Raw genomic sequence first — 56,051 nt, 5'->3', positions numbered from 1 at the left:
GCGTCTCCACCCGGCTGCCGCTGCTGATCGCCGTGGTCGTGGGCCTGTCGCTGCTGCTGCTCGTCGGGCTCGTCCGGTCGGTCACGGTGGCGGTGCAGGCCGCCCTCATGAACCTGCTGTCGATCGCGGCCGCGTACGGGGTGCTGACGGCCGTCGTCCAGTGGGGCTGGGCGGGGCGCGCGCTCGGGTTCCCGACGGACATGCCCGTCACCACGTGGGTGCCGCTGATGATGTTCCCGATCCTGTTCGGGCTGTCCATGGACTACGAGGTGTTCCTGGTGTCCCGCGTCCGCGAGATCTACGAGGAGGGGGTGGCCACCCGCGAGGCCGTCGCGCTCGGCCTGTCCCGCACCGCCCGCGTGATCACCGCGGCGGCGGCCATCATGGTGATGGTCTTCTTGTCGGTGCTCCTCGGCGCGGACGTCGCCGTCAAGCAGATGGGGCTCGGCCTCGGCGTCGCGATCCTGATCGACGCGACCGTCGTGCGGCTGGTGCTCGTCCCGGCCCTGATGGAGCTGTTCGGCGAGGCGAACTGGTGGCTTCCCGGGCCGCTGCGGCGGATCCTGCCGTCGCGTCCCGCGCGGGCGGTCGCGGCGGAGCGGCCGAGCGTGCGGGCTAGTGCAGGTTGATGCCGTCGAACATCACCTTGAGGTAGTGCTCGGCGAGCCCCTGGGCGTTCAGGCGGCCGCCGGGCCGGAACCAGCGGACGGCCACCCAGACCGTGTCGCGGATCATCCGGTAGGTCAGCTTCGGGTCGAGGTCGGGACGGAACAGCCCTTCCGCCTGGCCCGCCTGGAGCGTGGTGACCCACATCTTCTCGATCTCGGCCTCGGACTTGGTCAGGTAGGCGAACCGGTCCATGCCCCGCAGGTAGTTCCAGTCGTTCTGCATGACCGTGATCGCGGCCCGGTGCGGCTCCAGGGTGCCGAACGCGACGCGGACGAGCCCGGCGATCGTGTCCCGCGGGTTCAGGCTCTCGTCGATCACCGCCTGGTAGGCGGCCATGACCTCGGTGAAGAACCCGGACAGGATCTCGTCGACGATCGACTCCTTGGAGTCGAAGTGGTGGTAGAGGCTGCCGGACAGGATGCCGGCCTCGTCGGCGATGTTGCGGACGGTGGTGGCCTGGAACCCCTTCTCGGCGAACAGTTCGGCAGCGAGCCTGACCAGGTGGGCGCGCCGTTCGGACGCCAGCGCGGGGGCTCCGCGGCCGCGGCGGCGGGGGGCGTCCTCGCCGGTGCCGCGGGTTCTCGATCGTCCGGACTTGGCGCTCGTGGTCGTCACCCTCTCATTATGCCGTGTCGCCCAACCGCTTGCTCGATTCGGCGGCCGGACCAGCGTACGGGTTGCAACAAGCGCTTGCTACCTGCCGGTTCCGGGATCGGCGGCGGCGGCGGATTAGGCTCGGGGGCATGCCCGATGTGATCGTGTTCGACCTGTACGGAGTGATCGCCCGCACCCAGACGCCCGAGGCGGTGCGGCGCATCGAGGAGACCGCCGGGGACCCCGGCCCCGCGTTCTGGGACGCCTACTGGGCCTGCCGCCCCGCCTACGACGCCGGCCAGGAGAGCGCGTCCTACTGGGCGGACGTCGCGGGCCTGCTCGGCACCGCGTTCCCCGACGTCCCCGCGCTGGTCGAGGCCGACCTCGACAGCTGGACCGAGGTCGACGAGGAGATGGTCGCCCTGGTCGGCGAGCTGGCCGACCGGGGCCGCACGCTCGGGCTGCTGTCCAACATCATCGGCGACCTGGTGCCCCGCTTCGAGGCCCGGCACGGCGCCTGGCTCGCCCGCTTCGACGCGCGCGTCTACTCCTGCCGCATCGGCGTCGCCAAGCCCGACCCCCGCGCCTACGAGATCTGCGCCGAGACCCTCGGCGTCAAGCCCGCCGACGTCCTCTTCTTCGACGACAACGAACGCAACGTCCTCGCCGCCCGCGAGACCGGCATGCGCGCCGAACTCTTCACGTCCCTGACCCAGGTCCGCACCCTCACCGCCTGACCGTCCGCGGGCGAGCGGTGGCGACCCCGGAGAGCCGCCACCGCTCGCGCGGCCTCAGTCGAACTGGTCGGGGGTCTCCAGTTCGGCGCCGCCCGCGAGGGTGGCGATGTCCTGCTGCGCCAGCGCTCCCTGGAACGCCCAGACGTCGTCGACGGCGCCCGGCCAGTACTCGGGGTCGCCGAGCGCCGAACGCCCGACCTGGAGGGGGCCCCCAGCGTCGAACGCCCCGACCCCGCCCTTGATCGACCCGTTCTCCTGGGGCTCACCGTTCACGTACAAGGTCATCGTCCTGGTGGGAGCGTCATAGACGACGGCGAGGTGATCCCACCACCGGGAGGAGACCGTGTGCGTGGCGACGGTGACCTTCGCGTCCGCGGCGTCGGAGTCGGCCATGGCCGACTGCCACGTGTGCGCACCGGGCTCGTCTCCCGGCACGAAGCGGAGTGCGAAGCGGTTGATGTTCCGCCCCGGGAGGGAGAGGAGGGTCGAAGCCCTCGTCGGCATCTGCTCCGTGTTCACCCAGGTGGAGACGGTGAAGCTCCGGTCGGTGCGGATGACGGGCCCTGAGGTCTCCGCGTACGCCGCCGTGCCGTCCAGCCTCAGTCCGGCCGGAGACGCCCACCCGTAGAACCCGGCGTTCGGGTCGATCGCCGCCCCGCCCCGGAGCGCCATGTCGTTGCCGAGCGCGGAGTCGTCGTCGCCGTCGACGTTGAACTTCCAGCGCCCGTGCACCTTCTTGGGGAGTTTCGGGAGCGCCGCCGCCTCGGCCGGGACGATGATCCGGTCGTACACCCGGACCTCGTCGAGATCACCGAGGAAGGGGTGCGCCCGGGGCCGGACGCCGGCGCCGAGCCGCAGCGGGCCCTGCGCGCTCCACGCCGGGTCACCGGACGCGACGTCGGACGCGAGGGCCCCGTTCACGTAGAGCCGCAGCCTCTTCTGCGTCGCGTCGTAGGAGCCGGTCAGATGGGCCCAGGTGCCGGGATAGACGGGCTGTTCCGCGACGGCCTGCCTGATCGCCGCGCCGCGGGCGTCCGCGTCGGACTTCACGAACGCCCAGTGCCCGCCCCGCGACTGGAGTGAGAACGCGTTCTTCTCCTCACCGGTCGCCGCCACGACGACGGAGTCGCCATCCGTCGCGGGTCTGGCCCAGGCGGACACCGTGAAGCTCTTGGCGGTGTCCACGAGCGCCGCGGCGTCGGCGTGGCCGCCGTCCAGGTGCGCCGCCGTCCCGAGCTGCCCCTCGGCGCCGGCGGAGACCGTTCCGGCCGCCTGCGCGACGGCCGGGTCGTCGCCCTCCCGCGCCTCCGCCGTGAACTGGCGGGCCCCGGCGGGCTCGTCGAGTTTCCAGTGGGCCTTCGGGGCGCTGCCCGCCTTCACCAGGAACAGGTAGTCCGTCGTCGGGCTGTTCTCGCCCGCCGGGCCGAAGGACTGGACCGTCAGGTAGACGGGCCCGCTGCGGTGGGGGGCGATCGCCACGGTCACGGGGGCGCCGTCACGGGTGGCGAGATCCAGGCCCGGCTGTCCGGTGATGGACACCGAGTACCGTGCCGCCTGGTCGCTGGGGTCGTCGATCGTGAACTCGCCGTAGATCCCGACACCGTCGTGCCAGGCGTCGTCGTCGGGGTAGTCGGCCGATGTGACGGTGGGGGCCGGAATCGACGCCTGGGCCAGCGCCGTCCCCGCACTCCCCGCGATGGACGCCGGGACCGTCACCGCCAGGGCGGCGAGCAGCACCGGAATGGTTCGACGTGGACGCATCCACACCTCCTGGTCGCGGCATGCGGCGCAGCGGGGAGGGAACGCCGTCCATGCCCGTTTCAGTTGTGTTGTGATCTTGACACCCTTCCGGGTGCCTGTGGGCGCAGGAAGATCACGATCTCGACAAGCGACCCATCGGGCCTTTGCGAACGGGGCTCGGGGGCCGCGGTTCAGGAGGGGGGCGGGAGTTCTCCGCCTGCCTCGGCGGCCTGGGCGAGGCGTTCGCGGAGGGTTCGGAGGAGTTCGTCGCCCTGCTCGGTCAGGCGCTCGATGGCGGGGAGGGCCAGGTCGTCGCGGACGGTGTCGGCGAGCAGTTCGTCGTACTGGTGCGCCTTCTCCGCGATCGCCTCCAGGTGGCGCTGGGCGCGCAGGACCTCGTCGGCCGACTTGGCGCGCTCCGCATAGCGCTCCAGGGCCTCGATGCGGCGCGTCACCGCCTCGACCGAGGTGTCGAGCTTGTCGCGCAGCGGCCGCAGTGCCGCCTCCACCTCCGGGAGCGTCTCGGTCTCGGCCATCTCGGCGTGGTCCGCGCGCAGCCTCGACTGCTTCGCCAGGACCTGCGCGATCTCCCATTCCTGGCGCGGCAGCGTGACGGCGTTGTCCACCGCGTCGAGCAGGCCCTCGCGGTTGACCTGGGAGTCGCGGACGGCGTCGACGGCCGCCTGGACGCGCGCCAGCAGCACGCGGCCCTCGTCGTCGAAGTCCTCGGGGACGAGGTAGCGGTCGCGGCGGCGCTCCAGCTCCCGGGCCCGCCGCAGGTCCAGCGAGACCGACGGGGTGCCGAGCGCGACCAGCACCGCCAGCATGCCGAGGCCGATCAGCCACAGCGAGCCGAGCAGCGGGGAGCCGACCAGGCCGAGGGCGAGCACCGACAGCGGCGCCAGCCACACCAGCGGCTTGCGGCGCGCGACGATCGTGTCCAGCTCGGCGCGCAGCGCCGGGTCGGCGACGGGGCGCGGCTCGGCCGGGGCGCCGTCCTCCGGGGCGCGCGGCGGCGCGATCCGCCGCCAGGACGTGGAGACGTGGGTCTCGAACGCGAAGTCGCTCTGCGCGATCTCGATCTCGGTGGGGCCGGCGGGCAGCGGCCACGAGCCGACGGGATCGCCTCCGCCGGGGCCGGTGAAGCGCACCCACCAGCCGCCCTTGCCGTCCTCGCAGCGGTAGCGGCCGGGGGCGACGTCGATGCCGACGAAGAACGTCCCGACTCCCGGTATGGAATCACTCCATGCGCCACTGGTCACCGGCGACCTCCCGTACCTGAACGACGTCCGGGGGACGGTAAGAGTTGCAGTACCCACTACCGCTCCCGGGAAGCGGGACGGGGTTTGGAATACTCCACGCGTGCGACCCGACTATGATCCCCTGGACGATCCGCCGTGGGCGATGCAACTGGTGGTACGTGCCGAGAAGGCCGATCCGCCCAGTCACGGCGCGGTCTGCGAGGCCGCGGCGACCGCGGTCGTCCGGCTGCTGACCGACCCGCGCGCCGCCGAGCCCGAGGGGGAGTGGCGGGAGGCCGTCCGGGAGTGGGAGTCGCGCCGGATCAGGAAGGTGACGCGGCGGGCCCGCGGGGTCCGGTGGCCGGAGGCGGAGGCGCTGCCCGGCGTCACGGTCCGGCACGCGGGCGCGCAGGTGCGGGCGTTCCCGCCGGGACCGGTGTCGGACGTCCCGCCCCAGCTGGCGAAGCTCCAGGTCGCGGGCCTCGAACTGGCCGAGGCGCAGGAGCCGGCGCCCCCGCCCGAGCCCCCGTACGCGGCGATCGCGCTCAACCCTGACGTGACGATGACGACGGGGAAGGCCGCCGCCCAGTGCGGGCACGCCGCCCAGCTGCTGCTCCGCCAGGGCCGCCGCAGGCACATGGCGGCGTGGGTCGAGGCGGGCGCCCCCGTCCACCTGGCGCGGGACGTGCCGTGGAGCGAGTGCGTGAAGAAGGCGGCGGTCGCGGTCCGGGACGGCGGCTTCACCGAGGTCCCGCCCGGCACGATGACCGCGATCGCGTGGCTGGTCCGGAAATAGGGCGCGGCGCAGGGCAGGGTAGGGCGCGGCGCGCCGGACGGGCCGGCACGCCGCGCGGAACGGTCAGGGAAGCGTGACCGCGACCGGTGTGATCCCGGCCTTGCGGATCAGGGACGGCAGGCGCCCGGCGAACGGGTGGTGGTCCAGCGGCAGGCCCCGCGGGTTGTCGATCACGTAGTGGACGACGCCGCCGGCGCCGCTGCGCGTCCATGCCGCTCCGACGGACCGCAGCAGCGACGCGGTCTTGGCAGCGTCCGCGGCCTTGACCGACACGCGGATCGGCGACTCGTACGACGGAAGCTGCGCCGCCTCCTGGGCCGCCCTCGCGGTCGCGGTGGCCTGCGGCGCCGCGGCCTTCGCGGGGTCGGGGCCGAGGATCGCGTTGTAGAGCAGCTTGGCCGTCCCGTCGCTGAACGCGCGGAAGTTGGGCTCGGCCGCGAACAGCACGGACCGGCCCGTCCCGACGGGCTGGTCAACGACCGCCGCCGTGCCGCCCAGTTCGGACCCGCCCCGCTCGAACCCGGACACGAACCAGTCGGGCGAGTCCGCCTGCGGGTACGCCACGACGACGCCGCTGGACGCCCTCATGACCGGGTCGTAGGAGGTGAAGTTCCACGCCGTCGCGCCGACGCCCTTCGCCAGCGGGCTCGCCCTGTCAACCTTCACGCGGAACAGCGTGCCGGGGACGTCGGACGTCGGCTCCGCGAGCGTCGCGGTCGTCAGGCCGAGACGCGCCGCGAGCTGCGTGCCGCCCTGCCAGCCGATGTAGCGGCCGCCGTCCCGCGTCCACTGCTGGAGCGCGGCGCGCCCCGCGTCGCCGAGGGCCGTGTAGGCGGACGAGGCCGGGCCGTTCGGCGTGACCAGGACCTCGACGTCCTTGAGCTTGCCCGCCGCGACGTCCGCCGGAGTGAGCAGCGTGAACGGCAGTTTCCAGTCGCGGTCGAGGCGGTGCCTCAGCCAGCCGGCCGACTGCCGCGCCGACGACGACGTGGCCGACAGCTGGAGGACGCCCAGCTTGGGCGCCTTTCCCTCGTGCCCCGGACGCGGCGCCGGGAGCGTCCGCAGCGGGACGGTCCGCGGGTGCAGGACGGCGCCGGACGACCCGCCGGAAACGTTGCCCAGCAGTGGCAGGCTCCACGCCGTCACGTCGTAGAAGTACGGGAACGGCGTGTAGGAGTCCTCGTTCAGCATGGCCTGGATCCAGTGCTTCTGGCCCTGCGCCATCGAGATCCAGTACGTGCCCGCCGGCAGCGTCGTCGCGGCCTCAGGGCGCCCGTACGCCTTGTAGTCCGGCACGGCCAGCGGCCTGGCCAGCCTCTCGACGCGCACGCCCATGCGCTGCAGCCGCCGCACGATGAGGGCGGTCTCCGCGCGCTTGGCCGGGTCGTCGTCGCGCAGGAAGTAGCTCCGCACCTTCCGGTCGGGCACCTGCCGGTCGACCGTGTTCGGCGGGTTGTAGACCTGGTTGGGCTCGAGCTTCCCGGCCTTGCCCTGCTCGTAGGCGTCGACCGTCATCTGCCGCCACTCGGTGAGGATCCGGTGCCGGCCGCGCGCCGCCGCCGACAGCGACACCCACTGGGTGAGGTACTGCTCCTTCACCCGGTCCGGGTACGGGCTCTCGTCGCCCTTCTCGTACGTCATCCCGGCGGCGTGGAACGCGCTGGTCGGCACCGAGTCGCCGTACCCCTGGTAGAAGAGGTCGTAGACGTCGCGGTTGAAGAAGTCGATGCCCTGCCGCGTGAACTCGGCGGCCATCGCCGGGCCGTACAGGTCGTTGATCCAGCCGACCGCCTGCTCGGGGGTCTCGTGGTAGATCGGGTCGGCGTTCGGCGGGAAGAAGTAGGAGTCGCCGCCCATCTCGTGCGCGTCGATGTACAGCGCGGGCGGGTACTGGTTCAGCATCGCGAGCTTGCCGTCGGTCTCCGGCTGCGTGCGCGCGAACCAGTCCCGGTTCATGTCGAAGCCGTAGGCGTTCTGCCGCGTCTCCAGCGTGCGCCCGTCCGGGTTCTGCGTCGGCAGGACGACCACGAGCGCGTTGGCGAGGATCCCGGTCGCGGCGCAGTCGGCGCGGTCGCCGAGATCGCGCAGCACCCGCAGCGCCGCGTCCGTGCCGCTCGGCTCGTCGCCGTGGACGTTGCCGCTGACCCACAGGATCGGGACGCCGCGATCGGTGATCCGCTTGGCGAGCGCGGCGGGGGTGCGGGGGTCGCGCAGGAGCCCGGCCTCCGTCCGCACTTTGGCCAGCCCCGCCTTGGAGACCAGTTCGGGCCGTCCGGCGATCGCGTACTTCAGCGGACGGCCCTGCGCGGTGGTGGCCAGCGTCCCGGACACGACGCGCTCGCTCTTGGCGGCGACCGTCTCCAGGTAGGTGTCGGACTCGGCGGCGCTGACCGGCCGCTCACCGAGGTCGAAGCCGAGGACCTGTTCGGGGGAGGGGACCTTGCCCCGGTAGACCGGTGCGGTCCGGGTCGGGTCGCAGTCGGCCGCGGGTGCGGCGGGCAGCGCGGCCGCGGGCGCGGCGAGCGACGCCGGGGCCGCCAGGGACACCGCCATCACCACAGGCAGTGCCAGTTTTCGGGCTCTCATGAGCCACAACGTGACACCGGCCGGGGCCGCCACCAAGGGCAACTTCTGCCAAGAAAGATCAGCCGCGCTTCTCCGGGCGCGGGCGCGGGCCGGTGAGGGCCGCGGCCCGGTTGATGGCCTGGAGCGCGAACTCCTGCGTCCGGGTCAGCCCGCCCGGACCGCGCGGGGAGCCCTCCGGCGCGGGCTCCTGCGGCGCGCCCGCGAGCTGGGCCTTCGCGCTAAGCCCGTAGGACAGGAAGAGCAGGACGACGAACCCCGCCAGGTAGGCCAGGTGCTCGACGAGACCGCCCCACCGGCCGGTGAAGACGTCCAGGACGGCGAACATCGCGAACCCGGCCATCCACCCCGCGACGGGCGGGACCAGGAGCAGGTCGCGGCGGAGCACCACCCCCGCCGCCGCGGTGAGCACGAGCAGCGCCTCGACCGCCTTGACGAAGACGAGGATCCCCGTGGCGGGCCCGGACCCGAAGTAGCCCTCCACCTCGTCCAGCCGGTCGCCCCACAGCGCCACCGCGGTCGCGAGGCTCGCCACGCCGTAGGCGACGACGAACACGCCGACCGCGTAGTGGAACCGGTGCCACGTCCGCCCGCCCCGCGCCGCGCCGCCGGCCGGTGCGGCGGACGGCCCGGATCCTGGCTGGGCACCCGCGCCCACCGTCATTGTCGCCCCCATCTGCCGGTTCATCTGCCAAGCGCAAGATATCCCGGATAGGGTCCGGGCGACCTCCGAAACGCGGTGCGCCCTCGCGGCCCCGCCCCGTCCGCCTCCCCGCCGACAGGCCGGGGTGCTTGCGCGCGGGCGGGTGAAGAGGGAGGCTGAATCGCACGTCGGGCCGCACGGAGTCCGTGAGGAAACAAGGATGACGCCTGACGACACGGGAACAGCCGCGCCCTCGAAGACGCGGATCGAATATCTGGAAGAACTCGGCGAGGAGCTGGTCAAGCGCGGTCTCCGGGTGCGTCTCACCCTGCCCCGCGGCCAGTCGCCCAGCCTGCACGTGATGAATCCGGAAGCGGCCGCCCTGACCGAGAACATCCTGGCGGAGCAGGGCGCGGACGGCTGGTGGTACTGGTGGTCGTGGGCCGAGCGCATCGCGCCCGCCGCCGACGCCTCCGCCGCGGCCGACCGCGTCGCCCGCGTCCTGTCCGCCTGAGCCCGGCTCCGCGCGGCCCGGGCAGGGCCCGAGCCCGACCCTGCCCGAGACCACCCGATCGCGGGACAGCCCGAGCCCGGAACAACCCGAGCCTGGAGCCGCCTGATCCCGGAGCCGCCTGATCCCGGAGCCGCTTCGGATCGCGGTGGCGCCGCCCCTGCGCGTGCGGTGCCGCCGGAGTGAGCCATGCCGTGACCGCGGGCCGCGGTGAATGTTGACCCGCGGAACATTTCGCCGACCTGGGCCCATGCGAGCGCGCCCGCGCGGCGTCGGGCGCCTTCCCGCCCCCACCTCCGGCCCCCTTGTGTTCCACCCGTGTTGATCTCGTGTTACGTGATTGTTACCGCCGACAACAAATCAACACGGTCTCAGGTCTGGCGCGACGGACAAGCGCGACATAAGTTGCGGGACACAACATTCCCGTCGGTAGCATGTGATCTCGCTCACCGGCACCGGCTACACCCCCCGGCCGCGGCACGGCGGCCACCCCCAGAAAGGACCCGGGCAATGCGCAAGGGGATCCTCAGCCTGCTGGCCGTCACGACGGCGGCGGCGCTCAGCCTCACCGCGTGCGGGGACGGCGACTCCGACAGCAAGAGCGGTTCCGGTTCGAAGGGCAAGGTCGGCGTGATCCTGCCCGACACCACCTCCTCCGTCCGGTACGAGAGCTTCGACCGGCCGTACCTGGAGCAGGCCTTCAAGGCCGCCGGCGTCGCCTACGACATCCAGAACGCCGAAGGCTCGACCCAGCGCTTCCAGACGATCGCCGACCAGATGCTCACCAGCGGCGTCACGGTCCTCGTCGTGGACGGCATCGACTCCAACTCGGCGGCCGCCGTCCAGCGCAAGGCGCAGGCGCAGGGCGTCAAGACCATCGACTACGACCGGCTCACCCTCGGCGGCGTCGCCGACTACTACGTCTCCTTCGACAACGTGAAGGTCGGCGAGGAGCTCGGCAAGGGCCTGCAGAAGTGCCTCGGCGACAAGAGCGCCAACATCGCCTACCTCAACGGCGCCCCGACCGACAACAACGCGACGCTGTTCGCCAAGGGCGCGCACAACGTGCTCGACCAGGCGAGCACCTACAAGAAGGTCGCCGAGCAGCCCGTCCCGGACTGGAAGGCCGAGAAGGCCGCCACGATCTTCGAGCAGATGTGGACCGAGCAGCACGGCAAGATCGACGGTGTGCTCGCCGCCAACGACGGCATCGGCAACGCGGTCATCTCGATCCTCAAGAAGAACAAGCAGGCCGGCAAGGTCGCCGTCACCGGTCAGGACGCCACCCTGCAGGGTCTGCAGAACATCCTGGACGAGACCCAGTGCATGACGGTCTACAAGCCGGTCAAGCAGGAGGCCGACGCGGCCGCCAAGCTCGCCGTGTCCCTCATCAAGGGTGAGAAGGGCGAGACCAACGGGACCACCAACGACCCGGAGGGCAAGCGCGACGTCCCCTCGGTGCTGCTGACCCCGATCGGCGTCTACAAGGACAACGTCAAGCAGGTCACCGACGACGGCTTCGTCAAGAAGGAGGACCTGTGCAAGGGCTCCTTCGCGGCCAAGTGCAAGACCGCGGGCATCCAGTAGGAGCCCCGCGCTGACCTCGTGGCGGGCCCCGCACCGCTGAGGGCGCCCCGGGTCCCCGGAAACCCGGGACGCCAGGGGCCCGCCACGGGCATGACGCCCGAACCCGTGGAAGGAAACACGTGGCTGAAAACGGAGATCCCGTCCTCCGCCTGACCGGGCTCAACAAGAGCTTCGGCGCCGTCCATGTGCTGCACGACGTGGACTTCACCGTGCGGCTGGGCGAGGTGATGGCCCTCGTCGGCGACAACGGCGCCGGCAAGTCGACCCTGATCAAGTGCATCGCCGGGATCCACCCCGTCGACTCGGGACGGATCGAGTTCGAGGGCCGGCCCGTCACGATCGACGGGCCGCGGACCGCGTCCGAACTCGGGATCGAGGTCGTCTACCAGGACCTGGCGCTCGCCGACAACCTCGACATCGTGCAGAACATGTTCCTCGGCCGCGAGCGGCGCAAGGGCATCGTGCTGGACGAGCCGTCCATGGAGGAGGCGGCCCGGGAGACCCTCGCCCGCCTGTCGGTCCGCACCGTCAAGTCCGTCCGGCAGCAGGTGGCGAGCCTGTCCGGCGGGCAGCGGCAGACCGTCGCCATCGCCAAGGCGGCGCTGTGGGAGTCCAAGGTCGTGATCCTGGACGAGCCCACCGCCGCGCTCGGCGTCGCGCAGACCCGGCAGGTCCTCGACCTCGTCCGGCGCCTGGCCGACACCGGGCACGCCGTCGTGCTCATCTCGCACAACATGAACGACGTGTTCGAGGTGGCCGACCGCATCACCGCCCTCTACCTCGGCCGGGTCGCCGCGGACGTCGCCCGCTCCGAGGTGACCCACGGCCAGGTCGTGGAGCTCATCACCGCCGGCCGCACCGGTGATCTCGGCCTCGCGCCGCAGACCGCCGCCGAGAGCATCTGAAAGGGGACCAGGTGTCCACCGACCTCCCCAACGGCAAGGAGACCGCCATGAAGCTGGCGGACTCGGACTTCTCGACCGACCGGCGCCAGCACGACTCCAGGTCCGCGCTGCTGGACTACTGGTACAAGATCAAGGCCGGCGAGCTGGGCGCGCTGCCCGCCGTCCTCGGCCTGATCTCGCTGGTCGTGCTGTTCACGATCCTGAAGCCCGACACGTTCCTCAGCAAGGCCAACATCGCCAACCTGTCCACGCAGGCGCTGCCCATCACGATCCTCGCGATGGGGCTCGTCTTCGTCCTGCTGCTGGGCGAGATCGACCTGTCGGCCGGCGTGGCCAGCGGCGTCTGCGCGGCGGTGATGGCCAAGCTGATCGTCGACGCGGGGCAGCCCTGGTACGTCGCGGTGATCAGCTCCGTGGCGATCGGCATCGTCATCGGCACCACGATCGGCTGGCTGGTCGCGTTCCTGCGCATCCCCTCGTTCGTGGTGACGCTGGCGTTCTTCCTCGGCCTGCAGGGCATCACGCTGCGGCTCATCGGCGAGGGCGGCACGGTGCCCGTCCGCGACGACTTCGTGGTGGCGCTCTCCAACAAGAACATGCCGATCTGGCTCGGCTGGACGCTCGCGGTCGCCTGCGTCGTCGGCTACACCGCCACGCTGCTGCTGCGCTGGCGCCGCCAGCACGTCCGCAACCTGCACTCCAAGCCGCTCGGGTTCGTGCTCGCCCAGTGCGGCGTCGTCGCGGCCGCGCTGCTGATCAGCACCTACGTGCTGAGCCTGGACCGCGCCCCCAGCCCGCTGATCGACCTCGGCGGGATCCCGTGGGGCGTGCTGCTCGTCGGCGTCCTGCTCGTCGCCTGCACGTTCGTGCTGGGCCGCACCGCCTACGGCCGGCACATCTACGCGGTGGGCGGCAACGCCGAGGCCGCCCGCCGGGCCGGCATCAACGTCACCCGCATCCGGATCTCCGTCTTCATGATCGCGTCCGGGCTGGCCGCGATCAGCGGCATCGTCGCCGCGTCCCGCCTCAACTCGGTCGCCACCGACGCGGGCGGCGGGAACACGCTGCTGTACGCGGTGGGCGCCGCGGTCATCGGCGGGACGAGCCTGTTCGGCGGGCGCGGCAAGGCCCGCGACGCCGTGCTCGGCGGCCTGGTCATCGCGCTCATCGACAACGGGCTGGGGCTGCTCGGCACCAAGGCCTACCTGAGCTACCTCATCACCGGGGTCGTGCTGCTGCTCGCCGCGAGCATCGACGCCTTGGCGAGGCGCCGCCGCTCCAGCACGGGACGGTGACCTCGTGGGCGCGGTGACGCCGTGAAGAACACGGTGAAGCCATGAACGCGGTGACGCCATGAACGCGGCCGGGGAGGCCGGGGAGCCGGTGGCCCGCGACATCGGCTCCCCGGCCTGGCCGGAGGACCGCCCCGAGCGGCCCTCCGGCGGTATCGGGCCGGGGAATCCTGCTGATACCCTCACTGATCACGACCGCCTGGCGCGCGGCGGCGGTGCGGCACGGTGGGAGCCCCTCGGCATGTCAGTGACGCCGGTCCTGGACCTGCGCGGTATCGACAAGAGCTTCGGCTCCGTGAAGGTGCTGCAGGACGTCGCCTTCTCCGCCTATCCCGGCGAGGTCACCGCGCTCGTCGGCGACAACGGCGCCGGCAAGACCACCCTGGTCAAGTGCATCGGCGGCATCCACCCGTTCGACCGGGGCGAGTACCGCTTCGAGGGCCGGCCGGTGCGGGTCGGCAGCCCCCGCGACGCCACCCGCCTCGGCATCGAGATCGTCCACCAGGACCTCGCGCTCTGCGAGAACCTCGACATCGTCCAGAACCTGTTCCTCGGCCGCGAGGAGCGCCGCGGCCTCGCCCTGGACGAGACCCTCATGGAGGAGATGGCGCGCTCGACGCTGTCGGGGCTCGCCGTCCGCACGATGGGCTCGGTCCGGCAGCGGATCTCGACGCTGTCGGGCGGGCAGCGGCAGACGGTGGCGATCGCCCGCGCCGTCCTGTGGGACAGCAAGCTCGTGGTGCTGGACGAGCCCGCCGCCGCGCTCGGCGTCGCGCAGACCCAGCAGGTCCTGGAGATCGTCCGGCGGCTCGCCGACAAGGGCCTCGCCGTCGTGCTGATCTCGCACAACATGAACGACGTGTTCGCGGTCTCCGACCGGATCGCCGCCCTCTACCTCGGCCGGATGGTCGCCCAGGTCCGCACCGCCGACGTCACCCACCGGGAGGTCGTCGAGCTGATCACCTCCGGGACCAGCGGAGAGCTGGGGCTGCGCCGATGATGAAGGCGGGCCCGTCACAAGAGGACATCCGGCGCCACAACCTCGGGACGCTGCTGCGCTTCGTGCACCTGCGGGGCCCCGCGTCCCGGGCCGTGCTCGCCGAGTCCCTCGGCCTCAACCGCAGCACGATCATGGCGCTGACCTCCGACCTCACCGCCGCCGGGCTGGTGCGCGAGGAACTGCCGCGCGGGCCGGGACGCCGCGCCGGGCGCCCGTCCCTGGTGGTGCGGCCCGAGTCCACCCGCGTGTACGTGCTGGCGTTCGAGGTCGGCGTCGACCGGCTCGTCGTCGCGCGCGTCGGCCTCGGCGGCGTCGTGCTGGACCGCCGGGAGGGCGTCCGTGCCCGCGACGCCGATCCGGGCGACCTGCTGGGCGTGCTGGTGGCCGGCGCCCGGTCCCTCGTCCGCAAGGCCGAGCGCGACGCCGTCTGCGTCGGGGCGGCCCTCGGCTTCCCCGGCACCGTCCGCCGCTCCGACGACACGATCATGTTCGGGCCGAACCTGGACGTGGGCGACCTGCGGCTCGGCGACGCGCTGTCCCGCCGCCTCGGCCTCGGCATCCCCGTCTCGGTCTGCAACGACGCCAACCTCGGCGCCCTCGCCGAGCACGAGCGCGGCGCGGGGGTGAACTGCGACAACCTCATCTACCTGCACGGCGACGTCGGCGTCGGCGGCGGCATCATCGCGCACGGCCGGCTGCTCGGCGGCGACGAGGGCTTCGGCGGCGAGATCGGGCACATGGTCATCAACCCCGGCGGCCGGCCCTGCGCCTGCGGCTCGAAGGGCTGCCTGGAGGCCGAGGTGGGGGAGCGGACGCTGCTGGCCCACGCAGGCCGCGAGGAGATCCCCGGCCAGGCCGGGCGCGACGCGGTCCGCGACATCGTCGCCGCCGCCGACGCCGGCGACATCACGGCCCGGGAGGCGCTGCACCGCGTCGGCACCTGGCTCGGCCTCGGCGTCGCCAACCTCGTCAACGTCTTCAACCCCGGCCTGGTCATCTTCGGCGGCACGCTCCGCGACATCTACCTGGGCGCCGCTGCCCAGATCCGCAGCGTCCTCGCGACCAGCGCCCTCGCCGCCCCCAGGGAGAAGGTGAAGCTCCGCACCGCCGCCCTGGGCGACGACACCACCCTCGTGGGTGCTGCCGAGTTCGCCTTCGCCGAGGTCCTGGCCGACCCCGTCCAGGTCCTGGCCCGTCTCAGAGCCCCCGAGACGGTGTGAAGCGCGTGAAGGCCCCGTAGCCGCTCCGGTAGAAGACCAGGGGATCGCCGTCGCGGTGCTCGGCGAGGTCGTGGACGCGGGCGACGACGAGCAGGTGGTCGCCGGCGGTGTGCTCCTGCTCCACCGAGCACTCGATCCACGCCAGGGCGCCGTCGATCAGGGGGGCGCCGCCGGGGCCGTGCGTCCAGCCGACGCCGGTGAACTTGTCGGGGCCGCTGCCGAAGGCGAGCCGCTCGGAGACCTCCAGCTGCGGCGCGGCGAGGATGTTGACGCAGAAGCGGTCGGAGGCGCGCAGGATCGGCCACGTCCTGCTCGTGTGCGCCACGCAGAACGCCACGAGGGGCGGGTCGAGGGAGACGGACGTGAACGAGTTCACGGCGAGGCCCGCGGGGAGGCCCGAGGCGGGATCGATGGCGGTGACGGCGACCACGCCGGTCGCGAACCTGCTCAGCACCGAGCGGAACGCGGCCGGGCCGGGGCCGGTCGCCGAGGGTCCGGACGAGCGGTCGGGCGATCCGTGCATGGTGGTCCGTTCCGTGGCGGGGGTACGTCGACGACCACTAAAGCCCTTGTCGCGGGGTCCTGATTCCCCGGGAGGGCGATCTCGGTCGAAGGTCCCGCCGGGTCGTCGGTCTCCGGACGGAGGCGGAGCCTACGGGCGCGGCGCCTCGGCGGGGGTCTGGGCCGGGACGGCGGCATAGGGCGTGAGGAACGCCACCGTGGACATGCCGTCGACGATCAGGCGGCCGGTACCGGCCAGCCACGCCTTGCCGCGGGCCGGGACGCGCGGCCCCTCGTGCAGCGCGACCCAGGCGATCCAGCCCACCGCGACGACGGCCCAGTAGGACACGAGCCGGTACAGGCCGACGGCCGCGGCGGCGGGCGACAGCGTCGCGCCGAACGCGACCAGGGATGCGGCCATGCTGCCCTCGATGGCGCCGAGGCCGCCGGGCAGCAGCGGGAGCAGGCTGCCCGCCGCCTGGGCGGCGAAGTAGGTGAGGGCGACGCCGTTCGGGGCCACCTGGATGCCGACCGCGTGCGCCGCCGACAGCAGCGCCAGGATGTCGAACACCCAGTTCAGCAGGGCCAGCGCGATGAGCGCGGCCCAGTCGCGCAGGGTCGGGCGCAGGATCTCGCGGACGCCGGCCAGCCGCTCCGCGTACGGGGCGATCTTGGGGTTGGCGAGCGCGGCCCGGTAGCCGCGGCGCAGCGGGGCCGTCAGCAGGGCGCGGAGGGGGCGCCACCGCAGCGCGGGCACCAGCAGGACGGCCAGGAGCAGCGGGACGGCGAGGGCCGACAGCGCGATCCCGCGGGCGTGCGGGTCGGCCACCAGCGCCAGGAGGCCGATCAGGGAATAGGCCGACGTGGTGATCACGCCGCCGGCCAGGATCACGGCGGTGGCGAGCTGCGCCGAGGCGCCGGCGCGGCGGAACTGCCGGAACGTGTAGACGACGCTCACCGCCGGCCCCGCCGGAAGCGTCGTGGACAGGGCGTTGCCCGCGTAGGTGATCGCGAACGCGCGGCGCAGCGGCATCCGCAGCCCGCCTATGCGCAGCAGCCGGCGCTGCAGCCGGGCGAACGCGCCCATCGAGCCCGCCACGGCCAGCACGACCACGGCCAGCCAGCCCGGGTCGGCGTGCGACACGGCCGTCAGGATGGCGCCGAGGTCGGGGAGCTCGTCGCGGTAGAGGGGGAGTGCGGCGAGGGCGCCGAGGACCAGGGCCCACTGGAGGATCAGGCCGGCCTTGCGCCGCCACCACGGGCGCCGCGGGGCCTGCTCGTCGGGCTCCTCCCGGAGCGGGAACGGGTCGGCTTCGGCCGGGGGACGGACCGGTGCCGTGACTGCCTCGTACATGTCCCGGTCACCTCGCAAGCTCGCCCGCATTGCGCAACCTATGGCCCGGCTAAGACATTCCCCTGGGGTGGGAAACGAACCGCAAAGTGACGTGCGCCACGCCCGGCGCGGGCGGAGGGTCGGCGGGCGGAATCAGGAACCTTTCACAACGTTCTGACAGATGATCATGTGGTGTCTAACATCTCCGTTCTGTCCTACTTCCTGCCCGCCCCCACGGAAAGGACTCCATGTCCCCCCGCCTAAGGACGCCGAGCCGCGGAAAGGCCGCCCGCGGAAGAACGACCGCGATCGGCCTCGGCGCGGGCGCCGCCTCGCTCGCCGTCGCCGTGGCGCTGGCCCCGCCGTCCGGGGCGACGCGCGACCTGGCGGTCTCGGCCGTCGCTGCGGCCGCCGCCCCTGGCGACACCGCGCCGCTGCCCGGAGTGTCGTTCACCCTGAAGGCCGCCCCCGTCTCGGCGGAGGCCCTGAGGCAGCTCGACGCCATGGCCGCGGACCCGGCGCGCGGCATGACGCGGCAGAAGGACCTCGCGGCGGCGGCGGCCGGCGCGGCGAACGGCCTCACCTGGAAGAGCGGCTGCGGATCCAACGACGCGGTCAAGGCCGTCGACGCGAAGGTGACGCTCGGCGCGTGGTGCTTCGACAACGGCGACAAGAGCAGCCAGTACTGGATCCCTCAGGGCGTCGCCATCAGCCGCACGGCGCAGCTCGACGGCGTGGCGCTCAGCTGGTACCACCGGCACAAGTCGGGGTCCGACTGGGTGACGGACGGGTCGCGCGTCACGGTGGGGCCCCGCCCCCGAGTGGACGCCAAGGGCGCCTACCAGCCGGTCACGCTGGCCATCCCCACGGTGACCGCCGGCGGGAAGCTCGCCGTCCAGGAGGTCTCGCCCGCCAACTCCCCGGCCGGGCCAGTCTCGGTCAAGGGCGTCGACGACGCCAAGCAGCACCAGGGCGGCGTCGCGCTGGCCGGGAACTTCCTCTACACGGCCGACACGTCCGGTCTGCGCGTGTACGACGTCCGCCGCACCTACCGGGTGGCGACGGGCCAGAACATCCTGGGCGTCGGCGCCGACGGCCGGTTCTACGCCCACAACGAGAAGTACGCCCTGTTCCAGACCGGCACGTACAGGCCCGAGAACGCCGGGGCCTGCCCGGCCTGGGACGTGGTGCCGTCCGCCAGGGACAAGGACCTGTGCTTCAGCACCGTCACCTACGACCCGACGACCTCGCCCGCGAGCCTGCTCACCGCGGAGTACAAGATCGAGGGCGGGGTGACGTCCGCCAAGCCCATGCGCGCGGTGCGCTGGCCTCTCAACGCCGACGGGTCGCTGAAGACCGACGGGTCGGGACGGGTGACCTCGACGACCGTGTTCGGGACGAACCTCACCCACGTCCAGGGAGCCGCCGTGTACCACAGCGGGACTGGCGACACCCTCTACTACGACGTGTCCAACGGCGCCTCGCCCGGCAGCGTCTACAGCGATCGCGACGGCGACGGGAACGCGCCGTTCCACGTGGTCGGGCCGATCGGCGGGGAGTCCCTGGCGTTCGACCCGTACTCGGGAGGCGACCGCATCTGGGGCATCACCGAACGCCCCGGCCAGCGGATGCTGTTCTGGATCTACCGCAAGGAACTGCAGAAGCCGGGCATGCCCTAGCCCGGCGGCCCCGGCGGCGCCCGCACCGGCCCGGTGCGGGCGCCGCCGCGTTCACGGCCTGCGGGTGCTCACGGCCTGCGGGTGGGGTTGACCGCGTCCTCTTCGGCGGCCCTCATCGGCGCGGGGCGCTCCTCGTCGTGCTCTCCGCGGGCCTCCCGCTCGTACTCGGTGATGCCCAGGCCGTCCCGGCTCTCCTCGGGCTCCTCGATCCGCAGGTCCTCGGGAGGGTCGTTCACGTACTCCTCGGTCAGGGCGATCTGCTCGTCCTGGGTGTTGTCGCCCATGTCGTCCATATCCTCGCGGAAGTCGCGGGACTCACCCGGCTCGCGTGCCCTCATGACTCCTCCCCTGTCCGTCTCGGTTTCGCTGATCGGACCGGTATCCCCGAACACCGGCGCCCTACTCGCGGTCGCGGACGGCGACGAGCCCGCCGACGACGCCCACGTACGCGGTCCCGTCCGGGCCGATGGTGACGGGCGCCCAGCTGTTGTCGAACCACTTGCCCGTTCCGGTGAGCACCTTGTAGGCCGTCCGGCCCGTGTGGACGTCCACCGCGGTGAGGTACCAGGCGTCGATGAGGTCCTTGCGCGGCTCCTTCGTGTAGAGGTACAGCAGCCCGGCGGGCACGGAGACCTTGGCAACGGTGGACGGCGAGCGCTCCGTGCTCGTCCAGACGGTCTCGCAGCCCGTCCCGTCCGGTCTCACGTCCACGCGGCTCGCCCCGCCCGTCGACGACCCGCCCGGCGGCAGCTCGAAGAAGTTGCGGTAGCCGTAGTTGTTCTCCACGAACAGGCTGCGGCCGTAGCCGATGAGGGAGTTGTCCGTCGCGCTCGCCCCGCTGCCGAACACGGGCACCTGGCACACGAGCCCGCCGTCCTCGGCGCGCCGGACGATCACGTGCATGCGGTCGTCGGCGTTGTCGGTGATGGCCACGTAGCCGTCGCCGAAGAACGTGGGGGTCGTCCCGGAACCCTGGTCGATCTGGCCGGGCTTGCGCCCGCTGCCCCTGTCGTACGGCTCGCGCCACACGATCCGCGGCGTTCCGTCCGCGGCGGCCCGCATCTGGTAGAGCGCGTGGTCGGACACGACCGAGACGCCGTTCTCGGCGGCCGCGAACGAGTTCTGTATCGTCTCGCCCTCCAGCCGCGCCATCCGGACCTTCCCGGACTCCGGATCCACCGTGCCGACGCGGCCGCCCTTCGTGACCCACCAGATGAGGCCGCCCCAGTCGGGCCCGACCGCGGTGACCGGGTCGCATTCCCCCTTCGGCCACGGGTTCGTCCAGGTCGCGCAGTCGTGGGGGAGGTGCGCGCCGAGGTCCCAGTCGTCGGTGACCGTGAAGCGCCATTGGCCGTCCGGGCCCTTCTCGTGCGCGAAACGGCGCAGGTGGAAGGCCGAGTCCGCCAGCACGGCGCGGTCCTGCGGGTCCAGGTAGTAGTAGGCCCCGCCCGAGGTGTCGGTGAACACCTTGTCGAGGCTCAGCGAGAACACCGCCTGGACGGTGGACGGCCTCGGCGGCAGCTCGTAGGTCGCGAGGTCCTTCAGCGTCCCCGGATCGATGAGCCGCAGCACGAGGTTCTGCCCGCGCGTGCACTGCGCGACGATCAGCCCCGTCCGGCGGGCGAACGTCACCGTCGAGCACAGGCCCGGCAGGCCGCCGCCCTTGGCCTCGTCCAGCACCTGCGGGTCACGGCCCAGGGGGCCCAGGAACGGATAGGTGTCGGAGGCGTAGCTGTCGGCGTGCATGGACGAGGTTCCGACCGGTCCCTGGTGCGGGTTGGCCGGGACGGGCCGGCCCGCGAGCGGCGCGGGCGCGGCCGGCGCGCCGACGTACGCCGGGACGAGCCCCGTCCCGGGGCCGTCGGGGATCGGGTCGGCCGCAGCCGGGACCGCCGCGCCCACCAGGGCGGCGGCGAGGAGGACGGCGAGCAGGGGTCTGCGCATGGAGGGCTCCCTTGACCGGACAGGGTGGCCCCGGTCGCGCCCTCCGGGACGACCACCGCGTAAAAGGGTGATCGTCCGGCGCCCCCCGATGGTTACGATCCGGGGCATGGGCGTACAAGCTGTGATCTTCGACTGGGGCGGCACGCTGACCCCCTGGCACGACCTCGAACTCGCCGACATGTGGCGCGCGATCTGCGCCGCCCACCTCCCCCCGGACACCCTGGAGGAGGCCGTCGCCGCCCTCGTCGCCGCCGAGGACGAGCTGTGGCGCCGCGGCACCGAGGAGCACCGCAGCGCCACGCTCGCCGAGGCGTTCGCGATGGCCGGGCTGGAGCCGACCGAGGCCCTGCTCGACACCCACTTCGAGACGTGGACCCCGCACACCCACACCGATCCCGCCGTCCCCGGCCTGTTCGGCGCCCTCCGCGAGCGCGGCATCAAGATCGGCGTGCTGTCCAACACCATCTGGACGCGCGACTGGCACGAGCGCGTCTTCGCCCGCGACGACGTCCTCGACCTGCTCGACGGCGCCGTCTACTCCAGCGAGATCCCCTGGACCAAGCCGCACGCCGAGGCGTTCCGCGCCGCCATGGACGCGGTCGGCGCCACCGACCCCGGCTCCTGCGTCTTCGTCGGCGACCGCCCCTTCGACGACATCCACGGCGCCAAGTCCGCCGGTCTGCGGGCCGTCCAGATCTGGCACCAGACCACCCACGCCTTCGAGCGGCCCGGCCTCACCCCGCCCGACGCCCTCATCCACGAACTGGACGAGTTGCTCCCGCACGTGGAGCGGTGGCACTCAGCCTGACGGCTTCGCGGCCACGATCAGGTCGCGGGAGATGGCCTGGTCGACGCGGTGGCGGAAGCCGCGGTAGGCGCCGGAGTCCCGGACGTCCAGGCCGCTGGAGGCGAGGATCTCCGCGAGCTGCTCGCGGCGGCCGACGAAGGTGTTCCACGAGATGCCGATGGCGCCGCCCGGACGCAGCAGCCGCACCCACTCGGGGACGGCCGCCGCCAGCAGCTCCACGGGGCTGCGCGACAGCTGCGGCTTTCCCCTGCGGCCGGGCTGCGTCCCCTTGGCGCGGCTCCCGTGCTGGACGCCGTAGGGGGCGTCCGTCACGATCAGGTCGAACGACGCCGGCCGGAAGAACCGCCCGGCGCCCAGGGAGTCGGCGTTCACGACGGTGATCTCCATCGTCTCGCCGCTCTTGTAGCGCTCCTTGGACGCGCCGAGCGTCACGTGCAGGCGCCGCCCGAGGACGGCCTTCTCGCGGCGCACGTTGGCGACCTCGGCCTGGTGCTTGACCCGGTTGTTCTTCAGCCAGGTCTTGATGAAGGCCGCGTAGGCGTCGAAGTCCTTGCCGTCGACGTCCATCCCCGCCGCGTCCAGCCCGTACATCATTGCCTGGTTGAGCGTCGTGCCCCGCCCGCACATGGGGTCGAAGACGCGGGGGCGCCCGGTGACCAGGTCCATGGGGGAGTCGGTCGCCATCGCCGTGACGTTCAGCAGCAGCTTGGTGAAGTACTCGTTCGTCTTGCCCGAGTACTTCTGGATGGTGAGCAGGTCGCTGCCGAACAGGTCGAGGGGCTGGAGCCCGACCGGGCGGAGCAGCTCGCCCTCGATCTGGAACAGCGCGTAGAGCGACGACAGGTTCGACAGGAGGCGGACGTCCTGGTCCGTCAGGGCGTCGGCGGAGAACGTGACGTACGGGACGCCGCCGATCGCGGTCTCCTCGATGTCGCGGACGCGCCCGCCCAGGGCCCGTTCGCTGAACACCGCCAGCTCCGCTTTCACCAGGTCGGCGGCGGACTGTGCATAGACCCGGTTGTGCGAAGGGGAGACGAGAAGGCCGTACGCGGTCATTTGGTGGACCCTACTGGACCCGGAGAGGAGAGACCGCCGGGACGGGGGTCCGGCGGTCTCCGCGCGGCGTGTGACGGCCGCTCCTCTCTCGTCAGGCGGCTCGCGCGGGCCGATCCTCGGCCTTGCCGCCCGCCTCCGCGGGCGGCTCCGGAGCGGGACCGCGCGAGGCGGCGGGCAGGGCCCGCGCCTCCCGGGCGGCCGGAAGCTCCGCCGCGTCCGGGCCCTCCACCGGTGGAAGGTCCGGGAGGTGCCGCGCGGCGGCGTTCAGCAGTTCCGCGACGCGGCTCTTGAGGCTGGCCAGATCGGACCGCGCCACGTCCGCCTGCGCCTGGGCCCTGCGCGCCTGGCGCCGCGCGGCGTCGCGCTCGGCGGCCAGCCGCGTCAGTTGCTCGTGGTAAGCGGCCCGCAGGTCGTCGAGGGCGCTCGTCCCGCCCGTCTGCGGAGTCGTGGTCACGTGGGCTCCCTCCCCCGAAGTCATCCCGTGGCAACAGGAGTAACGACACCGAACGGGCCCTTCGTTCCCACCGTGCCGAAGATCACTCACCGGGTTCGGGACGCGGGGACAGAGCCGCCGGCGGCAGCCCCGGGAACGCCTCGGAGGGCGCCGCGGCCCCCGCCCTGGACCGCCAGCGCGCCGCCCACGCCATGGCCCGCTGCGCGCTGTCGGCGGCGAAGGCGCGCAGGTCGGGGGAGGAGACGCCCGCGAGACCGATGTAGGCGGGGACGAGGTCGCCCTCCAGCGCCGCCGCGAGCTGGGCCGCGCTGCGGACCGAGGTGACCCTCACGGGCAGCCGGTAGGAGGCCGCCGCGGGGACCGGCGCCGCCGACAGGATGGAGACCAGTTCGTCGCGCCGGGCGCGATGGGCGTTCCACAGGTCCTTCGCGGTCTGGTGGAGGGGGCCCCGCAGCCTGGCCCCGAGCACCCCGTACCCGTACACGGCCGCGTGCTCGGCGGACAGCGCGGCCTGCAGGGCCTCGGCGTCCGACCTGGCCCGGACGGGCGGCGCCGCGCCGCTGACGGTCATGGCGTGGCCGGCCTCGCAGGCGCCGATGCTCGCCAGCAGCTGGGCGAGCGCCGGACCGGCCTTGGCGGCGTCGGTCATGCGCGCCCGCGCGGCCCGGTCCTCCAGGTCGCGCAGGGCGGCGAGCCCCGCGGTGCCCGCGGGGACGGGCGCGGCGCTGGGGGAGGGGATCGCGCCGCCCTCGTCGGCCCGATCGCCCGAGCCGGGGACGTAGTGCCGCCTCAGAACGGCCAGATGCTCGCGGTGACGGGCGAGGACCGGGTCCAGCCGGCCGGCCAGCGAGGCGTTCGCCGACCGCGCCGCCTCGTACGAGGCGATCAGGTTCTGCTCGGACGCGATCGCGCCCACGAGCGTCGGCACGTCCTTGCGCGGGGCGGCCGCCTCCGCCGCGCAGGAGGCCAGCCACGGCAGCACCGGCACCGCGGCGCCTCCCAGCAGCACGGCGCGGCCCAGCAGCGCGCGGCGTGACAGCGCCTGCGTCGAGCGTGACATCGCTTGCCCCGGCGGCGGTGCGGCCTCTGGCAAAGGAAGTCTCCTCACCCGGTGGCGGAGATGGCGGCGGCCCGCGGCGGCGGCGGTCCCCGGACGCGCCCATCGGGCCAGCTCAAGCATTCCATATCCGCCGCGCCGGAGAGCCGCCGTAAAGACCGCCGCGGTCCCCGGCTGTCGATAGTCTTGAGGTGTCGGCGGACGAGCGGCGATCCCGCCGCCGCGGGCGGCGGTACGGATCGCAGGCGGCACAACAGGAGGAGGACCCATGAGCGTCGAGTCCCGTGGCGGCCGCGCTCAGGGGAGGCGCGGCCGATCGGATGAGGCGGCCCCGGCGCGCGAGGGCGCGCGCCCGGTGCGCGACACCGCCCGGCCCGGCCGCGACGCGGCCGCCGCGGCCCTCACCCGGCTGCTCGCCCCCGCGGTGACCGAGGCGGGCTACGACCTGGAGGAGGTCGACGTGCGGCCCGCGGGCCGCCGCCGGCTCGTCCGGGTCGTCGTCGACGCCGACGGCGGGATCAGCCTCGACGACATCGCCCGGCTGAGCGAGACGACCTCCGAGCTGCTCGACGGGTCCGACGTCATGGGGTCCTCGCCCTACGTGCTGGAGGTGACCTCGCCGGGCGTCGACCGCCCCCTCACCGAGCCGCGGCACTGGCGCCGCGCCGTCGGCCGGCTGGTCGTCGCCCCGCTGACCGAGGGAGGCCAGATCGAGGGCCGCGTGGTGGCGGCCGACGACGAGGCCGTCGAGATCGACGTCGTCCGGAAGCGCCGGGGCAAGGGAGCCGGGGCGGGCGGCGGGAAGTCCGCCGGGCCGGAGACCGTGCGGCGCCGGTTCGGTCTCGGCGAGCTGGGGCGCGGCCGTGTGCAGGTGGAGTTCAAGCCTTCGTCGCCGGCCGAGGAAACGCGTTCTCCGGCGGAGCCGGACTAGAGGGGGGAACTCTCGTGGACATCGACATGACCGCCCTACGGGGCCTGGAGAGCGAGAAGGACATCTCGCTCGACGTGGCCGTCAAGGCCATCGAAGACGCCCTGCTGATCGCCTACCACCGGACGGAGGGCGCGGCGCCGAAGGCGCGCGTCGAACTCGACCGGCAGAGCGGCCACGTGACCGTGTGGGCGACCGAGACCGACGACGAGGGCAACGCCGTCGGCGAGTACGACGACACCCCGACCGGGTTCGGCCGCATCGCCGCGACCACCGCCAAGCAGGTGATCCTCCAGCGCCTCCGCGACGCCGAGGACGAGCTGACCTTCGGCGAGTACGCCGGCCGCGAGGGCGACATCGTCAGCGGCATCATCCAGCAGGGCAAGGACCCGCGGAACGTGCTGGTCGACCTCGGCAAGATCGAGGCGATCCTGCCGCCGCAGGAGCAGGTGCCCGGCGAGCGCTACGAGCACGGCGAGCGGCTGCGCGCGTACGTGGTGCAGGTCCGCAAGGGCCACCGCGGCCCCTCGGTGCAGCTGTCGCGCACGCACCCGAACCTCGTCCGCAAGCTGTTCGCGCTGGAGGTCCCCGAGATCGCCGACGGCACGGTGGAGATCGCCGCGATCGCCCGGGAGGCCGGCCACCGCACCAAGATCGCCGTGCGGTCGCGCAAGTCCGGGGTGAACGCCAAGGGGGCCTGCATCGGCCCGCTCGGCAGCCGGGTCCGCAACGTGATGGGCGAGCTGCACGGCGAGAAGATCGACATCGTGGACTGGTCGGAGGACCCCGCGGAGTTCGTCGGGAATGCCCTGTCCCCGGCGCGTGTTTCGAGTGTCGAGGTGGTCGACGCCGACGCCCGGGTCGCCCGGGTGGTGGTGCCCGACTACCAGCTGTCCCTCGCCATCGGCAAGGAGGGGCAGAACGCCCGGCTAGCCGCGCGGCTCACCGGCTGGCGGATCGACATCCGGTCCGACACCGAGCCCGTACAGACGCCCCCGAACAGCGCCGGACCCGGCGAATCTGGATCTTCTGCGTCAGGAGAACATGCGACAGGCCCCGCCGACGCCTCGGCGCGGTAGACTCATGGGACGTGGCCGGGCGGCCCCTGTTCGCACGTGTGTGGGTTGCCGGGTTCGCACGGTCAAGTCCGACTTGCTGCGCCTCGTGGCGGTCGAGGGCGTCATCGTCCCCGATCCTCGCGGGCGGCTGCCGGGACGGGGTGCGCATCTGCATCCCGATCCGGAGTGTCTCGCACTCGCAGAGCGGCGTCGGGCGTTCCCGCGGGCGTTCCGCCTGCCGGGCCCGCTCGACGCCGGCCCGCTGCGGGAGCGACTTGCGGCCCTCGCCGCGCGGCAGCAGGATGGCCGAATGGTAAGCGACGTCTAGTCGGAAGCAGGTCGAGATTGCTATGAGCGCTCGATGAGCACGCCGCGATGAGTACGGCAAGTTAGCGACGGTCCGGAGGCCGCACCCCCGGACCGAGTAGGGAGTGCAGTGGCGAAGGTCCGGGTTTATGAACTCGCCAAGGAGTTCGGTGTAGAGAGCAAGGTCGTCATGGCCAAGCTCCAGGAAATGGGCGAGTTCGTACGGTCGGCGTCCTCAACGATTGAGGCGCCGGTCGTTCGCAGGCTGACAGAAGCCTTCTCAAATTCTTCTTCCGCCCCCAAGCAGGGCGACCGACGGGCCGCGGGCAAGAAGCCCGCTCCGCGCCCGTCCGCACCGCCGCGTCCGGGTTCGTCCGGCGGCGGTGGTTCCGATTCTCAGGGCGCGCGTCCTGGGCCCCGTCCGGGCCCGCGGCCGTCCGTGCCCAGGCCGGGCCCCGGTGGTCCCGGTGGCCAGAGCGGCCCCAGCGCCCCCGGCGCCCCCGGTAGTCCCGGTGGCCAGGGCGGCCAGGGCGGCGCGCCCAAGCCCGGCCCTCAGCCGGCGCCGCGGCCCGTCCCGCCCGCGCCGAGCATGCCGGTGAACGCGCCCGCGGCGCAGGGCCCGAGCGCCCCGCCCGCGTCCGGTCCCGGTACCGGGGCGGGCAACCGCGCACCCGGCGGCCCGAAGCCGGGCCCCCGCGCGCCGAAGCCCGGCCCGCGCCCCGCGCCGCGCCAGGGCGGCGGCGGCGGTGGCCGCGGCCCCGGTGGGCCGCGTCCCGGCAACAACCCGTTCAGCTCGACCAACACCGGCATGGGCCAGGCGCCCAAGCCGGGGCCGCGTCCCGGCCCCCGTCCGGCCGGTGACCGGCCGGAGCGCGGAGGGCCCGCGGGCGGTCCGCGTCCCGGCCCGCGGCCGGGCGGCGCCCCTGGCGCCGGCGGTCCGCGCCCGAACCCGGGCGGCATGCCGCCCCGGCCGGGCGGCCCGCGTCCGAGCCCGATGAACATGCCGTCCTCCCGGCCCGCGGGCGCCCCAGGGCGCGGCGGTCCCGGCGGTGGCGGCGGCGGTCGCGGTCCCGGCGGCGGCGGTCGCGGCCCGGGTGGCGGCGGTCGCGGTCCCGGTGGCGGCGGCCGTCCCGGTGGCGGCGGCGGCTTCGGCGGCCCCCGCGCGGGTGCCGGCGGTCGTCCCGGCGGTGGCGGCGGCTTCGGCCCCCGTCCCGGTGGCGGAGGTCGCGGTCGCGGCGGCACGCAGGGCGCCTTCGGTCGCCCCGGCGGTCGCCCGGCGCGCGGACGCAAGTCGAAGCGGGCGCGTCGTCAAGAGTTCGAGAACATGCAGGCGCCCGCCGTCGGCGGCGTCTCGGCTCCGCGCGGCAACGGCAAGACGATCCGGCTGCCGCAGGGCGCGTCCCTGACCGACTTCGCCGAGAAGATCGGCGCCAACCCGGCGTCGCTCGTCGCGATCATGATGCACCTCGGCAAGATGGTCACCGCGACCCAGTCGGTCGACCCCGACGACCTGATGGCGCTCGGGCTCGAGCTGGACTTCGACGTCCAGGTCGTCAGCCCCGAGGACGAGGACCGCGCGCTGCTCGAGTCCTTCGACATCGAGTACGGCGAGGACGAGGGCGGCGAGGAGAACCTCCAGTCGCGTCCGCCGGTGGTCACCGTCATGGGCCACGTCGACCACGGTAAGACCAAGCTGCTGGACGCCGTCCGGCACGCCAACGTGCAGGCGGGCGAGGCCGGCGGCATCACCCAGCACATCGGCGCCTACCAGGTCGAGACCGAGGTCGACGGCGAGGAGCGCAAGATCACCTTCATCGACACCCCGGGCCACGAGGCGTTCACCGCCATGCGTGCCCGCGGTGCCGACACCACCGACCTGGTGGTGCTGGTGGTCGCGGCCGACGACGGCGTCAAGCCGCAGACCACCGAGGCGATCGACCACGCCACCGCGGCGGGGGTCCCGATCGTCGTCGCGGTCAACAAGATCGACGTCGAGGGCGCGGACCCGAACCGGGTCCGGGCGCAGCTGACCGAGTACGGGCTGGTGGCCGAGGAGTTCGGCGGCGACACGCAGTTCATCGACGTGTCCGCCAAGCAGGGCACCAACATCGACGGGCTGCTGGAGGCGATCGTCCTGACCGCCGACGCCACGCTCGACCTGAAGGCCAACCCCGACATGCCCGCCCAGGGCTCGGCCATCGAGGCCCACCTGGACAAGGGCCGGGGCGCCGTGGCGACCGTGCTGGTGCAGCGCGGCACGCTGCGGGTCGGCGACTCGATCGTCTGCGGCGTGGCCAACGGCCGCGTCCGGGCGATGCTCGACGAGAACGGCAACAGCGTCGAGGAGGCGGGCCCGTCCCGTCCGGTGATGGTGCTCGGCCTCGCGGCCGTGCCCGGCGCGGGCGACAACTTCCTGGTCGTCGAGGACGACCGGGTCGCCCGGCAGATCGCCGACAAGCGGGTCGCGCGCAAGCGCAACGCCGAACTGCTCAAGAGCCGCAAGAGCAGCTCCCTGGAAGAGCTGTTCAAGGACCTGGAGCGGGGCGAGCGGCAGGAGCTGCTGCTCATCCTCAAGGGCGACGTGTCCGGTTCCGTCGAGGCGCTGGAGGACTCCCTCCTCAAGATCGACGTGGGCGACGAGGTCAACCTGCGGATCATCCGCCGCGGCGTCGGCGCGATCACGCAGGACGACGTCAACCTGTCGCTGGCGTCCGAGGGCGCGGTCATCATCGGCTTCAACGTGCGGCCGGAGCGCAACGCGCAGGAGCTGGCCGACCGCGAGGGCGTCGACATCCGGTACTACTCGATCATCTACCAGGCGATCGAGGAGATCGAGGCGGCCCTCAAGGGCATGCTCAAGCCGGAGTTCGAAGAGGCCCAGCTCGGCACCGCCGAGGTCCGCGAGATCTTCAAGGTGCCGCGGATCGGCAACGTCGCGGGCTCGATGGTCCTCTCGGGGATCATCCAGCGCAACGCCAAGGCCCGCCTCGTCCGCGACGGCGTCGTGGTCGCCGACAACCTCACGGTGTCGTCGCTGCGCCGCTTCAAGGACGACGCGACCGAGGTCCGCGAGGGCTTCGAGTGCGGCATCGGTGTCGGATACAACGACATCAAGCTCGGTGACGTCATCGAGTGCTTCGAGATGCGGGAGAAGCCCCGCGACTGAGGCGGTCGGCAGGTCCGCGCGGCCCCGCGAGGGGCCGCGCGGGCGGTCGGCACGGCGGGCCCGTCCGGGCCCGCCGGCGACGTGATCGTTTAATCGGGTGACAGGGCGCCAGGCGGATCTTCTAGCCTGGCGTCCGTCATGTCCTGCCGGGAACACGGCGGAAGACCTCCGTCGTTCCACCTTCTGACGACCCCCGAGGTGATCGACCAGGTGTACGTGGGTGCGTTGACGCTCGACCTGCTGCTGGGAGACGTCCGCTCGCTGAAGCAGAAGCGGTCCGTCCTCCGTCCCCTCATCGCCGAGGTGCACAAGCGCTTCCCGGCGGTGGCCGTCGCCGAGACCGGTGACCACGACCTGCACCGCAGGGCGGAGCTCGGGGTGGCGGTGGTGTCGGGCACGGCGGCGAACTGCACCGAGGTCCTCGACCAGTGCGAGCGGCTCGTGGCCGGACGGCCGGAGATCGAACTGCTGTCCGCCCGGCAGCGGCTGTTCAGCAGCGAGGACTGACGGCCGGGCGCGGAGGCGGGCGCCGCCTCACAATGAAGGAGCGGGGACCGACCTTCCCGCTCAGACCATAGAAAGGGAGTGCGATCATGGTGGACGCAGCTCGGGCGCGCAAGCTCGCCGACCGCATCCAGCAGATCGTCGCCGAGATGCTGGAGAGGCGGATCAAGGATCCGCGGCTCGGCTTCGTGACCGTGACGGACACCCGCATCACCAACGACCTGCGCGACGCCACCGTGTACTACACGGTGTACGGGTCGGATGGCGAGCGCGCCGAGACGGCCGCCGCGCTGGAGAGCGCCAAGGGCGTCATCCGGTCGGAGGTGGGCAGGAAGACGGGCGTCCGCCACACGCCCAGCATCACCTTCGTCATGGACTCCCTCATGGAGAACGCGGCGCACATCGACGACCTGCTGGCCCAGGCCCGCGCCAAGGACGCCGAGGTGGCACGGGCCGCGCAGGGCGCGTCTCCCGCGGGCGACGCCAACCCCTACCGCGAGCCCGGTTCGGCCGAGGACGAGGACGACCTCGACGACGACCTCGACGACGACTTCGACGAGGACGACCTCGACGAGGACGGGCCCGCCTTCGACGGGCGCGACGCCGCTGGGGACGGTGAGGACGGCCGCCCCGGACGCCCGTCGTCGTGAACGGCCCGGCCGACACCGCGGCCCCCGCCGAGCCGGGCGCACCGCCCGCCGACCTCGAATGGGACCGCGCGGTCGAACTGATCCGCGGTGCCCGTGAGATCTGCCTGGCGTGCCACGTGGCGCCCGACGGCGACGCGCTCGGCTCGATGCTGGCGCTCGGGCAGGCGCTGCGCGCGTGCGGCAAGCGCTGCGTGGCCTCGTTCGGGGAGCCGTTCGGCGTCCCGGCGATCCTGCGGTTCCTGCCGGGCCAGGAGCTGCTGGTCGAACCGTCCCGGGTGCCGCGCGCCCCGGAACTGATGATCTCGCTGGACGCGGCGGGCCGGGCGCGGCTCGGCTCGCTCGCCGGCGCCGCCGACCGGGCCGGCGCCCTGATCGTCATCGACCACCACGCGTCCAACACCGGGTTCGGCGGCGTGCGGCTGGTCGACCCGGCCGCCGCCGCGACGGCGGTGCTGGTCGAGGAGCTGATCCGCAGGCTCGGCGTGCCGCTCGACCGCGACATCGCCCAGGGCCTGTACGCGGGCCTGGCCAGCGACACCGGCTCGTTCAAGTACCCTTGCACCACCCCCGAGGTCCACGACCTGGCGGGACGGCTGCTGACCGCGGGCGTCCGGCCGGAAACGGTCAGCCGCGAGCTGTGGGACCGGGCCCCGTTCGGCTACCTGCAGGTCCTCGCGAGCGCGCTGGCGCGCGCCCGGCTCGAGCGCGACGCGGCCGGCGGCCGCGGCCTGGTCTGGACGGCGATCGCCCGTGCCGATCGGCGTGGACTGCCGTACGAGCAGCTCGAGGGGATCATCGATCAGCTGCGCCGGACCGACGAGGCAGAGGTCGCCGTCGTCTGCAAGGAGACCGATGACGGCCACTGGTACTTCTCCGTCCGGTCCAAGGGCCGTATCGATCTGAGCAGGGTGTGTGCGGCGCTCGACGGCGGCGGTCACCGCGAGATGGCGGGCTTCGTCTGGGCAGGGCCGGTCGACGAGGCGCTCGACCGGCTGCGCGCCCTGCTGCCCGCCGAACACTGACCGGTCGGGCGCCGGGTCGGCGGTCAGTCGAACCGCTGTTCCCGGCGGGCCCGGTCGGCCACGTGCCTCATCCGGCGCCGCGCCCAGCAGAGCAGCAGCGGCCAGACCACGGCGGTCGCGACCGATCCCGCCCCTGCCGTGACCGCGCTGCCGGCCTCGAAGGCCATGCGGACCGCCGCCGCGGCGGCTCCACCGTACGCCGCCGCGGTGATCAAGCCGATCTGGCGCCGGTTGACGCTGCGCGGCCGCGTCACCCAGGTCGAGGGGCCGTCGGTGTGGCGCCAGCTCACGTGGGGGGCGAGGCGAGGGTACTCGGTCACGAAATAGTGCCGGATCCGCGCGGCGTTGCGTGCGCAGGCGTCGGTGCCGATGTCGCGGACGACCAGGCCGATGTAGGCGTTGGTGCCGACGACCGCGATGAACAGTGCGGCGGCCAGCATCACCCGGAGCAGAGCGTCGGAGGCGAGCCCCTTGGCGCCGCTGAGGGCCGCGACGAGGCCGAGGGTGGCGCCCACCAGGGTCAGGAAGCCCGTCATCCGGGCGTGGCCCTCGGCCCGGAGCCGACGGAACTCCGCTTCGGCGTTGTGCAGTTCCTCCAGCAGGAAAGCGGTGGCGTGCTCCTCTTCGCGCCTCCTACGCGCACGCATCGCGGATCCGCGCGATCGCAGCGGTGGCCGGCGCCGGCGCCGGGCGGAGCCCCCGCATGGCGAACAGCTCCTCGACCGCCACGTCGTCGTTCGCGTGAACGGACCAGCTCCGCATCGGCGTCGCCCTCTCCTTGGTGCCGACCGGCCTCAGCCAGAAGCCGGGATCCGTTCTCCGGCAGAACGGATTGTAAGCGGGTATGCGCTCTTCGTATGGCGACGTCGGCGGATCTGACTGGTAGGCACCGGCCCGGACGAGGATCCGCCAGCCCGGCATCGGAGCGGCGCCAGGCCGGTGAACCGCGCGGGCCCCGAAGGAGACAGCGCGCCCGTCCCCGCAGGGAGTGCATGGACGGCCGGCCGATATCCATGTCCTGATGTGCTCGGCCACATCCCGGCTCCGGGCCCATCCGCCGGGAAGCGGGAGGCCGCCCGGTGCCATGGCGAACTCGGTGCTCGCCTCCGAGGTGTGAGCGTCCGGCGCTCGATGTGGGGCGGGCGCCTCCGGGCTGAACAGGCTGACCAGTGCGAAGCTGCGCCGATGCGTGAGGTCAGAGGTGTCGTAGCGTTCCAGCGCACCGGTCCCCGCGATGGCGCCGGCCCGGTCGATGTGCCAGTCGGGCCGTGCACCGGGAACCTGGCCCCGGTCGAGCCACAGGGCCGCGACGGTGATCCGGATGACGAGCCCGTGGTCGGCCTGGACCGATTCGATGATCCCGTCCAGGGCGCCAAGGGTGAGGAGTGCGTCGAGAGCAGAGGCTCCTACGGGACCGGCATACCGGGCGAAGGCTTCGAGGGAGCAGAGCGTCAGCGACGGCTCGTGCGCGAGAGAGCCGACGCTCGCCGGTTCCACCCTCCCATGGATCCGGAAGGGTGCGTCCGGGGCGCTGAAGACGCCGGGCTCGGGCTGTCCTCTGCTCATGGTCGGACCTCGCCGGGGACGTACGGCTAGGAGGCACAGTGGATCGCGGCGGAGCGCGCCCCGCAAGGGAAAAGGACACAGAACAGACCCTTCGCCGCGTGGAGGCGGCGCTGTGCGGGAAACCCGCGAGGGCGACGGGACGGCTAGTATCGCCGTCCTCCGTTCGCCCGCCGTCTTCGAGGTGAAGCAAGAGCATGGATCCGGGACTCGTCATCGTGGACAAGCCCGCCGGCTGGACCTCGCACGACGTCGTGGGGAGGATGCGGAGGCTGGCGAAGACCCGGCGGGTCGGCCACGCGGGCACGCTCGACCCGATGGCGACGGGCGTGCTCGTCCTCGGGATCGGCAAGGCCACCCGCCTGCTCGGGCATCTCGCGCTGACCCGCAAGGGCTACGACGCCACGATCCGGCTGGGCGAGTCGACCAACACCGACGACGCGGAGGGCGAGACCACCGCGACCGCGTCGGCCGCGTCCGTCACCGAGGAGGCGCTGCGGGCCGGCGTCGCGGAGCTGACCGGGACGATCCAGCAGGTCCCGCCGCAGGTCAGTGCGATCAAGGTGAACGGGGAGCGGGCCTACAGGATGGCGCGCAAGGGCGAGGAGGTGGAACTCGCCGCCCGGCCGGTGACCGTGGACGAGTTCACGATCCTGGACGTCCGGCGGCACGGCGACCTCGTCGACGTGGACGCCTCGGTGTCCTGCTCGTCCGGGACCTACATCCGGGCGCTGGCCCGCGACCTCGGTTCCTCGCTCGGCTGCGGCGGCCATCTCACCGCGCTGCGCCGCACCCGCGTCGGACCCTACGACCTCTCCATGGCGCGGACGCTCGACCGGCTCGGCGAGGAACTGGAGATCCTGCCCATGGCCGAGGCCGTGGCGGCGGTGTTCCCGCGCCGGGACGTGTCCGAGGACGACGCCCGCAAGGTCGCCCACGGCGGACGGCTGGCGGCCGCCGGTCTCGGGCCGGGCCCGGTGGGCGTCTTCGCGCCGGACGGGACCCTGCTCGCGCTGGTCGAGGAGCGGGGCCCGGTGGCCAAGCCCCTCGCCGTGTTCGTCCCGTGAGGGGCCCGCGGCGGAGCCGTGGCGAGCATCACCGGGCGAATTGGATGCGCAGTCAACCTACGCACGCGTAACCTACGTAAGCGTAGGTTAGTGAGGAGGTGTCCGTGACCACGGTGAAGGACAATCCCCCGGTGGCGTCCCCCACCCGGCCGCGGCTGCGCGGCTGGCTGCACCTCGGCGCGTTCCCCGCGGTGCTCGTCGCGGGGCTCGTGCTGGTGGCGCTCGGCCCCAGCCTGGAGGCGCGGCTGGCGTCGGCGCTGTACGTGGCGACATCGGGGATGCTGTTCGGGATCTCGGGAACGTACCACCGGCAGCAGTCGCACCGGCTGATCGAGGTGCTGCGCCGCTTCGACCATGCCAACATCTACCTGATCATCGCGGGGACGTACACGCCCTTCGCGGTGCTGGCGCTGGACGGCGGCGTGCGCGTGGCCGTCCTCGCCATCGTGTGGACCGGGGCCGTCGCCGGGGTCGTCTTCCGGACGACCTGGATCGGCGCTCCCCGCGCCCTCTACGTCGCCCTCTACATCGCGCTGGGCTGGGTGGCGGTGCTCTTCCTGCCGCAGTTCCTGTCCGGGGCGGGCGTGGCCGCCTGCCTGCTGGTCGCGATCGGAGGCATCTGCTACAGCGTCGGGGGAGTGGTGTACGGGCTGCGCCGCCCCGACCCGTTCCCGGACTGGTTCGGGTTCCACGAGGTGTTCCACGCCTGCACGCTGGCGGCCTACGTGCTCCAGTACATCGCGGTGTCCCTCGTCGTCTACCAGTCCGGCTGAGAGCGTCGACCCGGCCCGTGCCGGGCCGGGTGCCGCACACCACGCACCCTGGGTGCGACCGGTACCGCCCCCGCATGGCACTCTTGAGGACGGCAAGAAGTACCGGACAGGAACGTCCTACGCAGGGAGAGCATGGTGCGGCGCTGGAATGGCCTCGACGAGGTTCCCGCAGACTGGGGCCGTTCGGTGATCACGATCGGGGTGTTCGACGGCGTGCACCGCGGCCACCAGCGGATCGTGGGGGCCGCCGCCGAGGAGGCGCGCCGCCGCGGGCTGCGCTCGGTGGTCATCACGTTCGACCCGCATCCGGACGAGGTCGTCCGGCCCGGCACGCACCCGCCGCTGCTCGCCACCACCAAGCGCCGCATCGAACTGCTGGAGGGCCTCGGCACCGACGCGGTCGTGGTCGTGCCCTTCACGCTGGAGCTGTCGAAGGTGCCGCCGGACGAGTTCGTCCAGTCGGTCCTGGTCGACCGGCTGCACGCCGCCCACGTGATCGTCGGTGAGGACTTCCGGTTCGGGCACAAGGCCAAGGGCGACGTGGCGCTGCTGCGGGAGCTCGGCGAGAAGTACGACTTCACGGCCGAGGGCATGCCGCTGGTGGCCGACGGCGACACGATCTCGTCCACCTACATCAGGGGACGGCTCGACGCGGGCGACGTCGAGGCGGCCGCGCACGCGCTCGGCCGCCCGCACCGGGTCGAGGGCGTCGTCGTGCGGGGCCACCAGCGGGGCCGCGCGCTCGGCTTCCCCACGGCGAACCTGGAGACGCTGCCGCACACCGCGATCCCGGCGGACGGCGTCTACGGCGGCTGGCTGGCCTGCGACTCCGACCGCTACCCCGGCTTCCGCTGGCCGGCCGCGATCTCCATCGGGACGAACCCGACCTTCGAGGGCGCGGGCGAGCGCACCGTCGAGGCCTACGCCCTGGACCGCGACGACCTCGACCTCTACGGCGAGCACATGGCCGTGGACTTCGCCGCCCGCATCCGCGACACGTTGAAGTTCGACTCGATCGAGGCCCTGATCGAGGAAATGCACCGAGACGTGGCCCGCGCCCGGGAAATCACGTCCTAAGCCCGTTCAAAGCGCCCCGCCAAGCTGGTAAGGAAGCCTCAACCGCCACGCGAGCGCGCGACCTGACCGGTGGGACGAAGCCGAAGGCGAGCCCACCGGGAAGCTCGCGAAGCGAGGTCGCGCTCGCCTCAAGAACGGTCGAGGTGCGAGCCGCCAGGCGAGCATCTCGGGCCGGTCTTGTATCCAATACAGCATGGTACGGTGAAGAGTCGCCGGGAAGGGCCCCGGCGCGGCTGGCTGCACCCTCATGCGGCCCGCCACCCTCTTAACACGCACCATGCGGACCCGTGCGCCCTCCGGGCCAGGATCTGCGGGTGACGAATCCATCGAAGGAGCCACGTGTCGCTCGACACCGCCACCAAGAACCAGATCATCGCCGAGTACGCGACCACTGAGGGTGACACCGGATCCCCGGAGGTCCAGGTCGCGCTGCTGACGCGCCGCATCAACGATCTGACCGAGCACCTGAAGGAGCACAAGCACGACCACCACAGCCGCCGCGGTCTGCTGCTGCTGGTCGGTCGTCGTCGCCGCCTCCTGAAGTACCTCGCGAACAAGGACATCAACCGCTACCGGCAGCTGATCGAGCGACTCGGGCTGCGCCGCTAGCACGGTGAGGGAGTGGCCCGCGGGGCCACTCCCTTCCTTTATGGCCGGCGGGCCCGCCCGGCCCCGGCCGCCAATTACAGAGCAAGCCTCGCGGACACCGCTGGTGCGGGCCGGTCCTCGGTAGTGGCTTCCGGATCCGTTCCGCCGCATCGGCGGCGCTCTCGATCCGGGTGCTTCGATCGAAGACCGGCAGCGTGAACAGCCAACGGGAAACGGCCGCGAGGACCGACATGGAACCCTGAGGAGGTTTCCCGTGACAGAAGCCGTGCGCATCGACGGTGCGCAGAGCACCGAAGCCGTGATCGACAACGGCACGTTCGGCACCCGCACCATCCGCTTCGAGGCCGGCCGGCTGGCCCGGCAGGCGGCCGGCTCGGCCGTCGCCTACCTCGACGACGAGACGATGGTGCTGTCGGCGACCACCGCGTCGAAGAAGCCCAAGGAGAACCTGGACTTCTTCCCGCTGACCGTGGACGTCGAGGAGCGGATGTACGCGGCCGGGCGCATTCCCGGCTCGTTCTTCCGCCGCGAGGGCCGTCCCTCCGAGGACGCGATCCTGACCTGCCGGCTGATCGACCGGCCGCTGCGCCCGTCGTTCACCAAGGGCCTGCGCAACGAGATCCAGGTCGTCGAGACGATCATGGCGCTGCACCCCGACCACCTGTACGACGTCGTGGCGATCAACGCCGCCTCGATGTCCACGCAGCTGGCGGGCCTGCCGTTCTCCGGCCCGATCGGCGGCGTCCGCGTCGCGCTGATCGACGGCCAGTGGGTCGGCTTCCCCACCCACCCCGAGCTTGAGCGCGCGACCTTCGACATGGTCGTGGCCGGCCGCGTGCTGGCCGACGGCGACGTCGCGATCATGATGGTGGAGGCGGAGTCCACCCGCGACACCATCCGGCTCGTCGGCGAGGGCGCGACCGCCCCGACCGAGGAGACCGTCGCCGAGGGCCTCGAGGCGGCCAAGCCGTTCATCAAGGTGCTGTGCAAGGCGCAGAGCGACCTCGCGGCCGTGGCCGCGAAGGAGACCGCCGAGTACCCGATCTTCCTGGACTACCAGGACGACGTGCTCGCCGCCGTCACCGACGCCGTCAGCGGCGACCTGGCCCAGGCGCTGACCATCGCCGGCAAGCAGGAGCGCGAGGCCCGGCTCGACGAGATCAAGGCGGCCGCCGCCGAGAAGCTCGCCGAGCAGTTCGAGGGGCGCGAGAAGGAGATCTCCGCCGCCTACCGCGCCGTCACCAAGAAGCTGGTCCGCGAGCGGGTCATCCGCGACGGGCTGCGCATCGACGGCCGCGGCACGAAGGACATCCGCCAGCTGACCGCCGAGGCGCACGTCGTCCCGCGGGTGCACGGCTCGGCGCTGTTCGAGCGCGGTGAGACGCAGATCCTCGGCGTGACGACGCTGAACATGCTCCGCATGGAGCAGACGATCGACACGCTGAACCCCGAGCGCACCAAGCGCTACATGCACAACTACAACTTCCCGCCGTACTCCACCGGCGAGACGGGCCGCGTCGGCTCCCCGAAGCGCCGCGAGATCGGCCACGGCGCCCTCGCCGAGCGCGCCCTGATCCCGGTGCTGCCGTCGCGCGAGGAGTTCCCGTACGCGATCCGGCAGGTGTCGGAGGCGCTCGGCTCCAACGGCTCCACCTCGATGGGCTCGGTCTGCGCGTCCACCATGTCGCTGCTGGACGCGGGCGTCCCGCTCAAGCAGATGGTGGCGGGCATCGCGATGGGTCTGATCAACGAGGGCGGCGAGTACGTCACGCTGACCGACATCCTCGGCGCCGAGGACGCGTTCGGCGACATGGACTTCAAGGTCGCCGGCACCCGTGACCTGATCACGGCGCTGCAGCTGGACACCAAGCTCGACGGCATCCCGGCCTCGGTGCTGGCCGCCGCGCTGAAGCAGGCCAAGGGCGCCCGCCTGGCGATCCTGGACGTGATGCAGGAGGCCATCGAGGCGCCCGCCGAGATGAGCCCGAACGCGCCGCGGATCATCACGATCAAGGTCCCGGTCGACAAGATCGGCGAGGTCATCGGCCCCAAGGGCAAGATGATCAACTCGATCCAGGACGACACCGGCGCCGACATCACGATCGAGGACGACGGCACCATCTACGTCGGCGCCACCGACGGGCCGTCCGCCGAGGCCGCGCGGCAGGCGATCAACTCGATCGCCAACCCGCACATGCCGGAGGTCGGCGAGCGGTTCCTCGGCACCGTCGTCAAGACCACGACGTTCGGCGCGTTCGTGTCGCTGCTGCCCGGCAAGGACGGCCTGCTGCACGTCTCGCAGATCCGCAAGCTGCACGGCGGCGCCCGGATCGAGAACGTCGAGGACGTGATGGGCGTCGGCGAGAAGATCCAGGTCGAGGTCACCGAGATCGACCAGCGGGGCAAGCTGTCGCTGGTGCCGGTCGAGGTGGTCGAGCGCGAGAGCGCCGAGAAGGCCGAGCGGGCCGACGGCGGCGCGGGCGAGGAGCCCGCGACCGCGTCCGGCGACGGCGACGGCGACACCGGCGAGCGCCGGGAGCGCCGGGACGACGGCCGCGGCGGTCCGCGGCGCCGCCGCACCCGGCGCGGGTCCGACGACGCCGGCCAGCGCAACTCCTGATCCAGACGATGACCGGCCGGCCGGTTCCGCAGCGCGACGAGCACTGCGGGACGGCCGGCCGGCCGCTTTCCCCCGACGGAATGTGAGCGACACGTGACCCTGCCGGCGAGGGCGCAGGAGCCCGGCACCACCACCACGATCCACACCGACGAGGCCGGCGCGGTGCGCCGCACCGTCCTGCCCGGCGGGCTGCGGATCATCACCGAGACGATGCCGACGGTGCGCTCCGCCGCGTTCGGCATCTGGTCGGCGGTCGGCTCCCGCGACGAGGACCCCGCCGACGCGGGCGCCAGCCACTACCTGGAGCACGTGCTGTTCAAGGGAACGAGGCGGCGGTCGGCGCTGGAGATCTCCGCGGCGGTCGACGCGGTCGGCGGCGACCTCAACGCGTTCACCGCCAAGGAGTACACCTGCTACTACGCGCGGGTGCTGGACTCCGACCTCCCGCTCGCCGTGGACGTGGTCTCCGACATGGTCGCGGAGTCGGTGAACCGCCCCGAGGACGTCGAGGCCGAGCGCGGCGTGATCCTCGAAGAGATCCACATGCGCGACGACGACCCGGGCGACCTGATCCACGACGAGTTCTCCACGGCGCTGTACGGCGACACCCCGCTCGGGCGCCCCATCCTCGGCACCGAGGAGTCGATCAACGCGCTGTCCCGGGACCGGATCCACGGCTACTACCGGCAGCACTACGTCCCGTCCAACCTGGTGGTGTCGGTGGCGGGCAACATCGACCACGACGAGGTGGTCCGGCTGGTGTCCGCGGCGTTCGCCGAGCACCTGCACGGCGACGACGCGCCCGCGCCGCCCCGGCTGGACGGCGCGGCCGTGCCGCTGGACCCGCGCAGCGTGGTGATCGACAAGGACACCGAGCAGGCCCACATCATCCTCGGCGGCGCCGGGACGTCCCGCACCGACGAGCGCCGGTTCGCGCTCGGCGTGCTGAACGCGGCGCTCGGCGGCGGCATGTCGTCCCGCCTCTTCCAGGAGATCCGCGAGAAGCGGGGCCTCGCGTACTCCGTCTACAGCTACACGGCGCAGTACGCCGACTCCGGCGTCTTCGGCGTGTACGCGGGCTGCCAGCCCGCCAAGGCCGAGGAGGTCCTGTCGATCTGCCGTGAGGAGCTGGCCGGCGCCGCCGAGGGAGGCCTCACCGACGAGGAGCTGGAGCGCGGCAAGGGCCAGCTGCGCGGCGCCATGGTCCTCGGGCTGGAGGACACCGGCTCGCGGATGAGCCGCATCGGCAAGAGCGAGCTGGTGTACGAGTCGCTGCTGCCCGTCGACGAGGTGCTGGCGCGCATCGAGGCCGTCACGCTCGACGACGTCCGCGCCATCGCCCGCGACGTGCTCGCGGGCCCGCAGGCGCTCACCGTGATCGGCCCGGTGGGGGACCGCGAGTTCGGCGCCTGACCCGCGGGGCGGCCGCCTCGCCGGCGGCGCCGGACACCCCGACTTGTTAACCGGACCAGGGTCCGCTACTCTCCAGGGAGTAAGTGGACTCTGGTCCGTATGCTTGTCGGAGAGGATCCCTCATGTCCCGTCTGCTGCACGTTTCCGCCTCCCCGCGGTCCGCCGCCTCCGAGTCGCTGGCGATCGCCGAGGTGTTCCTGGACGCCTACCGCGAGACCCACGGCGACGTCGTCGACCACCTCGACCTGTGGGAGGCCGGCCTTCCCGCGTTCGGCCCCGCCGGAGCCGGCGCGAAGATGTCCGTCTTCGCGGGGGAGGAGCTGTCCGGGGAGCAGGCCGCCGCATGGCAGGCCGCCCGGGAGGTCTTCGAGCGTTACGACTCCTACGACCGCTACCTGTTCAGCGTCCCGATGTGGAACTCCAGCGTCCCCTACATCCTGAAGCAGTTCATCGACGTGGTCTCGCAGCCCGGCTGGGTGTTCCGGTTCGACCCGGAGAAGGGCTACTCGGGCCTTCTCCAGGGCAAGAAGGCCGCCGTCGTCTACACGAGCGCCGTCTACGGCGAGGGCCGCCCGCCCGCGTTCGGCAGCGACCACCAGGCCCCGTTCTTCGAGGGCTGGCTGCGCTGGACGGGCGTCACCGACATCAGCACGGTCGCGTTCCGCCCGAACCTCGCCACGGCCGATGCCGAGACCGGGCGCCGCGCCGCGCACGCCGAGGCGAGGGAGCTGGGCAAGCGCTTCTGACGATAGGGTCGGGGCGAGGCCAACCAGGAGGAACACGTGACAAAGGTCGGGGTGCTGGGCGCGCAGGGGCGGATGGGCGCCGAGGTGTGCCGTGCCGTCGACGACGCCGACGACATGGAGCTCGTCGCCGCCGTCGACCAGGGCGACAAGCTCGACGCGCTGACCGCCGCCGAGGTCGTCGTCGACTTCACCCATCCCGACGTCGTCATGGACAACCTCCAGTGGTGCGTCGAGCGCGGCCTGCACGCGGTCGTCGGCACCACCGGGTTCGACCCGTCCCGCCTCGACACGGTCCGCTCCTGGCTGACCGACGACTCGTCCGGGAACGTCATCATCGCCCCGAACTTCGGGATCGGCGCGGTGCTCATGATGCACTTCGCGCAGAAGGCGGCCCCGTTCTTCGAGTCCGTCGAGATCGTCGAGACGCACCACCCGAACAAGGCGGACGCCCCGTCCGGCACCGCCTACCGCACCGCCGAGCTGGTGGCCGCCGCGCGCGCCGAGGCGGGCGTCGCCCCGCCCCCGGACGCGACCACCTCCGAGATCGACGGCGCCCGCGGCGCCGACGTGGACGGCGTCCGCGTGCACGCCGTCCGCATGTCCGGCGCGGTCGCCCACCAAGAGGTGGTCCTCGGCGGCCACGGCGAGCTGTTCACCATCCGGCACGACGCGATGAACCGCGAGTCGTTCATGCCCGGGGTGCTGCTGGCCGTCCGCAAGGTCCCCGAGCTCGACCGCCTCACGCTCGGCATCGAGGCGCTCCTCGGCCTGTGATGGACTTCGACGCCGAGCCCTGGGACTACCTCGCCGTGTCCGAGGCGATCGACATCGAGCACCCGCTCGTCCAGTCGATCGCCTCGGAGCTGCGCACCGGCGACGACATCGCCTACGCGCACGCGGCGTTCGACCACGTCCGCGACCGGATCTCGCACCCCATGGACACCGGCGACACCCGTGTCCCCTGGAGGGCCTCCGACGTCCTCGAACAGGGCACCGGCCTCTGCTTCGCCCAGTCCCACGCCTACGTCGCCCTCCTGCGCGCGGGCGGCATCCAGGCGGGCCTGTGCTACCAGCAGCGCCCCGGCTTCGTCCACGGCCTGGTCGCCGCCCTCATCGACGACCGCTGGGTCCGCCTCGACCCCCGCGACCCGGCCGTGCGGTTCTCCGCGTCCGCCGACGCCCTGGCCTACCCGGACGACCCGATCCACCCGACGGTGCACGCGGCCCCGCATCCCACGGTCCTGAACGCCCTGAAGGGCATGACGGCCCTGGACGCCGCGGCCCTTCCCGCCAGCCTGTGATGCGTGTCCGCCCGGCGGCCCCCGCCGACTACGACCGCATCATCGCCGTCGTGGACGGCTGGTGGGGCCGGGAGGTCCACGGCATCCTGCCCCGCCTCTTCCTCGACCACTTCCATCGCACCAGCCTCGTCGCCGAGGCCGGTGACGACCTCGCGGGCTTCCTCGTCGGTTTCCTCTCCCCGTCCCTCCCCGACACCGCCTACATCCACTTCGTCGGCGTGAACCCGGCCTTCCGCGGCGCGGGCCTGGCCCGCCGGCTGTACGAAGACTTCTTCGCGCTCGCCCGCGCGGACGGCCGCACGACCGTCCGCGCCCTGACCTCGCCCCAGAACACCGGCTCCATCGCCTTCCACAAGGCGATGGGCTTCACCGCCGGCCCCGCCCCCGCCCACGACGGCCCGGAGACGCCCAGAGTCCTCTTCCGGCGCTCCCTCACCTGAGGCACGTCAGCCGGGGTAGGCGACGTCGAGGGCGGCGAGGCGGTCGGGGTCGGCGAGGATCTCGATCGCGGTGACCCTGTCGTCGGTGACCGTGAAGGCCAGCACGGACCGCGGGCGTCCGTCCTCGAACCACACGATCCCCGCGGTCCCGTTGACCAGGGCGGGCATGACCTCGCCCGGGGTCTCCCTGCGGAACATGAGGGCCCGGCCGGCGACGTTCTCGGCGCCGTCGACCCGGGTCCATCCGCCGGCCGTGGCGCCGGCGTCGGCGCGCAGCACCACGTCCGGGTGGAGGACGGCGACGAGCGCCTCGAAGTCGCCGTCGCGGGCGGCGGCGTTGAAGGCCTCGACGACCGCGCGCTGGCGGACCGGGTCGCGCTCGGGCTCCGGGGCCGTCCCGCGCACCCGGCGGCGGGCGCGGCTGGCCAGCTGGCGGGCGGCGGCCGGGGACCGTCCCACGATGGGCGCGATGTCCTCGAACGGCACCCCGAAGGTGTCGTGCAGGACGAACGCCAGCCGCTCGGCCGGAGTGAGCGACTGCAACACCACGAGGAGGGCGAGCCCGACCGAGTCGGCCACCAGCGCCTCGTACTCGGGGTCGGGGCCGTCGGCGGGCCTGATGACCGGGTCGGGGAGGCGCTCCTCCAGCGGGTCCTCCCGGCGGGACGTGCGCGAGCGCAGCATGTCGAGGCACACCCGCCCCACGACGGTGGTCAGCCAGCCGCCCAGGTTCTCGATGTCGTCCGCGTCGGACCGGTTGAGCCTGAGCCACGCCTCCTGGACGGCGTCGTCGGCCTCCGCGAGCGAGCCCAGCATCCGGTAGGCGACCGCCTTCAGATGCGTGCGGTGGCCCTCGAACCGCTCTGCCAGGAACTCGCGCTCGTCCATCACGTCCCCCTCGGTATCACTCGGTCGTAACACTGACGGACGCCGCCGCCCGGATGTGACCGGGGGTTGTGCCCGGAGAGCGGCGGGCCTAGCGTTCGGCGGGTGGAAGCGTCGTTCGCGCGGGACATGTGGAAGGTCGTCGAACCGCTGCACGCGGTGACCTACTTCGCCGAGGAGTGCCGGAAGGCCAACGGCGACGTCGGCCTCAAGGGCTTCTGGATGGGGTACTTCGGAAGCCGGGGGGCGCCGCTCGGCGCGGTGTCCGCGGGGACGATCCAAGCCACCTTCTTCGGCTTCCACCCGGCGCGGGTGCGGCGGGCCGTTCCGGACGCGTGGCGGTTCGCGTCCCCGGAGAGCATCCTCCGGGCACGGAGCGACGCGGCGGCACGCGTGCTGCGCAGGACCGTCCCCGGCATCGAGGACGTGGCGGTGAAGGCCGCACCGCTCCTGCAGGAGGTCGTGATGGCGGCGGACGCCTCCGGCCGCCCGCTGTTCGCTGCCAACCAGGACCTGCCGCTCCCAGAGGACCCCGTTGAGGCGCTCTGGCAGGCGACGACGTCCTTGCGCGAGCACCGAGGAGACGGGCACGTGGCCCTGCTCGCCGCCGAGGGGCTGAGCGGCCTGGAGGCGAACGTCCTCGTCTCTGCCATCGGCGTGGTGCCCCCGGAGCGCTTCTACGAGAGCCGCGGCTGGTCGCCCGAGGACTGGGCCGAGGCCACCGAGGAACTGACCCGACGCGGCCTCGTGGCCCAGGGAGAGGCCACCGCAGAAGGACGCGGCCTGAAGGCGCGCATCGAACAACGCACGGACGAACTGGCAGCAGTCCCCTACAACGTCCTGAGCGACCCCAAAACGCTCTACGAGTCCCTCATACCGGCCTCCAAGGCCGCAGCGACCGAGATGCCCTTCCCCAACCCGATAGGCCTTCCTAGACCCGCGTAGACCCGCCTAGACCCGACGGGGACGCTCCTCAGCCCTGCCCGCCGGGGGTCAGTGGTGGGATTTTGAGAGGTCTACTTCGCGGATGGTGCGGTCGATGCCGGCGGCGGCGTAGGCGGCGGCCTCGTCGAGGGTCTCGTTCTCCAGGAGGGCGGCGGCGAGGGAGTCCAGCTTGTCGCGGTTGGCGCGGAGGGTCTCCACGGCCTCGGCGTAGCACTCGTCGACGATCCGGCGGGCCTCCAGGTCGACGGCGTCCAGGGTGCCCTGGGCGGCGTACTGGCCCATCGGGTCCGATCCGTCCGCGGGCAGGATCGACAGGGGGCCGATCTTCTGCGACATGCCCCAGCGGCCCACCATCCCGCGGGCGATCTTGGTGACCTGCTCCAGGTCGCTCTCCGAGCCGGTGGTGACCACGCCGAAGACCAGCTCCTCGGCCGCCATGCCGCCGAGCGCGCCGATGATGCGGCCGCGCAGGTAGCGCTCGTCGTAGGCGTAGCGGTCGTCGTCCGGGGTGGACACGGTGACGCCGAGCGCCCGGCCGTGCGGCACGATCGTGATCTTGCGGACGGGGTCGGCGCCCGGCTGCAGCATGCCGAGCAGGCCGTGCCCGGACTCGTGGTAGGACGTGCGGCGGCGCTCCTCGAACGGCATGACCAGGGAGCGCCGGGTGCCGAGCTGCACCTTCTCCAGCGCGCTCTGGAAGTCGTCCATGTCCACGGCGCCCTTCTCGCGCTTGACGGCGAGCAGGGCGGCCTCGTTGACCAGGTTGGCCAGCTCGGCGCCGGTCATCCCCGGCGTCATCCGCGCGATCGAGGTGAGGTCGGCGTCGGCGGCGAGCGGGACTTCGCGGGTGTGCACGCCGAGGATCGCGACGCGGCCTTCCAGGTCGGGCGGGGACACCGCGACCTGCCGGTCGAACCGGCCGGGGCGCATGAGGGCGGGGTCCAGGATGTCGGGGCGGTTCGTCGCGGCGACCACGACGACGCCCTCGGAGCCGGAGAAGCCGTCCATCTCGGTGAGGATCTGGTTGAGGGTCTGCTCGCGCTCGTCGTGCCCGCCCATGCTCGCGCCGCCGCCGCGCGCCCGCCCGATCGTGTCGATCTCGTCGATGAAGATGATCGACGGGGCGGTCTTGCGGGCCTCGGTGAACAGCTCGCGGACGCGGGCGGCGCCGACGCCGACGACCATCTCGATGAACTCCGACGCGGCCGCGGAGTAGAACGGGACGTCCGCCTCGCCGGCGACCGCGCGGGCGAGCAGCGTCTTGCCGGTGCCGGGCGCGCCGGTCAGCAGGACGCCGCGCGGGACGCGGGCGCCCATCCGGCGGTACTTGCCGGGGTCCTTGAGGAAGTCGACGACCTCGCTGAGCTCCGCCTCGACCTCGTCGATGCCGGCGACGTCGGCGAACGTGGCGCGCTTGTCGTCCGCCGCGACGGGCTTGGGGGAGCGGTTGAAGCCGCCCATGAGGCCGCCCCCGCCGGCCATGCGGCGCTGCAGCCACACCATCACGCCGATCCACAGGCCGACGAACAGCAGCGTCGGCAGCAGTGACAGCAGCAGGTTGGCGAGCAGGCCGCGGTCCTCGTTGACCGGCTTGGCCTCGACCTCGACGCCCTTCTGCACCATCTCGGTGTAGATCTTGTCGTCGGCGAACGCGGGGCGCAGCGTCTCGAACGAGGTGTAGGTCTTCTCCCCGTGCCCGGGGACGGGCTGCCTGCTCTTCAGCTGACCCTGGATCTGGTAGCCCTTGGTGTAGACGTCCTTGACGTTCCCGGCCGCGACCTGCTGGGTGAACGCCGTGTAGGGGACCGTCACCCGCTCCTTCTGGCCGCTGAGGTGCATGGAGACGTAGCTCAGACCGAAGACGACCAGCAGCAGCGCCCAGAAGACCGCGTTGTTGCGGTTCGGCTTCCACCCGCCTCCGCGCAGGCCCGGCGCCCGGCCGTCCTGCCGGTCGGGGACGCCTTCGGCGCGCCAGGGCTGCTCGGGGTCGCGGCGGGGCGGCACCGACTGGCGCCTGCCGGGCTCGGCAGTGCCGGAGCGATGCGCGCCGGCGCTCGGCGGCGTCCCGTTCGGTCGCGGTGTCCCGTCGGGCTGTGGCGCGGGTCGCTCGTCCGGCACGTCTCGCATCTCCCCGTCCAAGGCGCCCCGCGGACCGGGGCGGTCAGGTGGTCGTACTGGGGCCCGGCGCCGCGGCGCCGTGCCCGGAACCCTGGGGGCTCCGGGGAGGTAAACGGAAGTCGGCGCCCATCCGTTCCCCGCGCGTCACTGGGGGGCGGTCGGTGTGACGAAGCCGTACTTGTTGAACAGCCGCTGCGCTCCGGGCGTGAGCAGCCACGACACGAACGCGTCCGCGGTGTCCTCGTGCTCTCCGCCGCGGACGGCGGCGGCGGGGAAGGCCGCGGTGACGTTGAGGTCCGCGGGGATGGGCACGCTGCTCGCCGCGATCCCGGCCGAGCGGAGGTCGGTGATGAAGACGAGCCCCGCGTCGGCCTCGCCGGCGCGGATCCGGTCCAGGACGGCCCGGGCGCTGGTCTCCTCGCTGGTCCACCGCACCTGGACACCGGCCCTGGCGAGGACCTGGCGGGTGTAGCGGCCGACCGGGACCGTCCCGGCGCCGACGGCCACCCGCAGGCCGGGACGCGCCAGGTCGCGCAGGTCCCGGACGCGGCGGGGGTTGCCCGGCCCGACCGCGATCGTGAGCGAGTCGTGGGCGATGACGCGGCGGCGCCCGCCGAGGTGCTCGCGCTCCTCGTCCATGCTCGCCCCGTCGGCCGTCACCAGGACGTCGGGGGGCTCGTGCTCGGCGAGGCGGTCGGCGATCTCGGGCGTCCCGCCGAAGGCGAACCGCACCCTGACGTCCGGGTTCTCCTGCTGGTAGGCCGTCCCGATCTCGCCGAGCACCTCGGTCATCGAGGAGGTCGCGAGGACGGTGAGCGTGACCCGCCCAGACGAGTCGCCGCAGCCGGCGCCGAGGGCGGGCAGGACGAGCGCGGCGAGCAGCGCGGACGCGCGGAGGCGGCGCCGACGGGGGGAATCGGGCATTTGATCTCATCCTAGGGTCGAGGGGTCCGGAGTCCCCGGATTCGGCCCTGGCGTGTCAGAGGCCCGCACTAGTGTTCCGACCAACTGGAGATCACTTCTCGGAGGCCCGACGATGTCCCTCGACCTGATGGAACTGCTGCCCGGCGACTGGCGGGAGCGGCTCGAACCGCTGCTCGACCCGATCGGCACCGCCGCGCTGGGCGCGTTCGTCGCGGGGGAGTACGCCGGGCAGACCGTCTACCCGCCGCGCGAGGACCTGTTCAACGCGTTCCGGCACTGCCCGTTCGAGGGCGCCCGGGTCCTGATCCTCGGGCAGGACCCCTACCACGGCCCCGGCCAGGCGCACGGGCTCAGCTTCAGCGTGCGCGAGGGCGTGCGCCTCCCGCCGTCGCTGCGCAACATCTACAAGGAGCTGGCGGCCGACCTCGACGTCCCGGCGCCGGTGTCGGGCGACCTGACCCGCTGGGCCGACCAGGGCGTCCTGCTGCTGAACGCGGTGCTGACCGTCCGCGGCGGCGAGGCGGGCTCGCACGCGGGCAAGGGCTGGGAGGACTTCACCGACGCCGCGATCCGCGCGCTGAACGACAAGAGCGAGCGCGTCGTGTTCGTCCTCTGGGGCGCCTACGCCCGCAAGAAGGCCCGCCTGATCACCGGCCCCCAGCACACCGTGATCGAGTCGGCGCACCCGAGCCCGCTCAGCGCCAAGAAGTTCTTCGGGACGCGCCCGTTCAGCGCCGTCAACAAGGCCCTCGTCGACGCCGGCCGCCCCGAGATCGACTGGGCCTAGCGGGCCTGTCTCGAAGCGGCCTCGGCCACGCGCGAACGCGTGACCTGCCCGGTTCTGCGAAGCCGGAGGCGAGCGGAACCGGGCTGATCGCGAAGCGATGCCGCGTTCGCCCAGGCCCGGTCACGTAGCGAGCCGCCAGGCGAGCGAAGCGGGCCGGGACTCTGAAACACGGCGGCCTCACCCGCGCGGGGGACGGGGGCGCCCGGGCTCACCCCGCGGCGGGAGGCGCGGGGCGGCCGGTCCGGTGGATCGTCGTCGCATGACCGTTTCCGTTCACCGGCCCGCCGTACGCGCGCGCGCCGCGCACGGCGGGCCCGGGCCGCTGCGCCTGGCCGTCTGCGCGGCGACGATCGCCGCGTGCGTCCCCTACCTCACCATCAAGATCGCCTGGCTGTCCGGCAGCACGGTCGGCTGGAACGACGCGTCCGCCGCCGAGGGCTCCGCGCTCTACGTGGGCAACGCGATCACCCTGGGCATGGACGCGGCGGCCGTGCTGGTGGCGCTGGCGTTCACCTTCCGCTGGGGCCGCCGCATCCCGGCGTGGCTGGTGCTGGCGCCGATCTGGATCGTGGTGGGGCTGCTCGCGCCGATCGTCCTCGCCGTCCCGCTGGGGACGCTCCTGCAGGCGCTGTTCTCGTCCGAGCCGCTGACGGGCGGTGACAACGCGCTCCAGGGCTGGGTGTACGGCATGGTCTACACCGGCTTCACCGTGCAGGGCGTCGGGCTGCTGGCGGCGTTCGTCCTGTACGCGCGCGACCGGTGGCCGCGGATCTTCGAGATCCGCACCAGGAGCGTGCCCAAGGGGCCGACCCACTCGCTGCAGGTGCTGCTGGCGCGCGGGGCGGCCGTTCCGGGCGCGGTCTTCGCGGCGGCGCAGCTCTTCTGGGCGTTCGGGGGGACGGCCGGCCTGCGCGGCCACGAACTCGCCGACCGGAACCTGGCCCAGCAGCTGGCCGACGGCGTGGAGGGCCTGCTCGGGGCCGCCTGCGTGGTCGCGCTCATCCTGATCGTCCAGCGCGCGGGCCGCCCGGCCCGGTTCGCGGTGCCGCTCGCCGTCGCCTGGGCCGGCTCAGGCGCGATGTTCGCGGCGTCCCTCTACGGGCTGCTCGTGGTGCTCGCCCAGCCCGGCTTCCTGGCCCCGGACGCCGCGTCCGCCACGGGGCTGGTCGCCCTCGCCGGGGTGCTCACCGGGCTCGTCACCGGCCTCACCGGCGCGTTCCTGCTTGCCGAGGGTCAGAGCGCCAGGCCGATGGCCAGCAGCACGCCGTAGGCGATCTGGAGCCGGCCGGTCTCGCCCAGCACCGGGATCAGGGCGGGGCCGGTCGCGCCGTTCAGGACCTTCTGCGTCGGCGGCAGCGAGAGCGGCGCCGCGAGCAGCGCGAGCAGCGCCCACGGGTGCGCGGCCCCCAGGACCAGGGCGAACATGAACGGCAGCGCGGTGCACGCCGCGTACATGATCCGGGTCCAGCGGTCGCCGAGCACGACGGCGAGGGTGCGCTTGCCCGACTCCCGGTCGGTGGGGATGTCGCGCAGGTTGTTGGCGACGAGCAGCCCGCACGCCAGCAGCCCGATCGGCACGGCGGCCGCCCACGCCTCCCACGGCAGCTCCTCGATCAGGACGTAGGTCGTCCCGACGACGGCGACCAGGCCGAAGAAGACGAAGACCGAGACCTCGCCCAGCGCGCGGTAGCCGTAGGGCGTCTTGCCGCCCGTGTAGAACCAGGCCGCGAGGATCGCGAACGCGCCGACGAGCAGCAGCCACCACGTCGTGACGGCGGCCAGCACGAGCCCGGCCACGGCGGCGGCGAGGAAGCAGCCGAGCGCGGCGGCGAGCACCTGCTTGGGCGGCGCGACCTTCGATCCGACGAGCCGCAGCGGGCCGACGCGGTCCTCGTCGGTGCCGCGGATGCCGTCGCTGTAGTCGTTGGAGTAGTTCACCCCGATCTGGAGGACGAGGGCGACGACCGCGGCGAGGGCCGCGCGCCACCAGACGGGGTCGCCCGCTCCGGCGGCGGCGCCGGTGCCGACGACGACGGGAACGAGGGACGCGGGCAGGGTGCGGGGCCGGGATCCGGCGACCCATTGGGAGAGCGTGGCCACAGTTACCGCTTGTTCTCGTAGGACGACAGGGGGACTAGCGCTTCGATTCTTCCCGATGATCATCAGTGCTCGGGCGCAGCCGCAGCGCCGGCCCGAGCCCGAGCGCGAGGATCGCCGCGGTGGTCAGGGCGGCGTTCCGGGTCGCGACGGCGAGGCTGGCGTCCGCGGCGTGCGCCTCGGCGGCGAGGCCGGGGGTGGCGTGCAGCTCGCGCCCGTACGTCCCGGCGCTGCCGCGCAGGTCGTGGGCGACGGCCGCGCGCCGCTCCGGACTCAGCGACGAGCCCGCGAGCCGGTCGGTCATCGCGTGCCCGAGGCTCGTCGCGAACACCGTCCCGATCGCGGCGATGCCGAGCGCCGCGCCGACCTGCCGGGCCGTCGACTGGGTCCCGGACGCCTGGCCCGACTGCGCGGCCGGGACGTCCGCCAGCGACACGTTGGCCAGCTGCGCCGAGGTCAGCCCGAGGCCCAGCCCGTACAGCAGCATCCACGGCGCGAGGCCGAGCCCGCCCGTCGTCGCGGAGACCGTGAGGGCCAGCGCGACGACCGCGGCCACCTCCAGCACCATGCCGATCTGCACGACGCGGTGGGCACCGCGCCGGTTCGCGAGCCTGCCCGCGTACCCGCCGGACAGGAACGCGCCGACGGCGAGCGGCAGGATCGCCAGGCTGATCTGCAGCGGGTTGGTGCCGTGCACGCCAAGCAGGAAAAGCGGCAGAACGAACAGCAACCCGAGCTCGCCGACGCTGATCAGTGCGGAGGCCAGGTTGCCGCGCCGGAAGTTCGGGACGCGGAACAGCGCGAGGTCGAGCATCACCGGCCGCCCGGACGCCGCCCGGGCCCGCTCCACCAGGACCAGCGCCGCGATCAGCACGACGCCGAACGCCAGCACCGCCGGGACGGGCGACAGGGCGGACTCCGGCCAGTCGAACCCGGCGGCGGAGAACGGGCGCGTCGGGGCCCACCAGCCGTACGTCTGCCCCTCGATGATCCCCCACACCAGCGCGCCGAGGCCGAGGGCGGCGAGCGCGCCGCCCGCCCAGTCGATCTCGTGCCGCGCGCCGCCCGGCGCGGGCGAGCGCGTCTCGGGCAGGAACCGCAGCGCCCCGGCGATCAGGGCGGCGCCGAGCGGCAGGTTGATCCCGAACGCCCACCGCCAGCCGCCGCCGGTGGCGAGCGCGCCGCCGGCGAGCGGCCCGAGCGCGGCCATGCCGCTGATCATCGAGCCCCAGACGCCGAAGGCGACGGCCCGGTCCCGCCCGGTGAACACCGCGTTCAGCGTGGACAGCGTCGCGGGCATGACCATGGAGGCGCCGACGCCCTGCAGCGCCCGCGCGCCGATGAGGGCCGAGCCGCCGGGGGCCAGCACGGCGCCTAGGCTCGCCGCCGCGAACACCGCCACCCCGAGCACGAACATGCGGCGGCGCCCGACCAGGTCGCCCGCCCGCCCGAACGGGATGAGCAGCGCGGCGAACACCAGCGAGTAGACCGAGGTCGCCCATTCGGCGTCGGACGTCGACAGGCCGAGGTCGGACACGATCCGGGGCAGCAGCACCCCCATGATCGTGGCGTCCACCACGACCAGCGAGACGCCGAGGCTCAGCACGACCAGGCCGAGCCGGCGATGCCGGCCGGAGGGCGCCGGCGCGGAGGCACGAGGCGGCGTCAGGGAGGTGGACTCGGGCACGACCTCAAAGATATGGCCGGGGCGCCGGTGCGTCTCACCGGCCCCTCGCTAGGAGCCCGCCTCGTCCGGCGCGGTGCTGATGTCGGTGTGCAGCCGGATCTGCCGGACGGGCTCGCCCATGTCGAGCGTGCGGGCCGTCCCGTCGGGGGCCCACCCGGCCGAGCCGAGGAACGTCCGGGTGGCCTCGTCGCCTTCGAACACCCAGGAGACGAGGGTGTCGAAGCCGTCCTCGCGGAGCAGGTCCACGGTGGCGGCGAGCAGCCGGCTGCCGTGCCCGGCGCGCGTGTGCGGCGGGTCGACCAGCAGGGTGATCAGCTCGGCGGCGCCGGCGGGGTCGAGGTCGGCGTCCTCGGCAGGGCCGTGCGCGGCGAACCCCACGACCAGGTCGGACGCCACCGCGACCAGCAGCCGGTGCCGGGGGCTCGGCGGCGCCGTCGCCGCCTCGGCCCACTTCTCCCGCCACCGCTCCAGAGCGGCGTCGCTGGTCACCTGGCTCAGGACGTCCGCCGGAAGCAGGTCGCCGTACCCGTGCCGCCACGCCCGCACCTGGACGGCTGCGACGGCGGCCGCGTCCGCGCGCCGCGCGGGCCGCACCCCCACATCCGCCATGCCGTCCCACGTCCTCTCGCCGGGATCCGCGCCCTCCGCCGGGCTCGCGGTCCACCCTAGCGAGCGCCGGCTACCCGGGAGCGCGCCGCCGTGCCCGGTAGGCGCGGGTCTTGGCGCGGTTGCCGCAGACCTTCATCGAGCACCAGGTGCGCGAGCGGTTCTTGGAGGTGTCGAGGAACGCCCAGCGGCAGTCGTCGACCTGGCAGGTCTTCAGCCGCGGCCAGGTCCCGGCCGCGACCGAGTCCATGATCGCGGCGGCGATCCGGGCGAGCCCGCCGGCGGCGGTGCCGGGCGGGTCGATCGGGACGAGCGCGGGACGCGGGCCGGTGAGGACGACGCGCAGCGGCAGGGCGGCGAGGGCGTCCTCGAGTTCGTCCGGAAGGTCGGCGTCCTGCGTCCCGTGGTGGGCGGCCATGGCCTCGCGCAGGCCCTCACGAAGGGCGACGGCGGTGCCGAGGTCGGCCTCGGCGGCGACGGCGCCGCCGGGGACGAGCCCGCGCCCGGCCAGCCATCCGGCGAGCCCTGCGGGCGTCGCGATGTCGTCGGCGGCGGATTCGACGTCGAGGGTGTTGACGAAGTCGATCAGCAGCGCCGCGGGGTCGCTCGGCGGCGCCGCGGGCTCGTCGCCCGTGTGAGTGCCGGCCATCGCGTCCTCCCGCTCGTCCACGGAGAACTCTACCAAGTGGCGACACCGGCATAAAGCTTTTACTGGTTGCGCGGACCGGGACACCGGCATTACGGTTTAGATGGTGTCAACGAACGAGGGGACGACATGAACGAGCTGCCGTACTTCGGGGTGCTCGCGATGCGCCATGCCTGGGCCGACCGCGAGTACGCCCGCCTGCACGCCGACATCGTCGAGGCGCGGCTCGTCGCCCGCGCCCGGGCGGAGGAGCGCGCCGCGCAGCGGCGGGCCCGGGTCCTCGGCATGGTCGGCGGGCTGCACCGGGCGCGCCGCACGCCGCCCGCCCCGTACTGCGCCCGCGCCGCGGCGCACTCCGCGCCTACGGCGGGAGGCGCGCGATGATCCCGAAGGTGGGCAACCTCGTCATCGACTGCGTCGACCTGGACGCCATGGCCGCCTTCTGGGGCGGCCTCCTCGGCATGAAGACGACGGCGGCGAGCGGCGACTGGCTCGACCTGGAGCCGCTCGGGACCGGCGGGCCGATCCTGTCGTTCCAGCGCGTCCCCGAGGGCAAGAGGACCAAGAACCGGCTCCACCTGGACCTCGACGTCCCGGACATCCGCCTCGCCGGCGAGCGGGCCGCGAGCCTCGGTGCGACCCCGGCCGCCGGGCCCATGGGGAACCCCGCGAACCCGTTCCAGGTCTGGCGCGACCCCGAGGGCAACGAGTTCTGCTTCTGCACCGCCTCCTGACCGACACCCGCCCGTAGGGGCCGACGCGGCACGGCCGGGGCGGTTCAGGAGTGCAGGACGGCGGCTAGGCGGCGCACGCCCTCGGCCAGTTCCGCCTCAGAGGCCGCCGTGCCGTAGCTGATCCGCAGGTGGGGAGCGGGCGCCTCGGCGGGGAAGAACGGCCGGCCCGCGCTGACCAGGACGCCGGCGCGCAGCGCGGCCTCGGCCAGTGCGGTGTCGTCCACGCCGTCCGGCAGCCGGGCCCACAGGTGCAGCCCGCCCGCCGGGCGGTTCGCCCGCAGTTCCGGCAGGTCGCGGGCGAACGCGGTGAGGAGGGCGTCCCGGCGCGACCGCAGGGCGGCCCGGACGGTGCGCAGGTGCCGCGGCCAGCCCGGCGAGCTGACCAGTTCGAGCAGCGTCTCCTGCAGCGGCCTGGCGGGGAAGAACTCCTCGACGAGTTGTGTCGCGCGGATCCGCTCGGCGACCGGGCCCCGGGCGATCACAGCGGCCACCCGCAGGCTGGGCGCGGTCGCCTTGGTGAGCGAGGCGATGTGGACGACCCGGCCGTCGGCGTCCTGCGCGATCAGCGGCGGCGGGGGCGGCGGCGCGTCGATGCCGAGGTACCGCGCGAAGTCGTCCTCCACCACGAACGCGCCCGCCGCGCGCGCCGCGGCGAGGACCCGCTCGCGCCGCTCGGCGGCCAGCACCGTGCCGGTCGGGTTGTGGAAGGCGGGCTGGGTGTAGAAGGCGCGTGCCCCGCTCATCGCGAACGCCTCGGCGAGCAGGTCGGGACGGACGCCGTCCGCGTCCACCGGCACGGGCACCGGATGCAGCCCGCTCGCCCGCGCCACCGCGAGGACGCCGAGGTACGTGGGCGACTCGACCAGCAGCGGGGCGCCCGGCGGGACCAGCGCGCGCAGCACGGTCGTCAGCGACTGCTGGCCGCCGCTCGTGATCAGCACGTCGGCGGGGGAGACGCCGCCGCCGACCGTGCGGGCGAACCAGGCGCACAGTTCCGGCACGCCGCCGAGCCGCGGCATCTCCCACGCG

At 73.1% G+C, this 56,051-nt stretch carries 54 protein-coding genes and 1 pseudogene (2 of these 55 only partly in view); 33 read left to right on the top strand and 22 right to left on the bottom strand.

Annotation, left to right across the window (positions count from 1 at the left end):
- Positions 1-629 carry the end of an MMPL family transporter gene (locus K4S16_RS05990; protein ID WP_149257724.1) on the top strand. 1,513 nt of this gene lie to the left of the window's left edge, so 629 of the gene's 2,142 nt are visible here — the last part of the coding sequence; its start codon lies beyond the left edge, outside the window; it ends in the stop codon at positions 627-629.
- Here K4S16_RS05990 and K4S16_RS05985 read toward each other — a convergent pair.
- Positions 616-1,284 carry a TetR/AcrR family transcriptional regulator gene (locus tag K4S16_RS05985; RefSeq protein WP_149257723.1) on the bottom strand — a complete coding sequence of 223 codons (669 nt, stop codon included), beginning with the start codon at positions 1,282-1,284 and terminating at the stop codon, positions 616-618. The two genes, K4S16_RS05990 and K4S16_RS05985, sit on opposite strands and share 14 nt — an antisense overlap.
- 128 nt (positions 1,285-1,412) lie before the next feature.
- Here K4S16_RS05985 and K4S16_RS05980 point away from each other — a divergent pair, with 128 nt between their 5' ends.
- Positions 1,413-2,000 carry an HAD family phosphatase gene (locus K4S16_RS05980; protein ID WP_149257722.1) on the top strand — a complete coding sequence of 196 codons (588 nt, stop codon included), beginning with the start codon at positions 1,413-1,415 and terminating at the stop codon, positions 1,998-2,000.
- 54 nt (positions 2,001-2,054) lie between these two features.
- Here the strand turns inward: K4S16_RS05980 and K4S16_RS05975 are convergent, their stop codons facing one another.
- Positions 2,055-3,761, bottom strand: coding sequence for a LamG domain-containing protein (locus K4S16_RS05975; protein WP_149257721.1), 1,707 nt, complete (start codon positions 3,759-3,761; stop codon positions 2,055-2,057).
- 170 nt (positions 3,762-3,931) lie between these two features.
- Positions 3,932-5,002, bottom strand: a complete 1,071-nt coding sequence (locus K4S16_RS05970; protein WP_149257720.1) for a hypothetical protein — start codon at positions 5,000-5,002, stop codon at positions 3,932-3,934.
- A gap of 100 nt (positions 5,003-5,102) precedes the next feature.
- Here K4S16_RS05970 and K4S16_RS05965 point away from each other — a divergent pair, with 100 nt between their 5' ends.
- Positions 5,103-5,777 carry a peptidyl-tRNA hydrolase gene (locus tag K4S16_RS05965; RefSeq protein ID WP_149257719.1) on the top strand — a complete coding sequence of 225 codons (675 nt, stop codon included), beginning with the start codon at positions 5,103-5,105 and terminating at the stop codon, positions 5,775-5,777.
- 63 nt (positions 5,778-5,840) lie between these two features.
- Here the strand turns inward: K4S16_RS05965 and K4S16_RS05960 are convergent, their stop codons facing one another.
- Together K4S16_RS05960 and K4S16_RS05955 are read right to left on the bottom strand one after the other, a co-directional pair.
- Positions 5,841-8,363, bottom strand: a complete 2,523-nt coding sequence (locus tag K4S16_RS05960; protein ID WP_149257718.1) for a M14 family zinc carboxypeptidase — start codon at positions 8,361-8,363, stop codon at positions 5,841-5,843.
- A 58-nt stretch (positions 8,364-8,421) separates the two neighbouring features.
- Entirely contained in the window at positions 8,422-9,048 is a 627-nt protein-coding gene (locus K4S16_RS05955; RefSeq protein ID WP_149257717.1) for a hypothetical protein, read from the bottom strand.
- 175 nt (positions 9,049-9,223) lie between these two features.
- On the opposite strand from K4S16_RS05955, the gene K4S16_RS05950 reads away from it, so the two are divergent.
- The 6 genes from K4S16_RS05950 (at position 9,224) to K4S16_RS05925 (ending at position 15,518) form a co-directional block, all read left to right on the top strand.
- Positions 9,224-9,517: a hypothetical protein gene (locus K4S16_RS05950; RefSeq protein WP_168221011.1), complete on the top strand. Its 294-nt coding sequence runs from the start codon at positions 9,224-9,226 to the stop codon at positions 9,515-9,517.
- A 507-nt stretch (positions 9,518-10,024) separates the two neighbouring features.
- Complete coding sequence (locus K4S16_RS05945; protein ID WP_149257716.1) at positions 10,025-11,101, top strand: sugar ABC transporter substrate-binding protein; 1,077 nt, start codon at positions 10,025-10,027, stop codon at positions 11,099-11,101.
- Between the two features lie 119 nt (positions 11,102-11,220).
- A complete protein-coding gene (locus tag K4S16_RS05940; protein WP_149257715.1) occupies positions 11,221-12,006 on the top strand; it encodes an ATP-binding cassette domain-containing protein in 786 nt (261 codons plus the stop codon).
- Positions 12,007-12,017: 11 nt separating this feature from the next.
- Complete coding sequence (locus K4S16_RS05935) at positions 12,018-13,301, top strand: sugar ABC transporter permease (RefSeq protein ID WP_235036595.1); 1,284 nt, start codon at positions 12,018-12,020, stop codon at positions 13,299-13,301.
- A gap of 238 nt (positions 13,302-13,539) precedes the next feature.
- Entirely contained in the window at positions 13,540-14,298 is a 759-nt protein-coding gene (locus tag K4S16_RS05930) for an ATP-binding cassette domain-containing protein (RefSeq protein WP_149258063.1), read from the top strand.
- On the top strand, positions 14,298-15,518 hold the full coding sequence (locus tag K4S16_RS05925) for an ROK family transcriptional regulator (protein WP_149258062.1): 1,221 nt from the start codon (positions 14,298-14,300) through the stop codon (positions 15,516-15,518). The genes K4S16_RS05930 and K4S16_RS05925 overlap by 1 nt, the downstream gene beginning before the upstream one ends.
- On the opposite strand, the gene K4S16_RS05920 is transcribed toward K4S16_RS05925, so the two are convergent.
- The gene (locus tag K4S16_RS05920; RefSeq protein WP_149257714.1) at positions 15,496-16,041 is read right to left on the bottom strand and encodes a flavin reductase family protein; all 546 of its coding nucleotides are present in this window, start codon (positions 16,039-16,041) and stop codon (positions 15,496-15,498) included. The genes K4S16_RS05925 and K4S16_RS05920 overlap by 23 nt on opposite strands.
- 129 nt (positions 16,042-16,170) lie before the next feature.
- Positions 16,171-17,373, bottom strand: coding sequence for a lysylphosphatidylglycerol synthase transmembrane domain-containing protein (locus tag K4S16_RS05915; RefSeq protein ID WP_149257713.1), 1,203 nt, complete (start codon positions 17,371-17,373; stop codon positions 16,171-16,173).
- Between the two features lie 227 nt (positions 17,374-17,600).
- On the opposite strand from K4S16_RS05915, the gene K4S16_RS05910 reads away from it, so the two are divergent.
- A complete protein-coding gene (locus K4S16_RS05910) occupies positions 17,601-19,031 on the top strand; it encodes a hypothetical protein (RefSeq protein ID WP_149257712.1) in 1,431 nt (476 codons plus the stop codon).
- Positions 19,032-19,099: 68 nt separating this feature from the next.
- On the opposite strand, the gene K4S16_RS05905 is transcribed toward K4S16_RS05910, so the two are convergent.
- Both K4S16_RS05905 and K4S16_RS05900 read right to left on the bottom strand, forming a co-directional pair.
- Positions 19,100-19,369, bottom strand: coding sequence for a hypothetical protein (locus K4S16_RS05905; protein ID WP_149257711.1), 270 nt, complete (start codon positions 19,367-19,369; stop codon positions 19,100-19,102).
- Positions 19,370-19,430: 61 nt separating this feature from the next.
- Complete coding sequence (locus K4S16_RS05900) at positions 19,431-20,975, bottom strand: hypothetical protein (protein ID WP_149257710.1); 1,545 nt, start codon at positions 20,973-20,975, stop codon at positions 19,431-19,433.
- 106 nt (positions 20,976-21,081) lie between these two features.
- Here K4S16_RS05900 and K4S16_RS05895 point away from each other — a divergent pair, with 106 nt between their 5' ends.
- Entirely contained in the window at positions 21,082-21,783 is a 702-nt protein-coding gene (locus tag K4S16_RS05895) for an HAD family hydrolase (RefSeq protein ID WP_149257709.1), read from the top strand.
- Here K4S16_RS05895 and K4S16_RS05890 read toward each other — a convergent pair.
- The 3 genes from K4S16_RS05890 to K4S16_RS45560 all read right to left on the bottom strand — a co-directional run bounded on the left by K4S16_RS05890 (position 21,775) and on the right by K4S16_RS45560 (position 24,353).
- Positions 21,775-22,839: a TRM11 family methyltransferase gene (locus K4S16_RS05890; RefSeq protein ID WP_149257708.1), complete on the bottom strand. Its 1,065-nt coding sequence runs from the start codon at positions 22,837-22,839 to the stop codon at positions 21,775-21,777. The genes K4S16_RS05895 and K4S16_RS05890 overlap by 9 nt on opposite strands.
- A 91-nt stretch (positions 22,840-22,930) precedes the next feature.
- Complete coding sequence (locus K4S16_RS05885) at positions 22,931-23,293, bottom strand: hypothetical protein (protein WP_149257707.1); 363 nt, start codon at positions 23,291-23,293, stop codon at positions 22,931-22,933.
- Positions 23,294-23,375: 82 nt separating this feature from the next.
- Positions 23,376-24,353: a ferritin-like domain-containing protein gene (locus K4S16_RS45560; RefSeq protein WP_235036594.1), complete on the bottom strand. Its 978-nt coding sequence runs from the start codon at positions 24,351-24,353 to the stop codon at positions 23,376-23,378.
- Between the two features lie 265 nt (positions 24,354-24,618).
- On the opposite strand from K4S16_RS45560, the gene rimP reads away from it, so the two are divergent.
- The 7 genes and pseudogenes from rimP (at position 24,619) to K4S16_RS05845 (ending at position 31,984) form a co-directional block, all read left to right on the top strand.
- Entirely contained in the window at positions 24,619-25,281 is a 663-nt protein-coding gene (gene rimP, locus K4S16_RS05875; protein ID WP_149257706.1) for a ribosome maturation factor RimP, read from the top strand.
- Between the two features lie 26 nt (positions 25,282-25,307).
- Positions 25,308-26,357, top strand: coding sequence for a transcription termination factor NusA (gene nusA / locus K4S16_RS05870; protein ID WP_141586750.1), 1,050 nt, complete (start codon positions 25,308-25,310; stop codon positions 26,355-26,357).
- Positions 26,323-26,664, top strand: a complete 342-nt coding sequence (locus K4S16_RS05865; protein ID WP_308800780.1) for a YlxR family protein — start codon at positions 26,323-26,325, stop codon at positions 26,662-26,664. Before nusA ends, K4S16_RS05865 begins: the two co-directional genes overlap by 35 nt.
- 108 nt (positions 26,665-26,772) lie before the next feature.
- Entirely contained in the window at positions 26,773-29,808 is a 3,036-nt protein-coding gene (gene infB, locus K4S16_RS05860) for a translation initiation factor IF-2 (protein ID WP_149257704.1), read from the top strand.
- Positions 29,809-30,018: 210 nt separating this feature from the next.
- Positions 30,019-30,315, top strand: a complete 297-nt coding sequence (locus K4S16_RS05855) for a DUF503 domain-containing protein (RefSeq protein ID WP_149258061.1) — start codon at positions 30,019-30,021, stop codon at positions 30,313-30,315.
- Between the two features lie 86 nt (positions 30,316-30,401).
- Positions 30,402-30,851 (top strand): annotated as a pseudogene (gene rbfA, locus K4S16_RS05850) (30S ribosome-binding factor RbfA); the annotation flags it as partial.
- A 107-nt stretch (positions 30,852-30,958) separates the two neighbouring features.
- The gene (locus tag K4S16_RS05845; protein WP_149257702.1) at positions 30,959-31,984 is read left to right on the top strand and encodes a bifunctional oligoribonuclease/PAP phosphatase NrnA; all 1,026 of its coding nucleotides are present in this window, start codon (positions 30,959-30,961) and stop codon (positions 31,982-31,984) included.
- A 23-nt stretch (positions 31,985-32,007) separates the two neighbouring features.
- On the opposite strand, the gene K4S16_RS05840 is transcribed toward K4S16_RS05845, so the two are convergent.
- Positions 32,008-32,631 carry a hypothetical protein gene (locus K4S16_RS05840; RefSeq protein ID WP_149257701.1) on the bottom strand — a complete coding sequence of 208 codons (624 nt, stop codon included), beginning with the start codon at positions 32,629-32,631 and terminating at the stop codon, positions 32,008-32,010.
- Positions 32,618-33,550, bottom strand: coding sequence for a hypothetical protein (locus tag K4S16_RS05835; RefSeq protein WP_149257700.1), 933 nt, complete (start codon positions 33,548-33,550; stop codon positions 32,618-32,620). Before K4S16_RS05835 ends, K4S16_RS05840 begins: the two co-directional genes overlap by 14 nt.
- A 194-nt stretch (positions 33,551-33,744) precedes the next feature.
- Here K4S16_RS05835 and truB point away from each other — a divergent pair, with 194 nt between their 5' ends.
- The 10 genes from truB (at position 33,745) to K4S16_RS05785 (ending at position 43,593) form a co-directional block, all read left to right on the top strand.
- On the top strand, positions 33,745-34,614 hold the full coding sequence (truB, locus tag K4S16_RS05830; protein WP_149257699.1) for a tRNA pseudouridine(55) synthase TruB: 870 nt from the start codon (positions 33,745-33,747) through the stop codon (positions 34,612-34,614).
- A gap of 104 nt (positions 34,615-34,718) precedes the next feature.
- Positions 34,719-35,387 carry a hemolysin III family protein gene (locus K4S16_RS05825; protein ID WP_235036593.1) on the top strand — a complete coding sequence of 223 codons (669 nt, stop codon included), beginning with the start codon at positions 34,719-34,721 and terminating at the stop codon, positions 35,385-35,387.
- A gap of 135 nt (positions 35,388-35,522) precedes the next feature.
- On the top strand, positions 35,523-36,464 hold the full coding sequence (locus K4S16_RS05820) for a bifunctional riboflavin kinase/FAD synthetase (RefSeq protein ID WP_149258059.1): 942 nt from the start codon (positions 35,523-35,525) through the stop codon (positions 36,462-36,464).
- Between the two features lie 339 nt (positions 36,465-36,803).
- The gene (rpsO, locus tag K4S16_RS05815; protein WP_067792110.1) at positions 36,804-37,073 is read left to right on the top strand and encodes a 30S ribosomal protein S15; all 270 of its coding nucleotides are present in this window, start codon (positions 36,804-36,806) and stop codon (positions 37,071-37,073) included.
- Between the two features lie 271 nt (positions 37,074-37,344).
- Complete coding sequence (locus K4S16_RS05810; protein ID WP_149258058.1) at positions 37,345-39,693, top strand: polyribonucleotide nucleotidyltransferase; 2,349 nt, start codon at positions 37,345-37,347, stop codon at positions 39,691-39,693.
- Positions 39,694-39,786: 93 nt separating this feature from the next.
- Entirely contained in the window at positions 39,787-41,106 is a 1,320-nt protein-coding gene (locus K4S16_RS05805) for a pitrilysin family protein (RefSeq protein WP_149257698.1), read from the top strand.
- Between the two features lie 122 nt (positions 41,107-41,228).
- Positions 41,229-41,852, top strand: coding sequence for an FMN-dependent NADH-azoreductase (locus tag K4S16_RS05800; protein ID WP_149257697.1), 624 nt, complete (start codon positions 41,229-41,231; stop codon positions 41,850-41,852).
- Positions 41,853-41,888: 36 nt separating this feature from the next.
- Positions 41,889-42,626: a 4-hydroxy-tetrahydrodipicolinate reductase gene (dapB, locus tag K4S16_RS05795; RefSeq protein ID WP_149257696.1), complete on the top strand. Its 738-nt coding sequence runs from the start codon at positions 41,889-41,891 to the stop codon at positions 42,624-42,626.
- Positions 42,626-43,153, top strand: coding sequence for a transglutaminase family protein (locus tag K4S16_RS05790; protein ID WP_149258057.1), 528 nt, complete (start codon positions 42,626-42,628; stop codon positions 43,151-43,153). Before dapB ends, K4S16_RS05790 begins: the two co-directional genes overlap by 1 nt.
- Positions 43,153-43,593, top strand: coding sequence for a GNAT family N-acetyltransferase (locus K4S16_RS05785; RefSeq protein WP_149257695.1), 441 nt, complete (start codon positions 43,153-43,155; stop codon positions 43,591-43,593). Before K4S16_RS05790 ends, K4S16_RS05785 begins: the two co-directional genes overlap by 1 nt.
- Positions 43,594-43,599: 6 nt before the next feature.
- On the opposite strand, the gene sigJ is transcribed toward K4S16_RS05785, so the two are convergent.
- Positions 43,600-44,481: an RNA polymerase sigma factor SigJ gene (gene sigJ, locus K4S16_RS05780; protein WP_149257694.1), complete on the bottom strand. Its 882-nt coding sequence runs from the start codon at positions 44,479-44,481 to the stop codon at positions 43,600-43,602.
- A 102-nt stretch (positions 44,482-44,583) separates the two neighbouring features.
- Here sigJ and K4S16_RS05775 point away from each other — a divergent pair, with 102 nt between their 5' ends.
- Positions 44,584-45,423 (top strand): hypothetical protein, encoded by an 840-nt coding sequence (locus K4S16_RS05775; RefSeq protein ID WP_149257693.1) that lies wholly within the window; start codon positions 44,584-44,586, stop codon positions 45,421-45,423.
- Between the two features lie 48 nt (positions 45,424-45,471).
- On the opposite strand, the gene ftsH is transcribed toward K4S16_RS05775, so the two are convergent.
- Both ftsH and modA read right to left on the bottom strand, forming a co-directional pair.
- The gene (ftsH, locus tag K4S16_RS05770; RefSeq protein ID WP_235036592.1) at positions 45,472-47,541 is read right to left on the bottom strand and encodes an ATP-dependent zinc metalloprotease FtsH; all 2,070 of its coding nucleotides are present in this window, start codon (positions 47,539-47,541) and stop codon (positions 45,472-45,474) included.
- A gap of 144 nt (positions 47,542-47,685) precedes the next feature.
- A complete protein-coding gene (gene modA / locus K4S16_RS05765; protein ID WP_149257691.1) occupies positions 47,686-48,465 on the bottom strand; it encodes a molybdate ABC transporter substrate-binding protein in 780 nt (259 codons plus the stop codon).
- A gap of 112 nt (positions 48,466-48,577) precedes the next feature.
- Between modA and K4S16_RS05760 the strand changes: the two genes are divergently transcribed.
- Together K4S16_RS05760 and K4S16_RS05755 are read left to right on the top strand one after the other, a co-directional pair.
- Positions 48,578-49,252 (top strand): uracil-DNA glycosylase, encoded by a 675-nt coding sequence (locus K4S16_RS05760; RefSeq protein WP_149257690.1) that lies wholly within the window; start codon positions 48,578-48,580, stop codon positions 49,250-49,252.
- Positions 49,253-49,511: 259 nt separating this feature from the next.
- Positions 49,512-50,522: a hypothetical protein gene (locus K4S16_RS05755; RefSeq protein ID WP_149257689.1), complete on the top strand. Its 1,011-nt coding sequence runs from the start codon at positions 49,512-49,514 to the stop codon at positions 50,520-50,522.
- On the opposite strand, the gene K4S16_RS05750 is transcribed toward K4S16_RS05755, so the two are convergent.
- From K4S16_RS05750 to K4S16_RS05735, 4 genes are all read right to left on the bottom strand, one after another.
- Entirely contained in the window at positions 50,486-51,352 is an 867-nt protein-coding gene (locus tag K4S16_RS05750) for a 1,4-dihydroxy-2-naphthoate polyprenyltransferase (protein WP_149257688.1), read from the bottom strand. The genes K4S16_RS05755 and K4S16_RS05750 overlap by 37 nt on opposite strands.
- A gap of 34 nt (positions 51,353-51,386) precedes the next feature.
- Entirely contained in the window at positions 51,387-53,036 is a 1,650-nt protein-coding gene (locus K4S16_RS05745; RefSeq protein ID WP_235036591.1) for an MFS transporter, read from the bottom strand.
- Positions 53,037-53,084: 48 nt separating this feature from the next.
- Positions 53,085-53,645, bottom strand: a complete 561-nt coding sequence (locus K4S16_RS05740) for a GNAT family N-acetyltransferase (RefSeq protein ID WP_149257687.1) — start codon at positions 53,643-53,645, stop codon at positions 53,085-53,087.
- 70 nt (positions 53,646-53,715) lie between these two features.
- On the bottom strand, positions 53,716-54,312 hold the full coding sequence (locus K4S16_RS05735; RefSeq protein WP_235036590.1) for a CGNR zinc finger domain-containing protein: 597 nt from the start codon (positions 54,310-54,312) through the stop codon (positions 53,716-53,718).
- A 105-nt stretch (positions 54,313-54,417) separates the two neighbouring features.
- Here K4S16_RS05735 and K4S16_RS05730 point away from each other — a divergent pair, with 105 nt between their 5' ends.
- Together K4S16_RS05730 and K4S16_RS05725 are read left to right on the top strand one after the other, a co-directional pair.
- Entirely contained in the window at positions 54,418-54,672 is a 255-nt protein-coding gene (locus K4S16_RS05730) for a hypothetical protein (RefSeq protein WP_149257686.1), read from the top strand.
- Positions 54,669-55,022, top strand: coding sequence for a VOC family protein (locus tag K4S16_RS05725; RefSeq protein ID WP_149257685.1), 354 nt, complete (start codon positions 54,669-54,671; stop codon positions 55,020-55,022). Before K4S16_RS05730 ends, K4S16_RS05725 begins: the two co-directional genes overlap by 4 nt.
- A gap of 44 nt (positions 55,023-55,066) precedes the next feature.
- Here the strand turns inward: K4S16_RS05725 and K4S16_RS05720 are convergent, their stop codons facing one another.
- Positions 55,067-56,051, bottom strand: the 3' portion of a protein-coding gene (locus K4S16_RS05720; protein WP_149257684.1) for a PLP-dependent aminotransferase family protein. 413 nt of this gene lie beyond the right edge of the window; 985 of the gene's 1,398 nt are visible here — the last part of the coding sequence; the start codon falls outside the window, past its right edge; its stop codon occupies positions 55,067-55,069.

Origin of the sequence: Actinomadura sp. K4S16, assembly GCF_008327685.1 — a bacterium.
In the GTDB taxonomy this organism is placed as follows: Bacteria; Actinomycetota; Actinomycetes; order Streptosporangiales; family Streptosporangiaceae; genus Spirillospora.
The sequence above is the reverse complement of the archived record's forward strand: the minus strand, read 5'-3'. Positions and strand labels throughout refer to the sequence as shown.

What these genes read in the sequence shown, in the direction of transcription:
- K4S16_RS05980 (WP_149257722.1), top strand. Translation starts at nt 1,413, where the DNA reads ATGCCCGATGTGATCGTGTTCGACCTGTACGGAGTGATCGCCCGCACC.
- K4S16_RS05975 (WP_149257721.1), bottom strand. Translation starts at nt 3,761, where the DNA reads ATGCGTCCACGTCGAACCATTCCGGTGCTGCTCGCCGCCCTGGCGGTG.
- K4S16_RS05960 (WP_149257718.1), bottom strand. Translation starts at nt 8,363, where the DNA reads ATGAGAGCCCGAAAACTGGCACTGCCTGTGGTGATGGCGGTGTCCCTG.
- K4S16_RS05955 (WP_149257717.1), bottom strand. Translation starts at nt 9,048, where the DNA reads ATGAACCGGCAGATGGGGGCGACAATGACGGTGGGCGCGGGTGCCCAG.
- K4S16_RS05950 (WP_168221011.1), top strand. Translation starts at nt 9,224, where the DNA reads ATGACGCCTGACGACACGGGAACAGCCGCGCCCTCGAAGACGCGGATC.
- K4S16_RS05945 (WP_149257716.1), top strand. Translation starts at nt 10,025, where the DNA reads ATGCGCAAGGGGATCCTCAGCCTGCTGGCCGTCACGACGGCGGCGGCG.
- K4S16_RS05930 (WP_149258063.1), top strand. Translation starts at nt 13,540, where the DNA reads ATGTCAGTGACGCCGGTCCTGGACCTGCGCGGTATCGACAAGAGCTTC.
- K4S16_RS05925 (WP_149258062.1), top strand. Translation starts at nt 14,298, where the DNA reads ATGAAGGCGGGCCCGTCACAAGAGGACATCCGGCGCCACAACCTCGGG.
- K4S16_RS05920 (WP_149257714.1), bottom strand. Translation starts at nt 16,041, where the DNA reads ATGCACGGATCGCCCGACCGCTCGTCCGGACCCTCGGCGACCGGCCCC.
- K4S16_RS05915 (WP_149257713.1), bottom strand. Translation starts at nt 17,373, where the DNA reads ATGTACGAGGCAGTCACGGCACCGGTCCGTCCCCCGGCCGAAGCCGAC.
- K4S16_RS05910 (WP_149257712.1), top strand. Translation starts at nt 17,601, where the DNA reads ATGTCCCCCCGCCTAAGGACGCCGAGCCGCGGAAAGGCCGCCCGCGGA.
- K4S16_RS05905 (WP_149257711.1), bottom strand. Translation starts at nt 19,369, where the DNA reads ATGAGGGCACGCGAGCCGGGTGAGTCCCGCGACTTCCGCGAGGATATG.
- K4S16_RS05900 (WP_149257710.1), bottom strand. Translation starts at nt 20,975, where the DNA reads ATGCGCAGACCCCTGCTCGCCGTCCTCCTCGCCGCCGCCCTGGTGGGC.
- K4S16_RS05895 (WP_149257709.1), top strand. Translation starts at nt 21,082, where the DNA reads ATGGGCGTACAAGCTGTGATCTTCGACTGGGGCGGCACGCTGACCCCC.
- K4S16_RS05890 (WP_149257708.1), bottom strand. Translation starts at nt 22,839, where the DNA reads ATGACCGCGTACGGCCTTCTCGTCTCCCCTTCGCACAACCGGGTCTAT.
- K4S16_RS45560 (WP_235036594.1), bottom strand. Translation starts at nt 24,353, where the DNA reads ATGTCACGCTCGACGCAGGCGCTGTCACGCCGCGCGCTGCTGGGCCGC.
- rimP (WP_149257706.1), top strand. Translation starts at nt 24,619, where the DNA reads ATGAGCGTCGAGTCCCGTGGCGGCCGCGCTCAGGGGAGGCGCGGCCGA.
- nusA (WP_141586750.1), top strand. Translation starts at nt 25,308, where the DNA reads ATGACCGCCCTACGGGGCCTGGAGAGCGAGAAGGACATCTCGCTCGAC.
- K4S16_RS05865 (WP_308800780.1), top strand. Translation starts at nt 26,323, where the DNA reads ATGCGACAGGCCCCGCCGACGCCTCGGCGCGGTAGACTCATGGGACGT.
- K4S16_RS05840 (WP_149257701.1), bottom strand. Translation starts at nt 32,631, where the DNA reads ATGCGTGCGCGTAGGAGGCGCGAAGAGGAGCACGCCACCGCTTTCCTG.
- K4S16_RS05835 (WP_149257700.1), bottom strand. Translation starts at nt 33,550, where the DNA reads ATGAGCAGAGGACAGCCCGAGCCCGGCGTCTTCAGCGCCCCGGACGCA.
- truB (WP_149257699.1), top strand. Translation starts at nt 33,745, where the DNA reads ATGGATCCGGGACTCGTCATCGTGGACAAGCCCGCCGGCTGGACCTCG.
- K4S16_RS05800 (WP_149257697.1), top strand. Translation starts at nt 41,229, where the DNA reads ATGTCCCGTCTGCTGCACGTTTCCGCCTCCCCGCGGTCCGCCGCCTCC.
- K4S16_RS05790 (WP_149258057.1), top strand. Translation starts at nt 42,626, where the DNA reads ATGGACTTCGACGCCGAGCCCTGGGACTACCTCGCCGTGTCCGAGGCG.
- K4S16_RS05785 (WP_149257695.1), top strand. Translation starts at nt 43,153, where the DNA reads ATGCGTGTCCGCCCGGCGGCCCCCGCCGACTACGACCGCATCATCGCC.
- sigJ (WP_149257694.1), bottom strand. Translation starts at nt 44,481, where the DNA reads ATGGACGAGCGCGAGTTCCTGGCAGAGCGGTTCGAGGGCCACCGCACG.
- modA (WP_149257691.1), bottom strand. Translation starts at nt 48,465, where the DNA reads ATGCCCGATTCCCCCCGTCGGCGCCGCCTCCGCGCGTCCGCGCTGCTC.
- K4S16_RS05760 (WP_149257690.1), top strand. Translation starts at nt 48,578, where the DNA reads ATGTCCCTCGACCTGATGGAACTGCTGCCCGGCGACTGGCGGGAGCGG.
- K4S16_RS05755 (WP_149257689.1), top strand. Translation starts at nt 49,512, where the DNA reads ATGACCGTTTCCGTTCACCGGCCCGCCGTACGCGCGCGCGCCGCGCAC.
- K4S16_RS05740 (WP_149257687.1), bottom strand. Translation starts at nt 53,645, where the DNA reads ATGGCGGATGTGGGGGTGCGGCCCGCGCGGCGCGCGGACGCGGCCGCC.
- K4S16_RS05730 (WP_149257686.1), top strand. Translation starts at nt 54,418, where the DNA reads ATGAACGAGCTGCCGTACTTCGGGGTGCTCGCGATGCGCCATGCCTGG.
- K4S16_RS05725 (WP_149257685.1), top strand. Translation starts at nt 54,669, where the DNA reads ATGATCCCGAAGGTGGGCAACCTCGTCATCGACTGCGTCGACCTGGAC.